The organism is Curtobacterium sp. 1310, from assembly GCF_017834105.1.
GTDB lineage: Bacteria > Actinomycetota > Actinomycetes > Actinomycetales > Microbacteriaceae > Curtobacterium.
In genome coordinates this window covers 338,939-396,609 of sequence record NZ_JAFICY010000004.1, presented here as the reverse complement: position 1 = coordinate 396,609, position 57,671 = coordinate 338,939, and the positions used below count along the sequence as shown (strand labels likewise).

The 57,671-nt window shown below is 73.1% G+C and carries 48 protein-coding genes and 1 tRNA gene (2 of these 49 running past the window's edge); 21 read left to right on the top strand and 28 right to left on the bottom strand.

Annotation, left to right across the window (positions count from 1 at the left end; translation table 11 throughout):
- A protein-coding gene (locus JOD95_RS12590) for a hypothetical protein (RefSeq protein ID WP_066654944.1) crosses the window boundary here: on the top strand, positions 1-263 show its 3' portion. It extends 43 nt beyond the left edge of the window; the window shows 263 of its 306 coding nt (coding positions 44-306); its start codon lies beyond the left edge, outside the window; its stop codon occupies positions 261-263.
- Positions 264-594: 331 nt separating this feature from the next.
- Here the strand turns inward: JOD95_RS12590 and JOD95_RS12585 are convergent, their stop codons facing one another.
- From JOD95_RS12585 to JOD95_RS12570, 4 genes are all read right to left on the bottom strand, one after another.
- Positions 595-807, bottom strand: coding sequence for an SCO4848 family membrane protein (locus JOD95_RS12585; RefSeq protein WP_066654946.1), 213 nt, complete (start codon positions 805-807; stop codon positions 595-597).
- Positions 808-1,019: 212 nt separating this feature from the next.
- Entirely contained in the window at positions 1,020-1,970 is a 951-nt protein-coding gene (locus tag JOD95_RS12580; RefSeq protein WP_066654950.1) for a hypothetical protein, read from the bottom strand.
- The gene (locus JOD95_RS16450; RefSeq protein WP_066654952.1) at positions 1,967-2,428 is read right to left on the bottom strand and encodes an ImmA/IrrE family metallo-endopeptidase; all 462 of its coding nucleotides are present in this window, start codon (positions 2,426-2,428) and stop codon (positions 1,967-1,969) included. The genes JOD95_RS12580 and JOD95_RS16450 overlap by 4 nt, the downstream gene beginning before the upstream one ends.
- Complete coding sequence (locus JOD95_RS12570) at positions 2,425-2,865, bottom strand: hypothetical protein (RefSeq protein WP_066654954.1); 441 nt, start codon at positions 2,863-2,865, stop codon at positions 2,425-2,427. Before JOD95_RS12570 ends, JOD95_RS16450 begins: the two co-directional genes overlap by 4 nt.
- 83 nt (positions 2,866-2,948) lie before the next feature.
- Here JOD95_RS12570 and JOD95_RS12565 point away from each other — a divergent pair, with 83 nt between their 5' ends.
- Complete coding sequence (locus JOD95_RS12565) at positions 2,949-3,599, top strand: YigZ family protein (RefSeq protein WP_209685232.1); 651 nt, start codon at positions 2,949-2,951, stop codon at positions 3,597-3,599.
- 156 nt (positions 3,600-3,755) lie between these two features.
- Here JOD95_RS12565 and JOD95_RS12560 read toward each other — a convergent pair.
- Positions 3,756-3,828, bottom strand: a tRNA-Lys gene (locus JOD95_RS12560).
- Between the two features lie 113 nt (positions 3,829-3,941).
- Between JOD95_RS12560 and bcp the strand changes: the two genes are divergently transcribed.
- The gene (gene bcp / locus JOD95_RS12555) at positions 3,942-4,412 is read left to right on the top strand and encodes a thioredoxin-dependent thiol peroxidase (RefSeq protein ID WP_066654958.1); all 471 of its coding nucleotides are present in this window, start codon (positions 3,942-3,944) and stop codon (positions 4,410-4,412) included.
- Positions 4,413-4,522: 110 nt separating this feature from the next.
- Here bcp and JOD95_RS12550 read toward each other — a convergent pair whose 3' ends face one another.
- Positions 4,523-4,954, bottom strand: a complete 432-nt coding sequence (locus JOD95_RS12550; protein WP_066654959.1) for a hypothetical protein — start codon at positions 4,952-4,954, stop codon at positions 4,523-4,525.
- A gap of 258 nt (positions 4,955-5,212) precedes the next feature.
- Between JOD95_RS12550 and JOD95_RS12545 the strand changes: the two genes are divergently transcribed.
- Positions 5,213-5,461 (top strand): WhiB family transcriptional regulator, encoded by a 249-nt coding sequence (locus JOD95_RS12545; RefSeq protein ID WP_022904217.1) that lies wholly within the window; start codon positions 5,213-5,215, stop codon positions 5,459-5,461.
- A 246-nt stretch (positions 5,462-5,707) separates the two neighbouring features.
- On the opposite strand, the gene JOD95_RS12540 is transcribed toward JOD95_RS12545, so the two are convergent.
- Complete coding sequence (locus tag JOD95_RS12540) at positions 5,708-7,213, bottom strand: sensor histidine kinase (RefSeq protein ID WP_209685230.1); 1,506 nt, start codon at positions 7,211-7,213, stop codon at positions 5,708-5,710.
- Positions 7,214-7,395: 182 nt separating this feature from the next.
- On the opposite strand from JOD95_RS12540, the gene JOD95_RS12535 reads away from it, so the two are divergent.
- Entirely contained in the window at positions 7,396-7,860 is a 465-nt protein-coding gene (locus JOD95_RS12535) for an Rv3235 family protein (RefSeq protein ID WP_209685228.1), read from the top strand.
- Positions 7,861-7,936: 76 nt separating this feature from the next.
- Here JOD95_RS12535 and secA read toward each other — a convergent pair whose 3' ends face one another.
- The 6 genes from secA to mtrA form a co-directional block, all read right to left on the bottom strand.
- Complete coding sequence (gene secA / locus JOD95_RS12530) at positions 7,937-10,720, bottom strand: preprotein translocase subunit SecA (RefSeq protein ID WP_209685226.1); 2,784 nt, start codon at positions 10,718-10,720, stop codon at positions 7,937-7,939.
- A 182-nt stretch (positions 10,721-10,902) separates the two neighbouring features.
- Positions 10,903-11,604: a ribosome hibernation-promoting factor, HPF/YfiA family gene (gene hpf / locus JOD95_RS12525; RefSeq protein ID WP_209685224.1), complete on the bottom strand. Its 702-nt coding sequence runs from the start codon at positions 11,602-11,604 to the stop codon at positions 10,903-10,905.
- A gap of 219 nt (positions 11,605-11,823) precedes the next feature.
- Positions 11,824-12,588: a phosphoribosyltransferase family protein gene (locus JOD95_RS16975; RefSeq protein ID WP_209685222.1), complete on the bottom strand. Its 765-nt coding sequence runs from the start codon at positions 12,586-12,588 to the stop codon at positions 11,824-11,826.
- Between the two features lie 212 nt (positions 12,589-12,800).
- A complete protein-coding gene (locus JOD95_RS12515) occupies positions 12,801-14,480 on the bottom strand; it encodes an LpqB family beta-propeller domain-containing protein (protein ID WP_209685221.1) in 1,680 nt (559 codons plus the stop codon).
- Positions 14,480-16,189 (bottom strand): MtrAB system histidine kinase MtrB, encoded by a 1,710-nt coding sequence (mtrB, locus tag JOD95_RS12510; protein ID WP_307810441.1) that lies wholly within the window; start codon positions 16,187-16,189, stop codon positions 14,480-14,482. The genes JOD95_RS12515 and mtrB overlap by 1 nt, the downstream gene beginning before the upstream one ends.
- A 5-nt stretch (positions 16,190-16,194) precedes the next feature.
- Positions 16,195-16,869 (bottom strand): MtrAB system response regulator MtrA, encoded by a 675-nt coding sequence (gene mtrA / locus JOD95_RS12505; RefSeq protein ID WP_066658387.1) that lies wholly within the window; start codon positions 16,867-16,869, stop codon positions 16,195-16,197.
- A gap of 150 nt (positions 16,870-17,019) precedes the next feature.
- On the opposite strand from mtrA, the gene JOD95_RS12500 reads away from it, so the two are divergent.
- The 5 genes from JOD95_RS12500 to JOD95_RS12480 are packed head-to-tail and all read left to right on the top strand — an operon-like array spanning position 17,020 to position 22,730.
- Positions 17,020-18,423, top strand: coding sequence for a glycerophosphoryl diester phosphodiesterase membrane domain-containing protein (locus tag JOD95_RS12500; RefSeq protein ID WP_209685219.1), 1,404 nt, complete (start codon positions 17,020-17,022; stop codon positions 18,421-18,423).
- Positions 18,420-19,055, top strand: coding sequence for a DUF4129 domain-containing protein (locus JOD95_RS12495; protein ID WP_209685217.1), 636 nt, complete (start codon positions 18,420-18,422; stop codon positions 19,053-19,055). The genes JOD95_RS12500 and JOD95_RS12495 overlap by 4 nt, the downstream gene beginning before the upstream one ends.
- The gene (locus JOD95_RS12490; RefSeq protein ID WP_209685215.1) at positions 19,052-20,308 is read left to right on the top strand and encodes a DUF4350 domain-containing protein; all 1,257 of its coding nucleotides are present in this window, start codon (positions 19,052-19,054) and stop codon (positions 20,306-20,308) included. The genes JOD95_RS12495 and JOD95_RS12490 overlap by 4 nt, the downstream gene beginning before the upstream one ends.
- The gene (locus JOD95_RS12485) at positions 20,305-21,372 is read left to right on the top strand and encodes an AAA family ATPase (RefSeq protein ID WP_374191732.1); all 1,068 of its coding nucleotides are present in this window, start codon (positions 20,305-20,307) and stop codon (positions 21,370-21,372) included. The genes JOD95_RS12490 and JOD95_RS12485 overlap by 4 nt, the downstream gene beginning before the upstream one ends.
- On the top strand, positions 21,372-22,730 hold the full coding sequence (locus tag JOD95_RS12480) for a DUF58 domain-containing protein (RefSeq protein ID WP_209685213.1): 1,359 nt from the start codon (positions 21,372-21,374) through the stop codon (positions 22,728-22,730). Before JOD95_RS12485 ends, JOD95_RS12480 begins: the two co-directional genes overlap by 1 nt.
- Before the next feature lie 42 nt (positions 22,731-22,772).
- Here the strand turns inward: JOD95_RS12480 and JOD95_RS12475 are convergent, their stop codons facing one another.
- Complete coding sequence (locus tag JOD95_RS12475) at positions 22,773-23,768, bottom strand: stage II sporulation protein M (RefSeq protein WP_066654991.1); 996 nt, start codon at positions 23,766-23,768, stop codon at positions 22,773-22,775.
- Positions 23,769-23,830: 62 nt separating this feature from the next.
- On the opposite strand from JOD95_RS12475, the gene JOD95_RS12470 reads away from it, so the two are divergent.
- Positions 23,831-24,700 (top strand): RDD family protein, encoded by an 870-nt coding sequence (locus JOD95_RS12470; protein ID WP_209685211.1) that lies wholly within the window; start codon positions 23,831-23,833, stop codon positions 24,698-24,700.
- Between the two features lie 59 nt (positions 24,701-24,759).
- Here the strand turns inward: JOD95_RS12470 and ahcY are convergent, their stop codons facing one another.
- Together ahcY and JOD95_RS12460 are read right to left on the bottom strand one after the other, a co-directional pair.
- Positions 24,760-26,238: an adenosylhomocysteinase gene (gene ahcY, locus JOD95_RS12465; protein ID WP_209685210.1), complete on the bottom strand. Its 1,479-nt coding sequence runs from the start codon at positions 26,236-26,238 to the stop codon at positions 24,760-24,762.
- Positions 26,239-26,424: 186 nt separating this feature from the next.
- Positions 26,425-26,649, bottom strand: a complete 225-nt coding sequence (locus JOD95_RS12460) for a DUF3499 family protein (protein ID WP_066654995.1) — start codon at positions 26,647-26,649, stop codon at positions 26,425-26,427.
- A 92-nt stretch (positions 26,650-26,741) separates the two neighbouring features.
- Here JOD95_RS12460 and JOD95_RS12455 point away from each other — a divergent pair, with 92 nt between their 5' ends.
- Positions 26,742-27,182, top strand: a complete 441-nt coding sequence (locus JOD95_RS12455) for a metallopeptidase family protein (RefSeq protein ID WP_066654996.1) — start codon at positions 26,742-26,744, stop codon at positions 27,180-27,182.
- 311 nt (positions 27,183-27,493) lie between these two features.
- On the opposite strand, the gene JOD95_RS12450 is transcribed toward JOD95_RS12455, so the two are convergent.
- The 5 genes from JOD95_RS12450 to manA form a co-directional block, all read right to left on the bottom strand.
- Positions 27,494-28,897 carry a DUF5719 family protein gene (locus tag JOD95_RS12450; RefSeq protein ID WP_209685208.1) on the bottom strand — a complete coding sequence of 468 codons (1,404 nt, stop codon included), beginning with the start codon at positions 28,895-28,897 and terminating at the stop codon, positions 27,494-27,496.
- On the bottom strand, positions 28,894-31,773 hold the full coding sequence (locus JOD95_RS12445; protein WP_209685206.1) for a glycosyltransferase family 2 protein: 2,880 nt from the start codon (positions 31,771-31,773) through the stop codon (positions 28,894-28,896). The genes JOD95_RS12450 and JOD95_RS12445 overlap by 4 nt, the downstream gene beginning before the upstream one ends.
- Before the next feature lie 153 nt (positions 31,774-31,926).
- The gene (locus tag JOD95_RS12440; RefSeq protein WP_081985311.1) at positions 31,927-32,265 is read right to left on the bottom strand and encodes a WhiB family transcriptional regulator; all 339 of its coding nucleotides are present in this window, start codon (positions 32,263-32,265) and stop codon (positions 31,927-31,929) included.
- 190 nt (positions 32,266-32,455) lie between these two features.
- Entirely contained in the window at positions 32,456-33,418 is a 963-nt protein-coding gene (gene galE / locus JOD95_RS12435) for a UDP-glucose 4-epimerase GalE (protein ID WP_209685205.1), read from the bottom strand.
- Between the two features lie 54 nt (positions 33,419-33,472).
- Positions 33,473-34,681: a mannose-6-phosphate isomerase, class I gene (manA, locus tag JOD95_RS12430; RefSeq protein ID WP_209685203.1), complete on the bottom strand. Its 1,209-nt coding sequence runs from the start codon at positions 34,679-34,681 to the stop codon at positions 33,473-33,475.
- Positions 34,682-34,783: 102 nt separating this feature from the next.
- On the opposite strand from manA, the gene JOD95_RS12425 reads away from it, so the two are divergent.
- Both JOD95_RS12425 and JOD95_RS16970 read left to right on the top strand, forming a co-directional pair.
- A complete protein-coding gene (locus tag JOD95_RS12425; RefSeq protein WP_209685202.1) occupies positions 34,784-36,868 on the top strand; it encodes an acyltransferase family protein in 2,085 nt (694 codons plus the stop codon).
- Between the two features lie 24 nt (positions 36,869-36,892).
- Positions 36,893-38,269, top strand: coding sequence for an O-antigen ligase (locus JOD95_RS16970; protein ID WP_081984932.1), 1,377 nt, complete (start codon positions 36,893-36,895; stop codon positions 38,267-38,269).
- A gap of 9 nt (positions 38,270-38,278) precedes the next feature.
- Here the strand turns inward: JOD95_RS16970 and JOD95_RS12415 are convergent, their stop codons facing one another.
- Positions 38,279-39,793: a hypothetical protein gene (locus tag JOD95_RS12415; RefSeq protein WP_209685200.1), complete on the bottom strand. Its 1,515-nt coding sequence runs from the start codon at positions 39,791-39,793 to the stop codon at positions 38,279-38,281.
- A 94-nt stretch (positions 39,794-39,887) separates the two neighbouring features.
- Here JOD95_RS12415 and JOD95_RS12410 point away from each other — a divergent pair, with 94 nt between their 5' ends.
- Positions 39,888-41,207 carry a hypothetical protein gene (locus tag JOD95_RS12410; RefSeq protein ID WP_066655006.1) on the top strand — a complete coding sequence of 440 codons (1,320 nt, stop codon included), beginning with the start codon at positions 39,888-39,890 and terminating at the stop codon, positions 41,205-41,207.
- Positions 41,208-41,306: 99 nt separating this feature from the next.
- Here the strand turns inward: JOD95_RS12410 and JOD95_RS12405 are convergent, their stop codons facing one another.
- The 4 genes from JOD95_RS12405 to JOD95_RS12390 form a co-directional block, all read right to left on the bottom strand.
- Entirely contained in the window at positions 41,307-42,065 is a 759-nt protein-coding gene (locus JOD95_RS12405) for a polyprenol monophosphomannose synthase (protein ID WP_209685199.1), read from the bottom strand.
- Between the two features lie 32 nt (positions 42,066-42,097).
- The gene (locus tag JOD95_RS12400; RefSeq protein ID WP_209685197.1) at positions 42,098-43,468 is read right to left on the bottom strand and encodes a hypothetical protein; all 1,371 of its coding nucleotides are present in this window, start codon (positions 43,466-43,468) and stop codon (positions 42,098-42,100) included.
- 182 nt (positions 43,469-43,650) lie between these two features.
- Positions 43,651-45,738: a hypothetical protein gene (locus JOD95_RS12395; RefSeq protein ID WP_209685195.1), complete on the bottom strand. Its 2,088-nt coding sequence runs from the start codon at positions 45,736-45,738 to the stop codon at positions 43,651-43,653.
- Between the two features lie 241 nt (positions 45,739-45,979).
- Complete coding sequence (locus tag JOD95_RS12390; RefSeq protein WP_209685193.1) at positions 45,980-47,011, bottom strand: glycosyltransferase family 2 protein; 1,032 nt, start codon at positions 47,009-47,011, stop codon at positions 45,980-45,982.
- A gap of 118 nt (positions 47,012-47,129) precedes the next feature.
- Here JOD95_RS12390 and JOD95_RS12385 point away from each other — a divergent pair, with 118 nt between their 5' ends.
- The 6 genes from JOD95_RS12385 to JOD95_RS12360 all read left to right on the top strand — a co-directional run bounded on the left by JOD95_RS12385 (position 47,130) and on the right by JOD95_RS12360 (position 55,120).
- Complete coding sequence (locus JOD95_RS12385) at positions 47,130-49,697, top strand: glycosyltransferase (protein WP_209685191.1); 2,568 nt, start codon at positions 47,130-47,132, stop codon at positions 49,695-49,697.
- Positions 49,698-49,788: 91 nt separating this feature from the next.
- On the top strand, positions 49,789-50,685 hold the full coding sequence (locus JOD95_RS12380) for an ABC transporter permease (RefSeq protein ID WP_209685190.1): 897 nt from the start codon (positions 49,789-49,791) through the stop codon (positions 50,683-50,685).
- Positions 50,686-50,688: 3 nt separating this feature from the next.
- Positions 50,689-51,936, top strand: a complete 1,248-nt coding sequence (locus JOD95_RS12375; RefSeq protein WP_209685188.1) for an ABC transporter ATP-binding protein — start codon at positions 50,689-50,691, stop codon at positions 51,934-51,936.
- 1 nt (position 51,937) lies between these two features.
- Positions 51,938-53,065: a glycosyltransferase family 1 protein gene (locus JOD95_RS12370; RefSeq protein ID WP_209685187.1), complete on the top strand. Its 1,128-nt coding sequence runs from the start codon at positions 51,938-51,940 to the stop codon at positions 53,063-53,065.
- Positions 53,062-53,937, top strand: a complete 876-nt coding sequence (locus tag JOD95_RS12365) for a glycosyltransferase family 2 protein (protein ID WP_209685185.1) — start codon at positions 53,062-53,064, stop codon at positions 53,935-53,937. The genes JOD95_RS12370 and JOD95_RS12365 overlap by 4 nt, the downstream gene beginning before the upstream one ends.
- A 61-nt stretch (positions 53,938-53,998) precedes the next feature.
- Positions 53,999-55,120, top strand: a complete 1,122-nt coding sequence (locus JOD95_RS12360; protein ID WP_209685184.1) for a glycosyltransferase family 2 protein — start codon at positions 53,999-54,001, stop codon at positions 55,118-55,120.
- Between the two features lie 183 nt (positions 55,121-55,303).
- Here the strand turns inward: JOD95_RS12360 and JOD95_RS12355 are convergent, their stop codons facing one another.
- Positions 55,304-57,229 (bottom strand): glycosyltransferase, encoded by a 1,926-nt coding sequence (locus JOD95_RS12355; RefSeq protein ID WP_209685182.1) that lies wholly within the window; start codon positions 57,227-57,229, stop codon positions 55,304-55,306.
- On the bottom strand, positions 57,229-57,671 hold the 3' portion of the coding sequence (gene rfbA, locus JOD95_RS12350) for a glucose-1-phosphate thymidylyltransferase RfbA (RefSeq protein WP_066655026.1). The gene runs 421 nt beyond the window's last position; only the last 443 of its 864 coding nucleotides appear in the window; its start codon lies off the right edge, out of view — the gene reads right to left on this strand; it ends in the stop codon at positions 57,229-57,231. The genes JOD95_RS12355 and rfbA overlap by 1 nt, the downstream gene beginning before the upstream one ends.

Here is a 57,671-nt window from a genome sequence, read left to right as displayed (position 1 = left end):
CCTGGCGTGGCACCTTCGGGCGGATCCGGGTCTACGACGACACCGTCCGCGCGGAGACGAGCTTCGAGCGCGACGCACTGACGCAGGTGCCGACTGACCTGATCACCGGGTGGCGCATCGAGCCGTGCGACTTCGACGCGGTGTGCGTGGAGTTCGTCTGCGAGGACGAGACGTTCCGCGTGCTGCTCGACACCGGCGACGAGCGGGTGGCGCGGCTCGGGCTCGAGCGGGCGCTCGGGGCGCCGCTGCCGCCGGCTTCCTGAGCCGTCCGGGTCGCTCGCCGCGCGCGAGACGCCGGCGGCGGCGCGAGACGCCGGCTTCAGCGCGAGACGCTTGCATCAGTTCGAGACGCCTGCGTTCGTGCGAGACACCGCAGGCGCCGCGAGACGCCGCCGGATACAGCGGCGTCTCGCCGGCACGGCGGCGTCTCGCCGGCACGGCGGCGTCTCGCCGGGACGGCGGCGTCTCGCCGGCACAGCGGCGGCTCGGCGGGACGGCGGCGGCTCACGGGCGCGTGGTGACCACGGACGGACGGGAGGCGCGGTACCAGCCGGCACCGCGCCTCCCGTCCGTCAGGTGGCCAGGCGGACGGCGTCAGACCAGCAGCAGGATGCCCGCGACCACGGCGGCGAGGGCGATCGCGAAGGCGATGAGCAGCAGCACCAGGTGCACCGTGTAGAACGTCGTCGGCTTGCCGGCCGCGTCGCGCGCCCGGCTGTCCTTCGCGACCCGCTGGAAGAAGCGCGGCCAGGTCACGAGGTTGAACACGGCGGCGAGGAACAGGACGATGGCGGCGAAGACGGTCACCCGACGAGTCTAGACAGCGACGCGATCCCGGCTCGTGACCGGAGCGTGAGCCCGGGGGTGCTCGGCCGCCCCCAACGCGGCCGAGACCTCCCCGGCGTGCCGACGACGAGGGACCCCGCCGTGTAGCACGTGCTACAGACCCTACACGGAAGCACGCGGCAACGTCGAGCGCCGCTCGGGAACGTGATCCGACCGATGCAGACGAGCAGGACTCAGACGGAGTCGCGAGCAGGCGCGAGCGCTTCGTCGAGCGCGGACTCCGCCTCGGCGAGCACGATGCGCTCGTCGGCGTCCAGCGGTCGGCGCGAGCGGCGGGCACCGTCGTTGATCTCCACGATGGTCCGGCTGAGCCGCGTCGCGGTGTCCTCGGTCGCCGGGTAGGCGTTGTCGGTACCGATGCGGGCGTGCAGCGGCTCGAGGGCGGCCAGGGCGGCGTCCAGGCGGCGCGCACGGCGTCGACGGGAGAGCTGGTGGCCGATGACCAGCAGCAGCATCCCCGAGGCCATGCAGAGCACCGCGCCGGGCGTCGTGACGTCGTACGGCGGGGTGAGCGCGCGGGTGACGTCGAGGCGACCGACCACGTGTGCGACGTCCATCACGGCGACGACGACCATCCGCACGACACCGAGGACCCCGCCGAGCACGATCACCCACAGCCCGACCAGGTCCGCCGCCGTCCGGGCCTCCCGCAGGCGCATGATGCAGATCACACCGGTGGCGCCGACCGCGGTGCCGAGGTAGGTCGTCTGCGCGATCGAGTAGACGGCCGCGGCGGGCTGGTGCCCCGCGACGAGCATGAACGTCGTCGTGGTCGGCGGCTGGTCGAGCGCGAGGAACGCCGCCACGACCACCACCACGACGACCACGAACGCGACGATGATGGCGGTCCGCAGCCACCGCCACGCTGCGCCGACGGCCTTCGCGACGCCCCAGAGGAGCGTGCTCGTCCCGGCGATCATCAGGCAGTCGCTGACGACCGTGACGACGTTGCGGCCACCGACGAGCGGGTCGAGCCAGCGGTACAGCGGATCGACGTTCGTGACGATCGTCGCGGTGAACAGCAGGAACGTCACCGCGAGCGTCCGGTCCTGCCCCCGCTGCAGTCGGAACAGCACCACCGTCCCGACGACGAGGACCACCGCCATCGTGACGGAGACGATCACCCGAAGACCCCGCGGAAGGCGCTCGGACGACCTCGGTTCGACCGGATGAGGGCGGCGAGGCGGTCGGCGAAGAGCTCGGCCTCGTGCTCGTAGGTGTTCGAGAACAGCCCGCGCGCGAGTGCTCGCTCCACCTTGTACTCGGGGACGTCCGGGATCACGTCGCGCACGTAGGCCGACTGTGCCGCGTGCTCCGAGTGCCGGTGCAGCACGTGCCCGAGCTCGTGGCCGATGACGAACGACCGGAACGTCGCCGAGTTCGTCGGGGAGATCATCACGAGGTGCTGGTGCTCGAGCGTCGCCACGAACCCGCAGACCGGCTCGGCGCTGAGGAACGACTCCTCGCGCACGACGACCGGCTTGCCGACGTGGTCGGCGGCAGCGGCGACGGCCTGGTCGATGTCCGACCAGCCCTCGGCTGCCCCGCGGGCCCAGAAGGCCTCGACCGAGGGGTCCGTCACGCCACACCCCCTCGTGCCGACTCCTCCTCGAGCACCTGGGCGATGCGCCGCAGGGCCTCGGGTGAGAGCTCCCCCGGGAACGTCCGCGCGGCGAAGCCGCTCACCCGTGCCGACCGCAGGGCACGGACGAGCGCGATCTGGGCGCCGATCCGTTCGGGCACGGCACTGTCCTCGAGCAGGAAGCGTTCGTCGACCTCGAAGAACCCGGCGAGCAGGCGCAGGAGGTCGGTGTCCCGGTTGCGTCGGCCGTCGCCGGAGAGCATGTACGTCCACTTGGCGCGGGAGAGCGAACCGCCCTGCGCCGCGACGTACTCCTCGATCGCCGCGAAGGGCACGGGAGCGCCGCGCTGCGACTCCTCGAAGTCGAGCAACAGGTTGAGTCGACGAGCGAGCTCGGCAGCGTCGAGCGCGCCGCCCCTGGGATCCACGGTCGTCATGTCGATCGGACTCCTCCCCAGTCGTCGGCTGTGCACGCCATGGTAGCGCGGGCCGCCGACGGCGCGCGGCTACCCTCGAGCACGTGCCCCGCCACTTCCCGTCGACCATCGCCGGCACCGTCGAGCACGAGATCGTCGTCACGAGGTCGCGGTTCGTCACCACGGTCGTCCCCGTCAGCGGGGTCGAGGACGCGGAGCGCGCCGTCGCCGAGGTCCGCCGCCGGTACTGGGACGCCCGGCACAACTGCTCCGCGATGGTCACGGGGGTGCTCGGCGACCAGGCACGGTCCTCCGACGACGGGGAGCCGTCCGGGACCGCCGGGGTCCCCATGCTCGAGGTCCTGCGTCGCCGCGACCTGACCGACGTGGTCGCCGTCGTGACCCGGTACTTCGGTGGGGTGAAGCTCGGTGCGGGCGGACTCGTCCGCGCGTACTCGACCTCGGTGTCCGAGACGCTGGACCGCGCCACGACGCTGCAGCGCGTCGAGCTGACCCGCGTCGACGTCACCGCGCCCCACGCGGACGCCGGCCGCATCGACAACGTGCTGCGGCAGTGGGTGCAGCAGCACGGAGCGACCTTCGACCCACCGACCTACGGCAGCACCGTCGGGTTCACGCTCTGGGTCCCCGAGGACGCGCTCGACGTCCTGCGAGCCGAGCTCGCGGCGGCGACGGGCGGTGCCCTCGCACCCCTCGTCGGCGGGACGCGCGTGGTCGACCTCCCGACCACCTGAGGCCGCCCCGGGGCGGACTCGAGAGCACGTCCGAGATCCTGGTCGCGGATCTGCGCCCCGACTGCAGTCCGCGCGTGTCGCCCTCCGGGGCCACCGACCGGACCGTCCCGGGGAACGAAGAAGGCCCGGTCGGAGTGATCCGACCGGGCCTTGCGGTGCGCCCCCTCGGACTTGAACCGAGAACCCACTGATTAAGAGTCAGTTGCTCTGCCAATTGAGCTAGAGGCGCATGGTGTTCAGTTGTCTGTCGCTCTCGCACTTCCGTGCTGCAACGGGAAACAACATTAGCATGACTTTCGCGTGCCCACGACCACTCGGGCGCCGCGACCGAACAGGAGCACCATGACCGACCGTCTCGCAGCCGGCGACACCGCCCCCGACTTCACCCTCCCGGACCAGGACGGCGCGCAGCACAGCCTCGCGGACCTGCGGGGTCGCAAGGTGATCGTGTACTTCTACCCGGCGGCGTCGACCCCCGGCTGCACGACCGAGGCCTGCGACTTCCGCGACAACATGTCGTCGCTCCAGGCAGCCGGCTACGAGGTCCTGGGCATCTCGAAGGACGAGCCCGCGAAGCTCAAGACCTTCCAGCACGAGCAGGCGCTGACCTTCCCGCTCCTCAGCGACCCGGACCTGGCGGTGCACCGGGCGTACGCCGCGTGGGGCGAGAAGAACAACTACGGGAAGATCGTCACCGGCACGATCCGGTCGACGGTCGTCGTCGACGAGGACGGCGTCGTGCAGCTGCCGCTCTACAACGTGAAGGCGACCGGGCACGTGGCGAGCCTGCGGAAGAAGCTCGGCCTGGTCTGAGACCCGGCCACGTCACGGACGGGAGGCGCGCTGCCAGCTGGCAGCGCGCCTCCCGTGCGTCGGCACGTCCCGTTGAGCGGGGCGCGCTCTCGTCCGTCCCGGGGTCGCGGCTACTCGTCGCGAGCGTCGCGCGGGACGAGCCACCCCGTCACGGCACGCGAGAGCACCAGGGTGAGCCCGAGCAGCGCGGGGATCAGGAGGGCCCAGCCGACCCAGGCGACCCGGAACACGCCCTGGAACGCACCGATGGCCAGGGCGCCCTGCATCACCTGCCACACGAGGATGCCGGCGCGGACCCACGCCCGACGGTTGCGCAGCCCGACGACCAGCGAGACCAGCCACAGCGCGGCGACCGCGCAGAGCAGGGTGAGCGCGACGGCCGAGGCGATGCTCGACGACGGGGCGACGATCGACTCCACGAGCAGCACGACGGTCGTGACGACGAGCGCGAGGGCCTCGAGCCCCACCACGACGAGCAGGGTCGTGACGGCCGGCGGGCGGCCCGGGACGTGGTCCGGAGCGGTCGGGGTGGTGTCGGGCACAGCAAGCCTCCAGCATCGGGACCCTTGATTTGGTCATCCCAGTATGGAACGATATTCGAGGTCGTTTGGACGGCACGATGTGGTGTGCGTCTCCCGCGGTTCGACGCTTCTCCCCCGAGCGTCCAGCGGGCGTCAGACTCGCTCCCAGCGGAAGCCTCCCCCACAGGTTCCCCTCGTGCCCTGTGCATGCCAGCGTTCCGATCCCCGAGCCGCGGCCCCGGCCTGCCGTTCGAGCATCGACATCAAGGAGCACCACACATGGACTGGCGTGACCAGGCAGCCTGCCTCACCGCGGACCCCGAGCTCTTCTTCCCCGTTGGGAACACCGGACCGGCCGTCGACCAGATCGAGAAGGCGAAGTCGGTGTGCGCGCGGTGCACCGTGACCGAGATGTGCCTGCAGTACGCCCTCGAGAACAACCAGGACTCCGGTGTCTGGGGCGGCCTGAGCGAGGACGAGCGTCGTGCGCTGAAGCGCCGCGCTGCCCGCGCCCGCCGCGCCTCCTGACGCAGCACTCCTGACACGACGACGCCCGTCGCTCCCCCGGGAGCGACGGGCGTCGTCGTGCGCGCGAGCGTCGCAGGCGTGCGGTGCCGCCCGGGGTCGCCCGCGGGACCGCCGCCGTCGCCCGCCTCCGCCGTGGGACGGCCGCACAACCGGAAGCACCTCGCACCACGGATACCCGCGGCGCGAGGTGCTTCCGGTTGTGCACGGGCAACGGACGCCACACGAACACGCCCGCGACGCGTCGGCCTAGGCGGCGCCGGCGGCCGTCAGCCAGCGGAACGGGATCGTGATCGTGACCTCGGTCCCGCTGCCGGTGAGCGTGTGCCAGTCGATCGTGCCGCCGAGCTCGCCCTGGATGAGCGTGCGGACGATCTGCGTGCCGAGACCCGAGCCGACCTTGCCCTCGGGCAGGCCCACACCGTTGTCACGGACCTCGATGTCGAGGTGGTCGTCGGCGCGGTTCGCGACGATCTCGACCTCGCCGTCGCGCCCGTCGAGCCCGTGCTCCACGGCGTTCGTGACGAGCTCGGTGAGCCCGAGCGCGAGAGGCGTCGCGGCCTCGGAGGGCAGCACGCCGAACTCGCCGGTCTTCTTCGGGCGGACGGTGGTGTTGTGCGACGCGGCGACCTCGGTCACGAGCTTGAGCACCGAGTCGAACACCTCGTCGAAGTCGACGTTCTGGCTGAGACCGGTCGACAGGGTGTCGTGCACGACGGCGATCGCGGCGACACGGCGCATCGCGTTCTGCAGTGACGTGCGGGCCTCGTCGGAGTGGGTCCGTCGGGCCTGGATCCGCAGCAGCGACGCGACCGTCTGCAGGTTGTTCTTCACCCGGTGGTGGATCTCACGGATCGTCGCGTCCTTGGTGATGAGCTCACGCTCCTGGTGCCGCAGCTCGGTGACGTCGCGGCAGAGCACGATGGCGCCGATGCGCTCCCCGTGGTCACGCAGCGGGATCGACCGGAGCGACACCGTCACGCCCTTCGCCTCGACGTCGGCGCGCCACGGCGCACGACCGGTCACGACGAGCGGGAGGGACTCGTCCACGTCGAGCTTCGAGCCGATGAGCTCGGTGGTCACCTCGGCGAGGGACTTCCGCTCGAGCTCCCCCTCGAAGCCCATGCGGTTGAAGGCACTGAGGCCGTTCGGGCTCGCGAAGGTCACGGTGCCGTTCGTGTCGAGGCGGAGCAGACCGTCGCTCGCGCGGGGCGCGCCGCGGCGCGGACCAGCCGGCGCCCCGAGGTCGGGGAAGTCACCGGTCGCGATCATGCCGAACAGGTCGTTCGCGCTCGCGGTGAAGTTCAGCTCCTGGCGGCTCGGCGTCCGCATCTCGTCCTGGTTCGAGTGCCGGGTGACCACCGCGATCGGACGGTCGGTCGTCTCGGTGCTGTTCGTCGTCAGCCGGCGGAGCACGGGGATCGCACGGACCCGGGTCGGCGTGTCCTCGTACCAGTCCGGCTCGGCCGAGTCGACGACCGTGGCGCTCGCGAAGCACTGGGTGACCTGGTCGCGCCACTCCTCACGCATCTCCTGCCCGACGATGTCGCGGTAGAACAGGGTCGCCGCCGAGCTCGGACGCGCGTGCGCCACGGCCATGAACGAGCCGTCCACGGCCGTCGGCACCCACAGCACCATGTCCGCGAAGGAGAGGTCGGCGAGGAGCTGCCAGTCCCCCACGAGCAGGTGGAGCCACTCCACGTCCGCTTCCGAGGACCGGCCTTGCGCGAGGACGAGATCACTGAGGGTCGACACCCGGCAAGTCTAGGTGCGCCCGTCTGTGGAGAACGACGCCCCTCCACAAGCACGATGACGTCGGTATTTCACATGCGCCATTCGTCCGTACGCTCGGGACCGGAGGGGACATGGCGGCAGGAGAAGCGCGTCCGATCACGGCGGACGACCAGAGCGGACCGGTACCGCGGACGCTCGCGCCGGTGACCGGGACGACACCGAGGAGCGAGTCCGAGCACCGGGAGCTCGTGGCGGCGGGCAGGGGCCACCCCGACGTCGCGGACGGCGCCGAGGCCGGGACGTCGTCCGAGACCACGACCACGACGGCGACACCGGACGTCACCGACACGGCGCGGGCACTCGGGCTGTGCGTCGTCGAGGTCCTGACCGGTGGGCGCGAGGTCGACAGCATCGCGCGCTGGATCACCGAGGACGTGCAGCGGCACCTGCTGCAGCGTGCCGCCCTCGGCGCTCGAGCGCGGTCGATCGGGAGACGGTCCCGCGCCCGCCCGATCCTGCAGGTCGGGAGCGTCCGGGTCTGCGAGCCGGCGCCCGGCGTCGCTGAGGCAGCCGTGGTGGTGCACACGCGCAGCCACGCGCGTGCCGTCGCGCTCCGGCTCGAGCTGCGGCAGGGGCGTTGGCGAGCGACCGCGATCGGGGTGCTCTGATCCCGCACCGGGGACACGACGGACGGGAGGCGCGGTGCCGTCCGGCACCGCGCCTCCCGTCCGTCGTCGTGGGGCGTCAGCCCTTCTTGGCGGCCTGACGACGCTCCGCGCGGTTCCCCGCGGCGGCCTGACCGGAGGCGGTCGCCGCGTTGCCGAACGCCGACCCCTGCTCCGGGCCGGCGGCCTCTGCCTCGGCCTCGGCCTGAGCGCGCTGCGCGCGAGCGGTGGCGGCCTGCTCCAGGCGTCCGCGCTCGTCGCGCACCTCGACCTCGCCGTCGATCGACGGCGCCGAGTACTCGAGCCCGGTGGCCTCGGACTCCCCGAGCCCCTTCGCCTCGATGACCGCGTTGTCGCCGTCCGACTGCACCTGGACCTCGAGGTTGAACAGGTACCCGACCGACTCCTCGCGGATCTGGCCCATCATGCTCTGGAAGAGCGCGTAGCCCTCGCGCTGGTACTCGACCAGCGGGTCGCGCTGTGCCATCGCGCGGAGGCCGATGCCGTCCTTGAGGTAGTCCATCTCGTACAGGTGGTCCCGCCAACGACGGTCGATCACCGAGAGGACGACGCGGCGCTCGAGCTCGCGCATGGCCTCGTCACCGAGGAGCTCCTCACGCTGCTGGTACGCGAGCTTGGCGTCGGACAGGATCTCGCGTGCCAGGAACTCGCGCGTCGCCTTGCCCTTCGAACCGGCCTCGGTGATGACCTCGTCGATGGAGATCGAGATCGGGTACAGCGTGCCGAGCTCGGTCCACATCGCGTCGAGGTCCCAGTCGTCCGGGGAGCCCTCGCCGGTGTGCGTGTCGATGACGTCGTCGATCACGGCCTTGAGGAACGACTGCGCACGGTCGTTGATGTCGTCACCCTCGAGGATGTGACGACGGTCGCTGTAGATCGCCTCGCGCTGGCGGTTCAGGACGTCGTCGTACTTCAGGACGTTCTTGCGGATCTCCGCGTTGCGGCCCTCGACCTGCGCCTGGGCGGACCGGATCGCCCGGCTGACCAGCTTGTTCTCGATCGCCATGTCGTCCGGCACGTTCGAGCGGCCCATCAGGCTCTCGGCCGCACCGGAGTTGAACAGGCGCATCAGGTCGTCGGTCAGCGACAGGTAGAAGCGGCTCTCGCCCGGGTCGCCCTGACGACCGGAACGCCCTCGGAGCTGGTTGTCGATGCGGCGCGACTCGTGGCGCTCCGTACCGAGGACGTACAGACCGCCGGCGTCGCGGACCTTGTCGGCCTCTTCCTTGATCTCCGCCTTGACGCGGGCGAAGACGTCGTCCCAGGCGGCCTCGTACTCCTCCGGCGTCTCCGTCGGGGACAGGCCCTTGGCGTGCATCTCCTGCACGGCCAGGAACTCGGAGTTGCCGCCGAGCATGATGTCGGTACCGCGGCCGGCCATGTTCGTGGCGACCGTGACGGCTCCGAGTCGACCGGCCTGCGCGACGATCGCGGCCTCGCGGGCGTGGTTCTTCGCGTTGAGGACCTCGTGCTTGACGCCCTTCTTCGCGAGGAGCTTCGACAGGTACTCGGACTTCTCGACGCTCGTGGTGCCCACGAGGACCGGCTGGCCCTTCTCGTGGCGCTCGGCGATGTCGACGGCGACCTGCTCGAACTTCGCCTTCTCGTTCTTGTAGACGAGGTCGGTCTGGTCGATGCGCTGCATCGGCTTGTTCGTCGGGATGGGGACCACGCCGAGCTTGTAGGTCGACATGAACTCGGCCGCCTCGGTCTCGGCGGTACCGGTCATGCCGGAGAGCTTCTGGTACAGGCGGAAGTAGTTCTGCAGCGTGACGGTCGCGAGGGTCTGGTTCTCGGCCTTGACCTCGACGCCCTCCTTCGCCTCGATCGCCTGGTGGATGCCCTCGTTGTAGCGCCGGCCCATGAGGATGCGACCGGTGTGCTCGTCGACGATGAGCACCTCGCCGTTCATCACGACGTAGTCCTTGTCCTTCTTGAACAGGGCCACGGCCTTGATCGAGTTGTTCAGGAAGGAGATGAGCGGGGTGTTCGCCGACTCGTACAGGTTGTCGATGCCGAGGTAGTCCTCGACCTTCTCGATGCCGGGCTCGAGCACGCCGACCGTGCGCTTCTTCTCGTCGACCTCGTAGTCCTCGCCCGGGATCAGGCGGGTGGCGATCGACGCGAACTCGGTGAACCAGCGGTTCGCCTCGCCCGAGGACGGCCCCGAGATGATGAGCGGCGTGCGGGCCTCGTCGATGAGGATCGAGTCGACCTCGTCCACGATCGCGAAGTAGTGGCCGCGCTGCACCATGTCGGAGGCCTGCCACGCCATGTTGTCGCGCAGGTAGTCGAAGCCGAACTCGTTGTTCGTGCCGTAGGTGATGTCGGCCGCGTACTGCTCGCGGCGCTCGGCCGGCGACTGGTTCGCGATGATGCAGCCGGTGCTCATGCCGAGCGCACGGAAGACGCGCCCCATGATCTCGGACTGGTACGACGCGAGGAAGTCGTTGACCGTGATGACGTGCACGCCGCGCGACGGGATCGCGTTGAGGTAGGCGGCGGTCGTCGCGACGAGGGTCTTGCCCTCACCGGTCTTCATCTCGGCGATGTTGCCGAGGTGCAGGGCCGCGCCGCCCATGAGCTGCACGTCGAAGTGCCGCATGCCGAGGGTGCGCTTGGCTGCCTCGCGCACGGCGGCGAACGCCTCCGGCAGGAGGTCGTCGAGGGACTCCCCGTTGGCGTACCGCTCGCGGAGCTCCTTCGTCTCGTCCTGGAGCTCCTCGTCGGTGAGGCTCGCGAAGTCGTCCTCGAGGTCGTTGATGGCCGAGGCGTACGCCTTCAGCCGTCGGAGGGTCCGTCCTTCGCCGATGCGGAGGACCTTCTCCAGCACGTTTGCCACGTGAGCTCCTTACGGGGTCGTCGCGCACGACCTGCGCGATCCGAACAGCCAGTCATGCTAGCAACCCGCCGGAGCGCTGCGCTGGGAGACGGGCGGTGCACCGAGCAGGGACGGCCGACGAGGGCAGCGGGTGCGCACGGTCCGACGAGGAACGCACGCACCCGCTGGACGGCGACGGTGCGCTACGCGACGGCCGCTGACCCGACGGCGTCGGCGTCGGCGGTGCTGCCGTCCGCGCTCCCGTCGTCGATGCCGATCACGCCGTAGTCCCAGCCCTTGCGGCGGTAGACGACGCTCGGGCGCCGGGTCTCGGCGTCGACGAAGAGGTAGAAGTCGTGCCCGACCAGCTCCATGCGGTAGAGCGCGTCGTCGAGGGTCATCGGGGCCTCGGTGAAGACCTTCTGCCGGATGACCACGGGCGAGTACGGCTCGACGTCCTCGTCGTGCGACTCCTCGACCACGGGGACGGCACCGGTCGCGACGGTCTCGATGAGCCGTCCGTCGGCCGGCGTCACATCCATGTGCTCGAACCCGGTGCCGGCGGCCTCGGCCACCGAGGTCGGGCGGTGGCGACCGCGGTGCACCTTGCGGCGGTCACGTGCCCGACGCAGGCGCTCGGTGATGCGCGCGAAGGCGAGGTCGAACGCCGCGTACTTGTCCGAGGCGGCGGACTCGGCCCGCACGAGGGGCCCGGGGCCGATCAGGGTGAGTTCGACGCGGTCCTCGCCCTGGGCGCCGCCGGCCTTCTCGTTGTGGCGGCTGAGGCGCACCTCGAAGGCGAGGGCGCGGTCGGCGAGCACGTCGATCTTCTCGGACTTCTGTTCCACGTAGGTGCGGAATCGATCGGTGACCCCGACGTTCCGGCCCGTGATCGTCACGTCCATGTGGCGGCTCCCATCCGTACTTCGGCGCGTCGCCTCCATCCGGCGATCCCGAACGCCTTGCCGCGAGGCTAGACCCCCGGCTCGAGCGGCGTCACCACCCACCGGCGGGTCGCGCCGGACACCCACCGGACGCTCAGGCGTCGTCGGGCGTCCACCCGGCCGACCAGCCGCCGCACCCGCGGGGCCGGCGTACGACCCGTCCTGGTGCGGCCCGAGCGGTCACTCCTCGACCTCGGCGAGCGCGACGCACCGCACCACGCGACCCCCGGCCGCACGGACCGCGCGGACCGCCTCGGCCATGGTGACGCCGGTCGTGACCACGTCGTCGACCACCACGACGTCCCGACCCGCGACGTGCGCCGCACGGAGCGTGCCCACCGTCGCCTCGACCCGTTCGAGTGCCGTCCGCTCCTTCTGGCCGTGCGCGACGCGCGTCGTGGCCCGGGAGCCGGGACGGTCCGCGGGGACCCGCCGCCGGACTCGCCGGAGTGCCCGGCGCGGCGCGCGACGGGCCCGCCCACGCGCAGCACCCGCGCGGCGGAGCAGCAGGACGACCGGGTCGAACCCCCGTCGCCGCGCCCCGGCAGGCGACGGCGGCACGCGGACGAGCAGCGCTCCCGGGACGTCGGCCAGTGCCCGGCCGACGAGCGCACCGAACCGTGGCGCGAGCACCGGCACGAGGTCCGTCCGGCCACGGAGCTTCAGCTCGAGGACGAGGGCCCGCACGGTGTCCCGGTAGGCGAAGGCCGCGTCGAGTCGGACACCCGCGACCAGCCGGCGTCGCTGCGGCTCGGCGTCGAGTGCGTCACGGCAGGGCCGGCAGACCGCCCGGTCCGGCGCACCGCACCCGACGCAGGCCACGGGGAGCACGAGTCCGAGCACCGCGGCGACGGCGTCCGACCAGGCGGACGGGTCGGTGGGAGGTGCGGTGGGAGGGGCGCCGGCAGCGCGGGTGCGCCGGCGGCGCGGTTCGGTCCTGGACACAGGTCGATCGTGGCGCCCGGCACACCGCCGAGGTGGGCCGTCGCGGCGGACGGTGGACGAGCCTCCAGGCCGCGCCGCGTGTGCAGGAACGGCCGCGCCGCGTGTGCAGGGACGGTCGCACCGTCGGTGCAGGGACGGTCGCACCGTCGGTGCAGGGCCGACCCTGCGGCCCGCGCAGGGTCGGCCGCCCCGCAGGGGCGGCGCGTGCCGCGTCAGCGCTGGGTACCGAGCACGTCCGCGGTGACCCCCGTGGTGTCCCAGCGGCCGCCGGTGGACTGCAGGACCGTGCCGTCCGCCATGCGCAGCAGGACCGATCCGCCGCTGCCGCCCGCCACCGAGGACGCCGTCCCGTCCGGCTTCGGCAACGTCGTCGACTGGCCACCGACCGTCGACCGGACGACCTCGGGGCCGGCCTCCGTCTGCCCGACCGACACGACGTCGCTGTCGTTCACCCAGGCCGCACCGACGGCGTCACCCGTGGTCGCCTGCACGCGCACCGGCGAGCCGAGGCCCGTCGGCGTGCGGTCGCTGCCGCGGACGATCGCCATCACGTACAGGGCGGGCCCGTCGCCCGTCTCGATGAGGGCGAGCGCCCGTGTGGAGTCGCGGGAGACCTGGAACGAGACGAGCCGACCGCGTGGCAGCGTCGTGGCGACCTCGTGCGGGTCGCCACCCAGCCCGTACGCCGTCACCCGGCTCGTGTCGTCACCGCTGCCGACCCAGACGAAGCCGAGGTCGTCGAGCGTCGGCGGGACCAGTCCGTCGGTCGCGTCGATGCGGAGCGCGTCCCGACCGCGGACCACGACCACGCCGCTGGCGTTGCCCACCGCGGCGACCGTGCCGGACGTGGAGAGCGAGAACGACTCCGGGTCGAGGGAGGCGATCGTCGTGCTCGCGTCGCCGCCGAGGGCCGCGATCCGACCGTTGGTCGTCGCGTACCCGACCTCGTCGTCGCGGTCGACGAGCGGTCGCGGGTCGACGTCGGGGTTGAGACGCGCCGTCGCGTCCTGCTGCTCCGGCTCGGCGAAGGTCGCCCCCTCGATGGTGATCGAGACGGACGACACCGAGGCGACCGACGCGAGCGAGCGGGTCAGCTGCTCGCGCATGCGCGCCTTGTCCTCGCCGCTCGAACCGAGGGCGTCGCGCGACAGGTCGACGAGCGCGGAGCCGTTCTCGATCGTGACCGCGTTGAGCGAGAGCTGCGTCCCCTCCGGGAAGGCCGACACGACGGCGCCCTTGAGCCAGTCGGACGGCCCGGCCAGCAGCGCACTGGCGATGCGGGTGCTCGTGGACGACCGGGCGAGGAACCACCGTTCGTCGGGCACCAGGTAGCGGTACGTCGGGTCGAAGAAGTAGAGCGCGTGCTGCTGGAACTGCGACTCGAAGCTCACCGGCGTGAGGATGATCCCGTCCGGGGCGTAGGCGATCCGCCACTCCCCGTCCTCGCGGACGAACTGGAACGTCAGGGTCGACGTCGTCGGCCGGACCGCCTGGGTGTACTCGCCGTCGGCGTCGACGGTCGCACTGGCGGTCAGCGTGTAGGTGAGCTCGCGGTCGGCGACCCGCTCGATCGCGCCGCTGCCCTGCAGGACGGTGACGCCGCGGCGCGGGTTCCACTTCTCGGCGAACCCCGTGGCGAGGAACTCGCGGGCGGTGCCGTAGTCGTCCTGCGCGCCGGTGCCGGCGGCGACGAAGCCGCGCAGGATCGCGGTCTGGTCCATGCCCGCGACCGGTCGGTCCGGGCGGAGCTCGAAGCCGGAGATCGCCTCGTCCTTCACCGACTGCCCGGTACGCACGCCGCCACCCGTCGGGATCGCCGCGCACGCCGAGAGGGCGACCACGGAGAGCGCCGCGAGCGTCACCACCACCAGGGTCCGGAGTCGTGCGCGCATCAGTCCTCCCCCCGGACGGCGCGGGGGCCGTCGTAGGTCTCGTCGAGTTCGGGCAGCGGGATGGCGGAGGTCGCGGTGCCGAGCGACTCGCCACGCGGCAGGGTCAGCACGAACGTCGAGCCCTCGCCGGGGCGCGACCACACGTCGATCCGACCGCCGTGCAGGTTCGCGTCCCCGAGGGAGATCGCGAGACCGAGGCCGGTGCCGCCGATGGTGCGCTTGCGGCTCGGGTCGGCGCGCCAGAAGCGGTCGAACACCCGCGCTGCGTCCTCCGGTGGCATCCCGACGCCCTGGTCACGGACCGCGATCGCCACGGACCGGGAGTCGCTGTCGACGACGACCTGGACGGGCTTCGCGTCACCGTGCTCGACCGCGTTGCCGACCAGGTTCCGCAGGATCCGCCGGATGCGCTTCGCGTCGAGCTGCATCGTGGTGTGGCCGCCGGGGGTGACGAGCTGCAGGTCGACGCCGGCGCGGTCGGCGAGCGGGCGGAACTCCTCGACGATGTCGGCGGCGAGCGCGGCGGGCACGACGGGTTCGGTGTCGAGCTGCACCGCCTGGGCGTCGTACCGGGAGATCTCGAGCAGGTCGGCCAGCAGCAGTTCGAAGCGCTCGACCTGTGCGTGCAGGAGCTCGGCGGACCGGCTCACCGACGGCTCGAAGGCGTGCCGCGAGTCGTAGAGCATGTCGCCCGCGAGCCGGATCGTGGTCAACGGCGTGCGGAGCTCGTGGGACACGTCGGACACGAAGCGCTGCTGCACGCGGGAGAGCTCGGCGAGCTGGGTGATCTGCCGGCTGACCGCGTCGGCCATGTCGTTGAAGCTGCGCGCGAGGATCGCGATGTCGTCGTGGCCCCGGACCGGGATGCGCTCGTCGAGCCGGCCGGCGGCGATCTTGCGACTCGTCTCGGCGGCACCGCGGATCGGCACGACGACGAGCCGCACCACGAGCGAGGTGACGAGCGCGATGAGGACGATCAGTGCGACGCCGCCGACCGACAGCGTCTGTGACACGAAGTCGAGGGTCTGCTGCGCGTCGGACAGGTCGTACACGATGTAGAGCTCGTACTGTCCGGCGCTCGGGACCTGCAGGACGGACCCGACGGCCAGGCCCGGCTCGCGCCGCCCGTCGTCGTCGAGCTGCACGGGCTGCAGGCTCAGTCGCCCGGTGTCCTTCCCGACCTCGCGGCGCAGGGCGTCGGTGATCACGGCGTCCGGGAAGCCCTGGCTCGCGAGGTTCTGCAGCGTCTGGGGCGTCGACTGGCCGGGCGTCCGCTCGATGGCGATGCTCGTGCCGCCCGGGCTCGTCGTGTTCGAGAGGATCGCCTGCTGCGCCTCGCTCTGCAGGGTCTCCAGCTCGGTCTGGTTGTTGTCCTCGGCCGCGGTCGCCGCGTCGAAGATGCCCTGCGCGACGATCGTCGCCCGGGCCGACTCGGACTCGATCTGGTCGCGGCGCTGCGCGTAGACGTTGTTCGAGATGCTGATCATGACCGCGGTGCCGATGACGGCGACCGCGAGGCCGGTCGTCGCGACGGTGATCGCGACGCTGCGCACCATGAGCGACCGGCGCCACAGCCAGGCGACCGCGTACCACCCGCGACGGAGCCAGCGGCGGAGCCGACGCCGCAAACGGGCGGCGCGACCGGGGAACCCGCGGCCGGCCCGCGGTGCGCCCCCGCCCGCCGCGGTCCCGGACGACGCCGACGGCACGGTGCTCAGGCTCCTCCGGCCCGGTAGCCGACACCGCGGACGGTGGTGACGATCTTCGGGTTGTCCGGGTCGTGCTCGATCTTCGCGCGGAGCCGCTGCACGTGGACGTTCACGAGCCGGGTGTCCGCCTTGTAGTGGTAGCCCCAGACCTGGTCGAGCAGCATCTCGCGGGTGAAGACCTGGTTCGGCTTCTCGGCGAGCGCGCGGAGCAGGTCGAACTCGAGCGGGGTGAGCGCGATCACCGTGTCGCCGCGACGGACCTCGTGCGCGGCGACGTCGACGGTCAGGTCGCCCGCGTGCAGCACCGACGCGTCCCCCGCCGTCGGCCGCAGCCGCGTCTTGATGCGCGCGACGAGCTCCTTCGGGTTGAACGGCTTGACGACGTAGTCGTCGGCACCGTTCTCGAGGCCGGCGACGACGTCGGCGGTGTCGCCCTTCGCCGTCAGCATGATGATCGGGGTGCCGCTGTCCGCGCGGATCCGCTTGCAGACCTCGATGCCGTCGATCCCCGGCAGCATGACGTCGAGCAGCACGAGGTCGGGCTTCGTGCTGTGGAACGTCTCGACGGCGTCGTTGCCGTCGGCGCTGAACTCCGGGTCGTACCCCTCGGAACGGAGGACGATGCCGATCATCTCGGCGAGGGCCTGGTCGTCGTCGACGACGAGGATGCGCGGTGTCATGTGCATGGACTCCGTGGGACGGGCGGCGGTGCCGAGAGCCGGCACCCACAGTCACGATAGCCGAGCACCCGTCGCACCGGGATCTTGCGACAGTATGGGTGCACGGTCGCGCGTTCCGCTGCGCGACACGAGCACGACGAGGGGGCGGCGATGGCCGACTGGCAGGTTCCGGGATCCGGTGGGGGCGAGGACCGGACGGGAGGCCCGTCCCACCCCGCAGGGCAGCCGTCGTCCGCCGGGTGGTCGGGGCAGCAGCCGTGGCCGGCCCAGCAGGGCTGGCAGCAGCACGCCGGCCCCGGGCGTCCCGGTCCCGGTCCGCAGCGACCGCCGGCGCAGCGCCCGGTCGTCCCGCTCCGTCCGCTCGGCCTGGGCGACGTGCTCGCGGGGGCGTTCACGGTGTTCCGGCGGAACCCGCGCGTCCTGCTCCTCTGGAGCCTGCTGCTCAGCGGTGTGCTCGGGCTCCTCGCGACGCTGGCGAGCACCTTCGGGCAGCAGTCGCTGCAGGCGCGCATGTCGTCGGCGGTCGAGGCCGGCGGGAGCGGCGCGGGGGACGTCGTCGCCGGGTCCGTGACCCTCTTCCTCGTGCTCTCGGTCGGGCTGCCCTTCCTGGCCTACCTGGGCCGGGCCTTCCTCGTCGCGCCGGTCGCGGCGGACACCGGGCAGCGCGTGCTCGGGCGCCGCGCGAGCTTCCGCGGCCTCTGGGCGCTCCTCGCCGGTCGGCGGTGGCCGGTCCTCGCGTGGATCCTGCTGCAGCTCGCCGCGGGCCTGGTCCTCGGCGCGGTGTTCGGCGGACTCGTGGTCGGCATCGCGGCCGGTCTGGTCGCGGGTCGCTCCGGCATCGGCGGCTTCATCGGCGCGTTCTTCCTGCTCGCCCTCGGCGCACTCGTCGTGGTCGCCTGGCTGGCGACGAGGTTCGCGTTCACCGTCCCCACGATCGCCCTCGAGGGCCGGGGCGTCTTCTCGGCAGCGGCGCAGTCGTGGCGACTCACCCGCGGGGCGTTCTGGCGCACCTTCGGCATCGTCCTGCTCGTCCAGGTCGCATTCGGGATCGCGGGGTCGATCGCGTCGATCCCGCTCACGTTCGGCACGGTCCTGGCCATCGGCGCCTTCGACCCGCTCGGGCAGACGGGCGCGGCCGCCGGTGTGGGCGTCGGGGCCGTCGTGGCCATCGTGCTCGGTGCGCTGCTGTCCATCGCCGTGCAGTGCGTCACCGACGTGCTCAGCGCCTCGGTCCTGACCTTCCTCGCCCTCGACCGCCGCATCCGCACCGAGGCGCTCGACCAGCGGATCGCCGCGCACCTGGACACCGGGGAGCCGTCGGACCCGTTCGCACCGGCGCCCGCCGTCGCCCGCCCGCCGTGGCCCGGTCAGCAGGGGCCCGGACAGCAGGGCCCCGGACAGCCCTGGCCCGGACAGCAGGGCCCCGGACAGCCCTGGCCGGGTCAGCCGTCGACGCAGCAGTGGCCCGGCCCGCAGCAGCCCACGCAGCAGTGGCCCGGCCCACAGCAGCCGTCGCAGCAGTGGCCGGGGCAACCGTGGCCGGGCGGCTCGTGACGCTCGGTCCGGACGAGGCACGTCGACTGCTCGAACGCGAGCTCGAGCGAGCCGACTACGACGGTGCGCGCGCGACCTGGTGGGACCGGGCCTCGCGCCACGTGCTCGAGTGGCTCGGGTCCTTCCGCCCGGGCGGCGGGCTGGACTCCCCCGTCCTCGGGCAGTCCGTGCTCTGGATCGCGGTCGTCGTGCTCGTGGCGGTCGTCGTGCTCGTGGTCGTCGCCCGCGGTCTCCCCCGTCGCCGGGCCCGCACCGCGCGGTCCGACGACGGGAGCGTCTTCGACGCCGACGACGTCCGGTCCGCCCGCGAGCTCGGCGACGCCGCCCGCTCCGCCCTGCGCGCGGGCGACTGGTCCGCCGCGGTCCTCGACGGGTACCGCGCCGTCGCGCGCGGACTCGCCGAACGCGACCTCGCGCGCGAGGTCCCCGGCGCCACGGCACGGGCCGTCGCCGGCCGCGCGGCACGGTGGTTCCCCGACCACGCGGACCGGATCGACCGGGCAGCGCGCGCCTTCGACGACGTCCGGTACCTCGGCACCGAGGCCGACGAGGCCACGGCACGCTCGGTCATCGACACCGAGGCGACGGTGCGCGGTGCCCGACCCGCGGTCGCACCGGCGGTGTCGACGTGAGCGCCGCCGCGACCGCGACCCGCGTCGTCCGCGCCCCGGGCAGGCTCGGTCGTGTCGCCTTCTGGGTCGTCATCGTGCTCGTCGGCCTGCTGCTCGCCGGGCTCACCGCGGCGGTGCAGTCCTCCACCGACCCGTCCCGCGAGCCGCTCGACCCGGCCTCGACGACGGCGAGCGGTGCCCGGGCGCTCGTCCGGGTGCTCGAACAGCAGGGCACCCGGGTCGACGTGGTCGACCGCGTGGACGGCCTCGACGGCGACGCACTCCGCGGTGCGACGGTGCTGGTCGACGACTCCGCCGGCGCCCTCGACGCCGGGGTCGCCCGCCGACTCGGTCGCTCGGCCGAGCACGTCGTCCTGGTCACCACGGACCAGGCCGCACTCGACGCCCTGGGCCTCGACGTGGTCGCCGCCGGCCCCGTGCTCGGGGACGACACCGTCGCGACCACCGGGTGCGCCGTCCCGGCCGTCGCCGCCGCCGAGCGCATCACCACGAGCGGCCAGGGCTACCGCCCGCCGTCGGACGGCCCCGTCCCGTCCGGCACCGACCTCTGCGCCACGACCGGCAGCGGGGACGACCGCGTCGCCGGCATCGTCCGGACCGCCACGCCCGGCGGCGACGTCACCCTGGTCGGCACGACGGGGGCGCTGCGGAACGACACGATCACGACCGCGGGCAACGCCGCCTTCGCACTCGACCTGCTCGGTTCCGGTGACCGGCTCGTCTGGTACACGCCGACCCGGACGTCGGCCGACGCCGCGCCGACGATCGGCTCGCTCGCACCGTCGTGGGTGCCCGGCGCCCTGCTGCTGCTCGGCCTCGTCGCGGTCGCGGCCGGTGTCTGGCGCGGTCGCCGGCTCGGGCCGCTCGTCGTGGAACGGATGCCCGTGGTCGTCCGCGCCTCCGAGACCACCGAGGGGCGCGCACGCCTCTACGCCAGGACCCGGGACCGCACGCACGCGCTGGACACCCTGCGGCTCGCAGCGCTCCGACGGGTCGGGCACCGCCTCGGGCTCCCCCGCAGTGCGCACGTCGACGAGGTCGTCCGTGCCGCGGCCCGCGCGACCGGTCGTCCCGACCCCGCCGTCGGCGCCGTCCTGGTGGGCGGCCCGACGACCGACGACCGTGCGCTCCGCGACGGCGCAGCGGCCCTGGGCAAGCTCGAGCGTGCCGTCCGCGCGGCGACCGGCGCCCCCGTCCCGCAGACCTCCACCCCCCGAACGCCCCACCGCAACCGACGAGGAGCACGACCGTGACCGATCCGTCACCCGCCCAGGAACCGAACGGCACGACCCGGACCGACGCTGCGTCCACCACCAGGACGCGGCCCGCCACGGAACCGGACGCCACGGCACGCCCGACCGGCGGCACCGACGCGCTCCGGGACGCCTTCGGCCGGCTCCGCGCCGAGGTGGGCAAGGCCGTCGTCGGCCAGGAGGGCGCCGTGTCCGGGATGATCGTCGGCATCCTCGCGCAGGGCCACGTCCTGCTCGAGGGCGTCCCCGGCGTCGCGAAGACGCTGCTGGTGCGCAGCCTCGCAGCGGCCATGTCGCTCGACACGAAGCGCATCCAGTTCACCCCGGACCTGATGCCCGGGGACGTCACGGGCTCGCTCGTGTTCGACGCGTCGACCGGCACCTTCCCGTTCCGCGAGGGCCCGGTCTTCACGAACGTGCTGCTCGCCGACGAGGTGAACCGCACGCCGCCGAAGACGCAGTCCGCACTGCTCGAGGCGATGGAGGAACGCCAGGTCAGCGTGGACGGCGCCGCGCGGCCGCTGCCCGACCCGTTCTTCGTCGCCGCGACGATGAACCCCATCGAGTTCGAGGGGACCTACACGCTGCCGGAGGCGCAGCTCGACCGCTTCCTGATGAAGCTCACGCTCGACGTGCCGCCCCGGGACGTCGAGTGGCAGGTGCTCCGTCGGCACGCGGACGGCTTCGTCCCGCGGGACGTCAGGTCCGCCGGAGTCCGGCCGGTGCTCGGCGTCGACGAGGTCCTCGCGGCGCAGCGGGCCGTCCGCGCGGTGGGGGCGCGCGACGACGTCCTGGCGTACGTGGTCGACCTCGCCCGCGCCACCCGGCAGGCGCCGTCCGTCCGCATCGGCGTGAGCCCCCGCGGTGCGACGGCGCTCCTCGCCGCCGCGAAGGCGTGGGCGTGGCTCACCGGCTACGACGCGATCACACCGGACCACGTGCAGGCGATGCTCCTGCCGGTCTGGCGGCACCGGCTGCGCGTGGCCGCGGACGCCGAGCTCGAGGGCGTCGGGGTGGACGGGGTGCTGCAGCAGGTCGTCGAGCAGGTCCGGGTGCCCTTCTAGTGGCCGTCTCCGGTCGCTTCGTCGCGCTCCTGGCGGTCGCGATCGTCCCCACGGTGCTGCTCGGCAGTGCCTGGGGCGGCGTGGCGTGGGCGGCCGTCGTGGTGCTCGCCGCCGGGCTCGACGTCCTGCTCGCCGCCGATCCGGGCTCGGTCCGCGTCGAGCGACGGATGCCGCAGCTGGTCCGACGCGGCAGCACCGCCGACGGCACGCTCGTCCTGGCGAACGACGGACGTCGGCCGCTGCGCGCGGTCGTCCGGGACATGTGGGAGCCCTCCGCCGGCCACGGGCCGCACCGGATCCGCTCGACGGTGCCCGCCGGGGAACGCCGGACCGCCCGGGTGCGCTTCACGCCCTTCCGTCGCGGCCGTCGCACCAGCGCCGGGGTCGCCGTCCGGTCCTTCGGCCCGCTCGGCCTCGCCGCCCGGCAGGCCGTCCTGGACGCGCCCGGTGCGCTGGTGGTCACGCCGCCCTTCCGGTCGCGTCGGCACCTGCCCTCCCGGCTCGCCCGGCTCCGCGAACTCGACGGTGAGACCACCCTGCAACTGCGGGGTCACGGGACGGAGTTCGACTCCCTGCGCGACTACGTGCGCGGCGACGACGTGCGGTCGATCGACTGGCGCGCGACCGCCCGGCGGCAGGACCTGGTCGTCCGGACGTGGCGACCGGAGCGTGACCGCCGCGTCGTCATCGTCGTCGATGCCGGTCGTGCCGGCGCCGGACGCGTCGACGACGAGCCGCGGCTCGACACGTTCATCGAGTCCGCGCTGCTGCTCGGCGCGCTCGCGACGGCTGCCGGCGACCGGGTCGAGCTGGTCGTGCTCGACGACACCGTCCGCGACCGGGTCCACGGTGCGACGCGGACCGACGTGGTGCGACGCTTCGGCGAACGGCTCGCACTCGCCGAGCCGGGCCTCGCGGCGACGGCCTGGTCGGCGGTCCCGGCAGCCGTCGACGCCGTGACGACCTCACGTTCGTTCGTCGTGCTCCTGTCGAGCCTGGACTCCGTCGGCGCCTCGGCCGACCTGCTCGCGGTGCTCCCCCGGCTCGCGCGACGGCACGCCGTCGTCGTCACGAGCATCGCGGACCCGGCCGTCGAGCGGATGGCGAGCGGGGTCACCGGAGCCGGTCACGGGACACCGGAGCAGCGGGACGGACGGATGTCGCGCCTCCTGGCCGGGTCCGGTGCCGAGCGCGACGTCTACCGACGAGCGGCCGCGGAACGGACCCTGCTCGACGCGGACGGCGTCGGGGACGTCGCACGCCGGGCCGGCGCCGAGGTCGTGCGCGGTGGGCCCGGGGCCGTGCCACCGGCCGTCGCCGACGCGTACGTCCGCGCGAAGGCGGCCGGCCGGCTCTGAGCCGCGGGCGGCGGGCGCACGACCCACGGCGCAGCCCTCGGCTCAGCCCGCGGTGAGCGCCGTCGCGCCGCGCTCGAACTCCTCGACGTCACCGCGCTCACCCGCGCGGAACGCACGGCCGCCGAGCACCCACTGGTACCAGAGCACCGCGGCCAGTGCGACCGTGCCGATCCCGATCTTCACCGGCCACGGCCAGTCCTGGCGGGTCACCACGCCCTCGACCAGCCCGGAGAGGAGCAGGGTGAGCGCGAGACCGACCGCGACCGTGAGGAGGGCTCGACCGTCCTCCGCCAGGGCCTGCGCCCGCGTGCGCGCACCGGGGGCGATCCACGACCAGCAGATCATCAGGCCGGCGGCACCGGCGAGGAAGACCGAGTACAGCTCGAGCTGACCGTGCGGAGCGATCCAGAGGAAGAAGTCGCCGAGCCGCCCCTGCGAGTGCATGATCGCCGCGGAGACGCCGAGGCTCACCGCGTTCTGCACGATCGACACCGGGACGTAGAGCCCCGTGATGCCGAAGGCCACCATGCGTGCCGCGATGAAGGCGTTGTTCGACCACACCTGCGCGGTGAACGCCCCCAGGCCGTGGTCGGAGTAGTACGCCTGGAAGTCCTCCGTCGCGTACTGCCGCAGGGCCTCCGGCGTGCCGAACGTCGTGACCGCTCCCGGGGTCGACGCGATCCACACGGCCACGATCGCCGTGATCGCGACCGTTGCCGCCGCGACCCAGACCGTGACCCAGCGGATGCGGTACAGCGCCGCCGGGAGGTGCCGCGCGAAGAACGTCGTGACGGCGGTCAGGGGGTCGACCGGCGTGCCCGTGAAGCGCAGTCGTGCGCGGAACACGGTGCGGGACAGGCGGTCCCCGACCGCGGAGCCGGGCGCGACGCCGCGGACCCGCGCGAGGTCGGTCGCGACCTCCTGGTAGCCGCTGACCAGCCGGTCCGCGTCCGCGCCCGACCCGTGTCGGGCGCGGGCGAGCCGGTCGACCTCGTCCCAGCGGTCGCCGTGCACCGCGCTGTAGGCCTCCAGGTCCACGTGCCTCCCCCGATCGCACACACCGGGCCCCCGAGGGGACCCGCTCACGACAGAATGATCCCATGGGGAAGACGCGCGTGCCACGCGACCTGTCCGACGCCCGCTTCGGCGGGACGCTCGACGAGACCGCCGACGAGCTCGTCGTCGGCGAGGCCGTCGCGCTCGACGTGCAGCCGGCCGGCATCGTGCTGCGACTCGCGGCGGCGCTGCTCGACGGGGTCTGCCTCGTGGCGCTGCTCGCCATGCTGCTGTTCGGGCTCGCGAGGGTGTGGCCGCCCGGCGCCGACACCGTGTGGCTGTTCCCCCTCGGCATCGGGGCCGCGGTGACGGTGCTCGTGCTCGTCCCGGCCGGGGTCGAGACCGTCACGCGGGGCAAGAGCGTCGGACGGTACGCCGCCGGGACCCGGGTGGTGCGGGTCGACGGAGGCGCGATCGGGTTCCGGCACGCCTTCACCCGCGCACTGGTCGGGCTGCTCGAGCTCTGGTCCACCCTGGGCTCCGTCGCGTTCGTCGTGGCGCTGTTCGGCTCGCGCCCCAGACGCCTCGGCGACCTGCTCGCCGGCACCTTCGTGCAGCACGAACGCGGCGCACGTCGGCGCGACGTGGAGGTCCTGCTGCCGGTCGAACTCGTGCCGTGGGCAGCGGTGGCGGACGTGTCGGCGCTGCCGCAGCGGCTCGAGGACCGCCTCGGGGCCTTCTTCCGGTCGGCCGGCGACCTACGGCCGGAAGCGCGCGAGACCGCCGCGCGGATGCTCGCGGCGGCGGTCGCGGAGCACGCCTCCCCGGTGCCGGACGTCCACCCCGAGGTGTTCCTCGCGGGCGTCGTCGCCGTGCGGCGGGAGCGCGACGTGCGGGCACTGCGGGCGCGGGCAGCACTGCTCGACGGAGCGGCGGCCGTCGCCGGGGCGCGGCCGCCGGGCTTCCCGCGCTGAGGAGCTGGCGCCGCCCCGCGCGGCGACGGGAGCCGCGCAGCAGCGCGGCGCCGGTGCGGTCAGTACCGGTAGTGGTCCGGCTTGTAGGGGCCCTCGACGGGCACACCGATGTAGGCGGCCTGCTCCGGCCGGAGCTCGGTGAGCCGGACCCCGAGGGCGTCGAGGTGCAGGCGCGCGACCTTCTCGTCCAGGTGCTTCGGCAGCACGGAGACCCCCGTCGGGTACTCCTCGCGCCTCGTGTGCAGTTCGATCTGCGCCAGGACCTGGTTCGTGAACGAGTTGCTCATCACGAACGAGGGGTGCCCCGTCGCGTTGCCGAGGTTCATCAGCCGTCCCTCGCTCAGCACCAGGACCGAGCGGCCGTTCGGCAGCCGCCACTCGTGCACCTGCGGCTTGATCTCGACCTTCTCGACCCCCGGCAGCGCCTCGAGCCCCGCCATGTCGATCTCGTTGTCGAAGTGTCCGACGTTCGCGACGACCGCCAGGTGCTTCAGCGCGAGCACCTCGTCGACCCCGACGACGCCGAGGTTGCCGGTGCAGGTCACCACGATGTCGACCTCGCCGGCGACGTCCGCCAGCCGGGCGACCTGGTAGCCGTCCATCGCCGCCTGCAGTGCGCAGATCGGGTCGACCTCGGACACGACGACCCGGGCGCCCTGGCCGCGGAGCGCCTCGGCGGCGCCCTTGCCGACGTCTCCGTAGCCCACGACGAAGGCGACCTTGCCGCCGATGAGCACGTCGGTTGCCCGGTTGAGCCCGTCGGGCAGCGAGTGCCGGATGCCGTACTTGTTGTCGAACTTGGACTTCGTCACCGAGTCGTTGACGTTGATCGCCGGGAAGCGCAGCTCGCCCTTCCGAGCGAGCTCGTACAACCGGTGCACGCCCGTGGTGGTCTCCTCGGTGACGCCCTGCACCTCGGCCGCGATGCGGGTCCAGCGGTCGGTGGAGCGCTCGAGCGACGCGGCGACGGTCGCGAGCACGATCCGCCACTCGGCGCTCGCGTCGGCCCCCGGCTCCGGAGCACGTCCGGCGGCCTCGGCGTCCGCACCGGTGTGCAGGAGCATCGTCGCGTCCCCGCCGTCGTCGAGGATGAGGTTCGGCCCCGTCCACGACTCCCCCGCGGCAGCGGCCTCGACGCTCCAGTCGAAGATGCGGTCGGTGCACCACCAGTACTCGTCGAGCGTCTCGCCCTTCCACGCGAACACCGGGACGCCCGCGGGTGACGCCGGGGTCCCCGTCGGCCCCACAGCGACCGCCGCGGCGGCCTCGTCCTGCGTGGAGAAGATGTTGCAGCTCGCCCAACGGACCTGCGCGCCGAGGGCCACGAGGGTCTCGATGAGGACCGCGGTCTGCACGGTCATGTGCAGGGACCCGGCGATCCGCGCACCGGCGAGCGGCTGCGACGGCCCGAACTCCTGACGCAGGGCCATCAGGCCCGGCATCTCGTTCTCGGCCAGGCGGATCTGGTGGCGACCCGCCTCGGCGAGGGCGAGGTCGGCGACGCGGAACGGGGCGGCGGTGCGGGTCTCGGTCGACATGGCGTCAGTCTGGCACGCCGGGAGGCGCGGACCGTCAGACGACGTCACGGACGTCGGGCGGGCCTCCAGGCCGCACCGGGAGACGCTGGACGGACCGGCTCACCTCCGGCGGGCGGGCCACCGGAACCGACGCACGCGGCGGCCGTCGGTCGGCGGCGTGGGCCACCGGGACCGCGGTGCGCGGCCTCAGTCGGCGGGCGCTGCGTCCCGCCGGATCGGTTCGCGCCGCACGACGTCCCAGCCGCGGGGCACGCGCAGGCGGGCCGCGTGGCGGGCGCAGAGGTCGTACCCGTGCGGCTCGACACGGGTGGAGAGGGGCCCGACGACGACCATGGAGTCGCCGTAGTCGTACGTCAGGGTCGCCGAGGCGCTCGCGCCACAGGCGACCTTGCTGCAGATCCGTACGTCCATACCGGCACCGACCCTACCGGGCGCACCACCGCGACGGCCTGCCGAGGGCCGTCGCCGGGGTCGGCCACGCCCTCGCCGCGTACGATGGCGGGATGCGTCGGAAGCACCCCACCGTCACCCCCGTCGACCGCGCCCGTGGTCGGTCACGGCACGGACGCGGTGGCCGGTCGAGTGTCACCGGACCGGAGCTCGCGCCCGTCATCACGCGCGCCGAGACGTTCGACCGCATCGTCGGCGACACCGCCCACTACCTGGTGGGGCTCTGGCCGGACGAGCTCGCCGGGGTGGTGTTCCAGGTGGCCGACATGCCGACCGACCAGACGCTGCCGGACCGCCTCCCCCGCTGGCGGGTCGACCGCGGCGACCGGCGCGTGACGCTGTTCCGGATCCCCGTCGAGCGGGTCACCCGGAGTCCGGAGAAGGACGACACGGACCGCCGCGTGATCATCGAGACCGCGGTGTTCCGTGCGGTCGGCGAGCTCATCGACAAGGACCCGTGGGACCTGGCGCCCGACCGGTACCGCCACTGGTGACCGACAGGGACCAGCGCCCACGGCCGGACCCGGCGCCCGACCGGTACCGCCACCGGTGACCGACAGGGAACAGCACCCACGGCCGGACCCGGCACCCGACCGGTACCGCCACCGGTGACCGACACGGACCAGCACCCACGGCCGGACCCGGCACCCGACCGGTACCGCCACCGGTGACCGACACGGACCAGCATCCACGGCCGGACCCGGCACCCGACCGGTACCGCCACCGGTGACCGACACGGACCAGCACCCACGGCCGCACCATGCGTCCGACCGGCACCGCCACCGCTGACCGACGGGCCCCGGCGTCAGGGGTAGACGCGCACCGGGGTCGAGACCTCCGTCGCCGGCCGCACCGGGAAGCCGGCGATGCCGTCGTCCGCGTCGTAGCTGACGCCCGCGACGAGCCCCTCGGCGCCGGTGAGCTCGAGCTGCGTCGACACCGGGACCTGCACGGTGGCCGTGCTGCCCGAGGCGACGTCCACCTCCTGCTCACGGTCCCCCGAGGTGATCGTCACCGTCGCGTCCGACCGCGTCGGGTTGACGAGGTTCATCCGCGACCCGCCGCCGGGCGCGACCGCGGTCACGACACGGTCGCCGAGGGGCTCCGCGGACGCGAACCAGCCGAGGTCGGTCCGACCGTCGTCGGTCGGCTTCGTGGTGCGGGCCCCCGCGACGAGCGGCTCCGTCGACGTCACCGTGAGCGAGTACCGCCCGTCCGGGAAGTCGTCGAGGGCGACGTCGGTGACGACCCCGGGCTCAGCGGTCGCGTTCACCGTCGAACCGCCGCCGTCCGCCGTCGTGATGCCGACGGTCACGCGTGCAGCGCGGTCGCCGGGGACGAACAGGCGGAGCACCGGGGTGGCGTCCTCGGTGTCGTCCCCGCGCTGCGCCTCCTCGGCGCCGCTCAGCACGACCGCGGGGATCACCTGCGTCCGCGCCGGTGCGGCGCCGCCGGAGACGACGTCGTAGCCGCCCGGGGTCAGCGTCCGCACGATGTTCTCCTGCATGTGCGCGACGATCTGCCCGCCGGACGAGGTCACGTGCACGACCGTCGATCCCTGGTCGGCGACGAAACCGGACAGCGGCACGACCTTCTGCGTGTTCGGTGCGACCACGATGCCGGTGGTCCCGGGCGCCTGCACGGTACCGGAGGCGTCGAACACGTCGAGGTCCACGGTGGCGTTGACGTCCGTCGGGTTCGACAGCGTGATGAGGCTGGTCCGGCCGGTCTCGGTGGAGCCGCCGACCAGCCAGGTCGACTGGCCGGGGTCGTCGCAGGACGCCGCGCCGAAGCCGACGAGGTCCCCCGACGACACGCTCTGCGAGGTGCTGCCGGCGACCTGCGGCGTGCTGTCACCGGCGGGCGCGGTGAGGAGCTGGGGGTCGCTGCCGCCGGTGGTCGACGAGCCGAGGGTCGACCGGTCGACGGTGCTGCCGGTGGTGCCGGTCGCGACCTCCGACGACCCGACGGTGCTGGCCGTCGTCGCGTCGTTCCCGGACTCGTCCGAGAGCCGCAGCGCGCTGCCGGCGCACACGCGCTCGGCGTCGGCGGGCACCGGTGTGACGAGTCGACCGGCCGGGCGGAGCGCGGTGCTCTCGGTGCCGATCGCGTGCGCGGCCGTCACGGCGCCGGCGGCGACGACCACGGCGACCGCGGTCGCGGTGCCGCGGACGACCCACCGTCGGACGGACCGGTGCTCGGTGCTCATTCGTCGCGCTCCTCGTCGAAGGTGGTGGCTGGTTCCTCGGCCTCGATGACGTTCGAGGTGGCACGGCGGCGACGTGGTGCGGTCGGGACGGCGAGCAGGGCCGCTGCGCCGAAGACCACGCCGAGCACGATCAGGTAGAGCACGTGCGTCGCCTGGGTCGCGGCCGAACCGGTGGACACCCGGTCGACGTCGCCCTCGTAGTGGAAGAGCCGGCCGGAGGTGGTCTCGCCGATGCTCGTGAACCGGGCGTCCTGGCCGATCGCTCCGGCCGCACGGTCGTGCACCTGCTGCGCCGCGTCGGCGTCCGGTGCGTCGTCGAGCAGCACGAACGAGATGCCGAGCTCGCGGAGCGCGGGTTCGGGGTCGTACCCGCTGCGGCTGGCGAGGTTCCCGGCGAGCGTGGCCAGCTGCGCGCCCGACCTGCTGAGGCGGAGCGCGGTGGAGTCGAGCGTCGTCTGGTCGTCGAGCGTCGAGCCCTGGCCGCGTTCGAGCGACACCGCGAGGGAGCCGTCGGTCTGCGGGTCGACCACGAGCGTGCCGACGTCCGGGTTGGCCTGGGCCTCGGCGTTCACGTAGGCGCTCAGGACCCGTCCGGTGGTCGGCTGCAGGAGCGTGTCACCGAGGGTGGACGCGGCGAAGGCGGGGGTGACCGCGACCCCGGCGAACACCGCCGCGACGAGTGCGGTGACCGGAGCGGTCCGCGGCAGCACGTCGATGCCGATCGACGCCGCGAGCACGATGCCGAGCGCCGTCACGGACAGGGCGCTGCCGGGCCACACGATCGTCGTGGTCGAACCGACCCCGGTGACGGTGAGGTGGGTCGCACCGAAGGCCGTCGCGTAGCCGAGGAGCGCCAGGACGAGCGCTGCGCCGGCGACGGCCCAGCGGTGTCCGAGGAGCGCCCCGACCGCGAGCACGACGACCGGCAGCGCGAGGACGGCCATCGCGACGGGCAGGACCGCCGCCGCGAGCCCGAGGGACGTCGTCGCGGGGAGCCACCCGCTCCAGTCCGGCAGCGGCTGCCCGACCGCGAGCTGGAGCGCCGAGGGGGCGCGCGTGGCGGAGGGGACGCCCGGGTCCGCGAACACCGCGAGCGGGTTGCCGCGGGCGACCTGCGCCAGGACGAGCGGCAGGAAGAGCACGGCGGCGGGGACCGGGATGAAGACCCGACGGTGCGCACGCCGCCAGCCGACGACGAGGGACACGACCCACCCGACCAGCAGGACCGGCAGCAGCGACGGCGCCGAGGCCGCGACGACCGCGAAGAGCAGCGACGCGCCGGACGCCCATGCCCACGAGCGGTGCGCCTCGAGCACCGCCAGCAGCAGCCACGGGAGCAGCACGTGCGCGATGACGGCCCCGAGGTGTCCGGTCGTGACGGCGCCGACGAGCGTCGGGGTGATCGTGTACAGCGCGGCACCGACGACGGGCACCCAGGTGCGGGTGGTGACCTTGCGGACCACGAACCAGGCGCCGAGCGCGGCGAGCGGGAACGAGAGCAGGAGCACGACCACGACCGAGGTCGACGGCGACCAGGCGGTGATCGAGCCGAGCACGGCGAGCACGGCGGCGAACGGGTCGCTCGGGCCGGTGGAGCCGGTCCCGACCGAGTGCCAGCCGTAGCCGACGTTCTGCCACAGCCGCCCGATCGAGGTGCTGAGCGGCAGGAGTCCGCCGCCCGTGACCGCGGGGGTGCCGAGCAGCGGGTACAGCGTCACCACGCTGAGCGCGGCCGCCGCGAGCACGACCCACACGCCGCCGTCGCCGAGGAACGATGCCCGCGCGATCGGGGCGTCCTCGACCCGGGCGAGTTCGACGTCGCGCGAGGTGGTCCGTCGCTCGTGCACCCGGCGCCAGCTGACACGGAGGGGCTCGACGGCAGCCCACCCGACCCGACGGGTCCGCGCGGCGTTCGCCCGCGCCCGTCGGACGCCGCCACCGAAGGCCAAGGCGAGGGCGGCGGCGAGTTCACCGGAGACCGCGGCGGGGTGCTTCGCGACGAGGTGGCCGACGGCCCGGACGAGCGCGGTCGGCACGAGCAGCAGCCAGTGCAACCAGAGCAGCCCGGCGGGGGCGTACGTCAGCCGGCGGTGCAGTTGCGCCTGGCGGTGCAGGCGCACGCGCCGCCCCTCGGAGACGCGCTTGCGGCCGAACTCCTCGATCGGTCCGGCACTCGTCACGCGGGCCTCGGGCACCACGGCGACGCGGTGTCCGGCGAGGCGCGCACGGATGCAGAGGTCGAGCGCGGCGTCGACGTCCGGCAGCGCCGGGTCGAAGCCGCGGAGTTCGCGCCAGACCGAGCGGCGCACGAGCATGCCGGCGGCGGACACGCCCATCACGTCGGTGTGCCGGTCGTGCTGGCCCTGGTCGAGCTCGTCCTGCACGAGGGCCAGCGATCGGCCGGCGCGCGTCGTGCTCTCCCCGAACGCACGGATCCGTGCGGGGTCGTCCGTGTCGACGAGCTTCGGCCCGGCGACCACGACGGACGGCGCGATCTCGACCGCGGAGAGCATCTCGGCGAGTGCGGTCGGTGCCGGAGCGTTGTCGTGTCCGAGCAGCCACAGCCACTCGTCGGGCGCTGCGTCGGTCCCGTCGTCGCCGTCGGCGGTCGGCGCTTCGCGCTCCCCCGCCGCGACGGCCTCGCCGAAGGGGCGCCCGGCCGGCAGGCGCACGAGCCCGGCGGACCCGCCCAGGGCGAGCTCGGCCGTCGACCCGTCGGTGGAACCGACGTCGACGACGACCAGGTTGTCGGGGTGCCGGGTCTGGGCGACGAGGGCGTCCAGGGTCCGGTCGAGGTGCTCGCCGCCGTTCGCGGTCACGAGGACCGCGGTGACGCGGGGCTGGGCGGACCGGGGCTGCGCGGGACTGGGCTGCATGACGCGCGTCACTCTACGGTCTGGAGGCGCGGGACCGGTCTGCGGGAACGGCGCGCCGTCAACCTGTGCGCACCATCAACGGACGGTGGGTGGCGGAGGCGGGAGGCGCCTCCAGGCCGACCGACGCCCGTCGCGCTGCGCGCGGTGGGTGCGTCAGGCGCGGCGGCGGAGCTTCCGGCGCTCGCGTTCGGAGAGGCCGCCCCAGATGCCGAAGCGCTCGTCGTTCTCGAGCGCGTACTCGAGGCACTGCGACCGGACCTCGCACGACCCGCAGATCTTCTTCGCCTCGCGGGTGGAGCCGCCCTTCTCGGGGAAGAACGCCTCGGGGTCGGTCTGGGCGCAGAGCGAGTCGACCTGCCACGACAGCGGGTTCTCCTCGTCGCCCTCGGCACGGCGGACACCGGGGACACCGAGCGACACCGGGTCGACGTGCCAGTCCTCCGGCACGCCGGCGTGGAAGTCGGAACCGTTCACCCTGATCACCCCTGACATGTCGACGACGGCCTGCAACGACCGAAGCCGCTGCCTGTAATTACAGCGGTGTGATTCCGTTCCGTCAAGTCGCGGATCATAGAAGGTGCTGACCGCTGCGGCGTGTCATGTCCCCCGTACGGGCGTGTCGCAGGCCGTCTGTCCGGCGATCGGGGGACACACTGCGCACTCCGACCGCCGTGCCCGGGCCTCAGCCGACGCGGCGACGGGCCTCCCAGGCGCTGGACACCATCTCGTCGAGCGAGTGCCGCATCGCCCAGTCGAGGTCGCGCGCGGCGGCCTCGCCGGTCGCGACGATCCGGGCGGGGTCACCCGGACGCCGGGGCGCGACCTCGGGCTCGAACGCGATCCCGGTGCCCGACGCCATGGCGTCCATGATCTGCCGGACGCTCACGCCGTCCCCGCTGCCGAGGTTGTAGGCGCGCTCGAGCTGCTCGCCCGCCTCGAGCTTCTGCGCCGCGACGGCGTGCGAGTGCGCGAGGTCGGCGACGTGGATGTAGTCGCGGACGCAGGTGCCGTCCGGGGTGTCGTAGTCGTCGCCGTTGATGCGCGGCACCCGGCCGGCGAGCAGCGCCTCGAACACGAGCGGGAACAGGTTGTGGGGGCTGGCGTCGTACAGGTCCGGCTCCCCCGACCCGACGACGTTGAAGTAGCGGAGCGAGGTGGTGGCGAACCCGGCGGCGACCTCCATGTCCCGGAGCAGCCACTCGCCGACGAGCTTGGACTCGCCGTACGGCGACTCCGGTGCCTTCGGGGTGTCCTCGACGACGACGTCGACGTCGGGTGTGCCGTAGACCGCGGCGCTCGACGAGAACACGGCCTTGGTGACGCCGTTCTCCGCCATCGCCCGGAGCAGGGTCGCGGTACCGGTGACGTTCTGCTCGTAGGTGTGCAGCGGCCGCTCGACCGAGACGCCGGCGTACTTGAAGCCGGCGACGTGCACGACGCCGGTCACCGCGTGCGCACGGAGGGTGCTGGCCAGCAGGTCGCCGTCCAGGATCGTCCCCTCGACGAACGGCACGTCCTCCGGCACGAAGGCACGGAACCCGCTCGACAGGTCGTCGAACGCGACGGTGTCGATCCCTGCGGCGCGCAGCGCGCGGACGACGTGGGACCCGATGTACCCGGCACCGCCGGTGACCAGCCAACTCATGCTCGTCACGCTAGCGGACGGCACCGTCCCCCCGGGCCGCAGGCCGCTGCGTGTTCACGCACCGGTCGCGATGAAGACCGTGGACGTCAGACCGGTCGCGGCGTCGGCCTCGACCGTCACGTCGCCCTCGTCCGGCGTGACGTAGCAGGACTCCCCCTGGCGGAGCAGGGTCGCGGACCGCGCGCCGACGAGGGTCACGGCACCCGTGGTGCAGACCGCGATGCTCGGGCCGGAGAGCGGTGCCACACCGCCGGTGCCGAGGCCGACCGGACGACCGTCGCCGGTGACGCGGACCAGCGCGAACCCGACCCCGTCCGGAGCGAACCGGTCGACGCCCTGGTCGAGGCGTTCCGGGGTCAGCACCGGTGCCGGGTACGCGGTGAAGTCGAGCACCCGCAGGAGTTCCGGGACGTCGACGTGCTTCGCCGTCAGGCCACCCCGGAGCACGTTGTCCGAGGGCGCCATGAGCTCGATGCCGAGCCCGTCGAGGTAGGCGTGCACGTTGCCCGCGGGCAGGTACATCGCCTCGCCGGTCCGGAGCGTGACGCGGTGCATGAGCATCGACACGACCACGCCGGGATCGCCCGGGTACGCGGCGGCCAGGTCGACCACCGTCTGCACGTTCGGGGTGCGGTCGTCCTCCGGCAGGCCGGTGGCGAGGTCGGACGCCGCCTGCACCACGGCGAGCGCCGACGCATCGGCGGTCTCGAGCCAGCGCACGGTGTCCTCGAGCCCCTGCGCGAGGTGCGCGAGCAGCGGTCCGAGCCGTCCGCTCCCGCCGTCGAGCGACTCGACCTCGGCCACGGAGTCACCGACCGGGCGGAAGCCGCTGAGCGCCTCGAACCGGTCACTGAGGGCGACGACGAGCTCGGGCTTGGGGAACGGGTCCTTGTAGTTGCGCGCCGGGTCGTCCAGCGGGATCCCCGCCGCCTCCTCGCGCGCGAAGCCCTCGCGGGCCTGCTCGGGCGTGGGGTGCGCCTGGAGCGACAGGGGTGCCGCCGCCGCGAGGAGCTTCAGCAGGAACGGCAGGCCGCTGCGGTCCGGGCCGAGCGCGGCCTCGGGCTCGGCGTCGATCCAGTCGCGCAGGGTGTCGGCACCGCCCACCATCGCCGGGTTCACGACGACGCTGGGGCTCCCCGCGTGCGCGCCGAGCCAGAGCTCCGCCTGCGGTGCACCGGTGACGGTGCGGCCGAGGAGTTCGGGGATCGCGCTGGTGGAACCCCAGGCGTAGTCGCGTGGCGTGTTGGTGATGCCGAGGAACATGCCGCGAGCGTACCGGGCGGGGACCGGCGTCCGCTCGGCGCCGCCCGTGGTGCCGGAGCCGACCGGGGCATCGACGATCCGCTCTCGCATAGACTCCCCGCGATGTCCGAGCCGCGCCGCCCCGAGTCGACCCGATGGGACGTGCAGGCCCTGCGCGCCTTCGCCGTGCTGGCCGTCGTGCTGTACCACCTGTGGCCGAACCGGCTGCCCGGCGGCTTCGTCGGGGTCGACGTCTTCTTCGTCGTCTCCGGCTTCCTCATCACCGGCCACCTCGTGCGCGAACAGGCCGCGACGGGGCGCATCCGCCTCGGCGCCTTCTGGGCGCGACGTGCCGGGCGGTTGCTGCCCGGCGCGTTCCTGACGCTCCTGGCCACGGGCGCCGCGGTGCTGCTGCTCGTCCCGAGCTCGCTGTGGGGGCAGTACGGGCGCGAGCTGATCGCGTCGACGGTGTACCTGCAGAACTGGCAGCTCGCCTCCGACGCGGTCGACTACCTGGCGAGCGACAACCGGCCGTCGCCGTTCCAGCACTTCTGGTCGCTCTCGGTCGAGGAGCAGTTCTACATCGCACTCCCGGTGCTCCTCGTGCTGCTCGGCGCCGTGCTCGCCCGCGCGCGGCGTCGGGACCCCGTCCTCACGGCACGCCTCCTGCTCGGCACGGTCGCGGTCCTCTCCCTCGCGTGGTCGATAGTGCAGACGCAGACCGCGCCCGGCATCGCCTACTTCTCGACCGCCACGCGCGCGTGGGAGTTCGCGCTCGGCGGGTTGGTCGCGACGGTCCCGCTCGCCGTCGCCCGTTCGCGTCGGTCGCGTGCGGTCCGGACGGGAGGCACGTGGCTGGGCGTCGCGGGCCTGGTCGCGTCGGTCCTCGTGATCACGCCGACGACCCCCTACCCCGGCACCGCGGCGCTCCTGCCCGTCGTGTCGGCCGCGCTCGTGGTCGCCCTCGGTGCCCGCAGCGGCCTCGACGTCGTCGGCCGGACCCCGCCGGTCGCGTTCGTCGGCCGGACGTCGTACGCGGTCTACCTGTGGCACTGGCCCGCCGTCGTCCTGCTGCCGATCGTGCTCGGCCACCCGCTCGGCACCACGAGCAAGGTGGCGGTCCTGGTCGGGGCACTGGTCCTCGCCGCGGCGTCCACGCTGCTCGTCGAGGAGCCGCTGCGCGCTCGGGTCCGTTCCGCACGTGTCCGTCCGCGACGCGTCGCCGTGCTCGGCGTGGTCGCGTCGGTGGCGGTCGTCGCGCTCGGCGTCGGCACGCTGGCCGCGGTGCAGGTCCAGCAGGTGCAGGCGGCCGCGTTCGCCGAGCGCCTGACGCGCGGGGACGTCGACTGCTTCGGCGCGGCCGCGCGCATCGGCTCGGACGACCCGTGCGTCAACCCGCGCCTCGCCGACGTCCGGGTGCCCGCCCCGGCCGCCGCCCAGCACGACGACGCGAACTCGGGCGACTGCTGGTCGAACACGACGGCCGACTTCAACGTCTGCGCGCTGGGACCGAGGACCGGGTACCGGAAGCACCTGCTCGCCGTCGGTGACTCGCACAACAACGCCCTGATGACGGCCTACCGCGCGATCGCCGAGCGGGAACACTGGCGCATCGACGTCGCCGGGCACATCGGCTGCTACTTCACGACGGCCGTGCAGCAGGCCCCCACGCAGGGCTACACCGACAGCTGCCAGGGCTGGAAGCAGAACGCCGTGGACTGGGTCCGGCAGCACGACGACGAGCTCGACGCCGTCGTGGTGACGCACGCGGCGACCAAGAGCCCGGTCATCGTCCCCGACGGCAGCAGCAACGACGCGACCGTGGTCGACGGTCTCGTCGGCGCGTGGCGGGCGGCGACGGACGCGGGCGTCCCGGTGATCGCGATCCGCGACAACCCGACCGCGCGCGACGACGTCATCGCGTGCCTCGCGCAGATGCAGGGCCCGACCACCGGGGCCTGCGACCTCCCGCGCGACCAGGCCCTGGCGGCCTTCGACGGCAGCGAGCAGGCCGTTGCGGCGATCGGGGACCGTGCCCGGTACGTCGACATGACGGACTGGTACTGCGACCGGACCACGTGCCCCGCGGTGATCGGCGGGGTCGTGACGCACCGCGACCCGACGCACCTGACGGCGACGTTCGCGACGACGCTCGCCCCGGCACTCGGCGACCGGCTCAGCTCGACGCTCGCGTCGCTCGAGCGCTGAACCGGGGGCGCTAGCCTGTCTCCCGTGACGAACACCTGGCCGATCGCCCGCGGGACCGTGTCCGAGCGTGAGGCGTTCGCCCTCGCCGTGACCGTCCTGTTGACGATGTTCGCCGGTGACGCGGTCCCGAACACGACGACGTGGTACGGCGCCGCGACGATCTGGGCGATCGAGGCCGCCTGGGGCATCAGCGTCGTGGTGCGTGCGCGACCGCCGCTGACCCGGACGCCCCGCGCGCTCTGGTTCTTCCTCGCCTGGTGCCTGGTGTCGGTCGCGTGGTCGCACTGGCGACCGGCGACGCTCGCGAGCATCGTGGCGCAGGTGGTCTGCGCGCTGGTCGCCTTCGCGATCGCGTCGACGCTCTCCTGGCGCCGGATCCTCGACGCCGCGAGCACCGCGTTCCGCTGGGTCGTCGGCCTCTCCCTGGTCTTCGAGGCCGTGGTGGCCGTCGTCGTGCGGCACCCCATCGCGCCGATCTGGACCGACTACGGCGACCGGGACATCCCGGACGCCTTCTACTTCTCGCGCGCCGAGCTGTTCACCGGCGGACGCATCCAGGGTCTGCCGGGCAACGCCAACCTGCTGGCGATGGTCGCCCTGCTCGCGGCGATCGCCGTCGCGGTGCAGCTCGTCGACGGCCGGATGCGCCGGGGCCGGGCGGTCGCGTGGCTGGTCGTGGCGGCCGCCACCCTGCTGCTCACCCGGTCCTCGACGGTGTTCCTGGCCGTGGTCGCGGTGGTCGTTGCCCTCCTGGTCGCCCTGTGGATCCGACGCGTCCCGAGCGGGCGCCGGGGACCGCGTGTGCTCGCGGTGGTCGCCGGCCTGGTCGTCCTGGTCGTCGCCGCCGTCGCCGCGCGCGTTCCGTTGCTGGCGCTGCTCGGCCGTTCGTCCGACCTGACGGGCCGGGGCACGATCTGGACCGCGGTCGTGGGTCTGGCGGAGCAGCACCCGGTGCTCGGCTGGGGGTGGATCGGCTACTGGTGGCCGAACATCCCGATGCTCGCCGAACTCGCGCCGCGGAACGGCGTCCAGTACCTCCAGGCGCACGATGCGGCGCTCGACGTGTGGATGCAGACCGGCCTGGTCGGTCTGGCGCTCTTCCTCGTGTACGTCCTGACCACCTTCGGCAGGTCGTGGTCGGGGGCCGTGCGGGAGTCCTACGGTCCCGGGCTCGTGCAGCGGCCGTTCGATCCGGTCTCGCTCTTCCCGCTGCTCGTCGTGGTCGCACTGCTCGTGCAGGCGCTCGCGGAGTCGCGCCTGCTCTACCAGGGGAACTGGGTGCTGTTCGCCCTCGTCGCGATCAAGACGCGGATCGTGCTCGTGAACGAGGAACCGCCGTCGACCGGGGACGGGCCGCGCACTCCCCTCGCGCAACGCGCCTTCCGCGCCACGTCGGGCTGAGGGGCGGCGTCACCGCCCGGTGGCACCGGTGCCGAGCACCAGCACGCAGGGCACCCGTGCCTCCCACGGCAGCGCCCCGATCATCACCGTCCCGGCAGGGTCCTGTCGGCACCGTGCCTCGGCGGCGACCACCTGCGGGTACCACTCCGGCCCCGTCGCGCGCTGCGCCGTACCGGGGAAGGCGGCGACCCAGGTGGCCACGAGGACCGCGACGACCGTCCACCCGAGGACGCGGCGGACCACCCGGACCGACCGGTGCCCACCGACGACCGTCGCGTCCGTGCCCGTGCTCGCGTCCGTGCCCGCGTCCGTGCCCGTGGTGTGCACGGCGCCCGACCGCAGCACGTGTCCGACGAGCACCGACGCCGACACCACCAGCGCTGCGCTCAGCAGCATGCCGGCCGCGGCCGCGTAGCGCGAGGGAGTCGCGTCGAGCAGCGCGCCGGGGTCGGACCGGGACCAGCGTCCGTTCGCCGAGGCGTTGGCCAGCAGGGCGGCCGACCACACCACGACCGACCCCACGGCGAGGGCAGACGCCAGCAGCGCCGCACGACGGCGTCGCTCCCGCAGCCCGACGACGACCGCCGTGACGACGATCGCGACGAGCACCGCAGCGGGCACACCGACCACCCACCACCCCGAGGCCACGACCGCGCGTCCGACCGCGGCCAGGTCCGCTCGCCACAGGCCGCCGACCGTCTGCAGCAGGTACCCCGAAGCCACGTCACGGACCGAGGGGTCGCCCCGCGGCGAGTCCCGGTCGGTGGTCAGGGCCGTCACGACCTGCGCGGCCCCCGCGCCGAGGGCCGCGACGGTGACGGGCAGCGCGCGGAGGACGCGCGCACGGCGGGAGGGCACCGCGGACGATGCGGGGGGCACCGCAGCGGACGCCGTGTCGGCGCGTCCGGCGGACGCTCCGGTCGCCCGGGCTCGGTCGCGTCCCGGCACCCAGGCGAGCAGGAGCAGCGGCAGGAAGAGCAGCGCCTGGACCTCGGTGGTGAGGACGAGCACGGCGACCAGGGCGAGCGTCACCGCCCCGGTCCGGCTCCGGGCACGGTGCGCGAACACCCACGGCGCGAGCAGGAGGGCGGTGGTGTGCAGGTTCGCAGCGTTGCCCAGCACCTCCCACGGTGCCGTGGGCAGCAGGACCGGCACCGCGGCCAGCACGACGCGGAGCACCGGCGACGGCACGACGTCCGCGGCGAGGACGAAGACGCCGGCGCACGCAGCTCCGGTCAGGACGCAGCAGAGCGTCGTCACCGTGAGGGCGTACCAGGCGATCGGCAGCGCGAACCCGACGTCGACGACGAGTCGCGGGACGACGTGCAGGTACCCCGCGTACGGCTCGACGACGCTCGCGGCTGCTCCGAGGGCGAGGTGCTCGCGGAAGAAGAGCCCGGCGTCCTCGGCCCAGGCGGTCCCCCGCGCGACGGGTCCGAGTCGGACCCACGCCGCGAGCGCCGCCAGCAGCCCCACCCCGACCGCCGCGCCCGAGCGTCGGAGCCGGTCCCTCGTCGATGTCATCGGGGTCCGACGCTAGCGAGCGATCGACGATCCGCGATATCGACGCTCCGGTACGGCGCAGGTCCCGCGCGGCCGAGTACGTCAGACTGGACGGATGACGGACGGCAGGACGACGCGACGCATCCGCGCGCGCCGCTACCTCTCCGCCTGGATCGGATTCTCCGCCGGCGGTCGGTTCAGCCAGGCACTCGCGACGACCATCGTGCTCTTCGCGTTCGGCGAGCCGACCGTCCGCGTCCTGGTGGGTCCTGCCGGCACCTGGTCGGTGCTCGTGACCCTCGCCGTGCTCGCCGGGCTCAGCCTGCTCGGGCAGCGCTACCGGATCGAGTGGCACGGCGTCCTGCCGCTGTCACTGCTCGTCTTCGTCGGGTACTGCGCGCTGAGCGTGCTGTGGAGCGAGTACTCCTGGGTCGCCCTGCGCGGGCTCACCGCCACCGTCGGGTTCGTCGGACTCGGACTGTACCTCGCGCTCGGTCGCGACCTCGTCCAGGTCATCCGGGCGTGCGGCGACGCCTTCCGCATCCTGCTGGTCGTGTCGCTCGGGCTCGAGGTGCTGTCGGGGCTCGTGCTCGACCTGCCGATCCCGGCGTTGGGCATCCGCGGTGACATCGCCTTCGGCGGTCCGATCCAGGGCATCGGCGGGACGCGCAACTTCATGGGCTTCATCGCGGTGACCGCCCTGGTGACGTTCGTCGTGGAGTTCCTCACCCGCTCGGTGGCCCGGTGGCGTGCCGTCGCGTCCATGGGCGGCGCGGTCGTGACGCTCATGCTCGTGCAGTCGCCGATCACCGGGCTCGCGACGATCGCCCTCGCCGGGACCGCGCTCGCCCTCTGGACCCTGCGGCACGCACGGCCCTCGGTCCGGCCGCTGCTCGACGGCGTCCTCGCCACCCTGGTCGTGGCGGCGGGAGTGGTGCTCGTCGTGACCCGCGCACGGGTGCTCCCCCGCATCGGAGCTGCCGGTGGGACGACGACACGGCTCGAGCTCTGGGAGCAGATCCGCACGTTCATCGAGCAGAAGCCGATCCAGGGCTGGGGCTGGGTGGGGACCTGGCCGAGCGAGCCCGTCGTGCCGTTCGTCACGTTCATCGATCCGTCCGGCGCCCGGTTCACGTCCGGGTTGGACGCGGCCGTCGACGCCTGGCTGCAGGTCGGCCTCGCGGGCATGCTGCTGCTCCTCGGAGCGGGACTCCTCGCCTTCGCCCGGTCGTGGGTGACGGCGACGACCTTCCCCGGCGTGGCCTACGTCTGGCCCGCGGCGGTCCTCGTGCTCCTGGGCGTGACGAGCCTGGCCGAGAGCTACCTGCTGCACGGCGCGGGCCTGATGCTCTTCGTCACGGTGCTCGTGGTCGCGGCGCGCCGACGGTCGTGGCGCGTGCGGCTCCCCCGGCTCGAGGAACGCCCGCACCCCTGAGCGTGCGCGGCTGCCGACCGTGCTGCCGTCGCAGGCGACCGCGTTGCCCTCGCAGGCGAGCCCGCGGCCGGTGGCCGGCGCTGCGCGGGGCCGAGGTCCCTAGCGTCGGGAACGCGGTCGGAACCGGCGCTGGAGCCCCCACTGCGTCGTCCGCACCATCGCCTCGACGATGATGTCCTTGCTCATCTTCGAGACACCGTGGATGCGGTCACGGAACCGGATCGGCACCTCGACGATCCGCCCGCCGAGGTCGTGGGTCCGGATGGTCATGTCGATCTGGAAGCAGTAGCCCTTCGAGTCGATCGACCCGAGGTCCATGCGCGCGATCGCGTCCGCCCGGTAGACGCGGAACCCGGCGGTGATGTCGTGCACGTCGATGCCGAGCATGATGCGCGCGTAGGTGTTGGCCCCACGGCTCAGGAACTCGCGACGCTTCGGCCAGTCCACGACCGAACCACCGCGCATCCAGCGCGAACCGATGGCGAGCAGGACGTCGTCCGACGGGTCCGCGTCGGCGACCGCGGCGATGAGCGCCGGCAGGCGGTCGGCCGGGTGCGAGCCGTCGGCGTCCATCTCGACGAGCAGGTCGTAGCCGTGCTCGAGACCCCAGCGGAACCCGGCGACGTAGGCCGTCCCGAGACCGAGCTTGCCGGAGCGACGGAGCAGGTGGACCCGCTCGTCGGTCCGGGCCATCTCCTCGACGAGGTCGCCGGTGCCGTCCGGGCTGCCGTCGTCCACCACGAGGAGCCCTGCCGAGGGCACGGTCTCGAGGATCCGTGCCGCGATGTCCTTGATGTTCTCGGCCTCGTTGTAGGTCGGCACGATCACGAGGGGCTTGGCTTCGGTGTTGCGGGTCATGTCCTGCTCACGGTCGGGGTGGTCCGGCGCGGTCAGCGCTCGGCGTCCTGGTCGATGACGGCGCACGGCACCGTCACGGCCCACTGCGGGCCGGGGGCGATCTGCAGTGCGGCGTCGCGGTCCGGGTCGAGCTCGCACTCGGTCTCCGAGGTCTGGACCTGCTGGTCCCAGAACGGGCCGCCCTGCCGGCTCGACGCGTGCATCTCGAAGTTCGCGACGAAGGAGCTGACGACGGCCAGCACGAGGAGCGCACCGGCGGTCGTCGCGAGCCACGGGAGGGCGCGCCGGGGCGCATCCTGCGGGTGCGGGTGCACGACGCCGGGCACGCGGACGCCACGGCTCAGCGCCACGTCCGCGATGACGGCGAACGCAGCGATGACGTACATGGATCCGGCCGCCGAGTACCGGAAGGTCCAGTTGCCCAGCCACTGCGCCGTGTCGAAGTGCGCGAAGGCGAGCATCGCGTTCGGGTTCAGCGCGACGGCACCGAACCAGACGGCGGCCGAGCCCCAGAGCATCGAACCGAGCACCCAGCGCTGCGCCGATCCCCCGGCCCAGAACGCGAGCGCGGCGAGGAGCGCGGCGAACACGAGCGGGGCGACGACGATCCAGGTGCCGTGGTGCGCGATGACCTCACCGACACGCGACATGCTCCACGTGGCAGAGCCCGCGAAGGGCTGCACCGCGTACCCGAGCAGCATGTCCCCGACGGAGTTGTGCTCGACGTTCGGCGCTGCGCGCGGGTGGGCGAGGGTGGTCGCGACCTGGGCGAGACCGCCGACGAGCGTGCCCGCGATCACCGGCCAGCGACGGCGGTTGCGGATGCCCAGGAAGAAGAGCGGGAAGAAGACGACGACCTGGATCTCGGTGAGCCCGGCGAGCAGCGTCGCCACGCCGAGGACGATGCCCCGCGTCCACGAGCGCACCGGGGCGAGCAGGGCGAAGGGCACGAGGTACATGAGGAACCAGTGCAGGTTCGCGGCGTTCGCCTGGATCTCGACCGGCCCGAGCGGCACGAGCACCGGGACGAGGGCGAGCAGGAGCCGGGCGACGACGGACCGGAGCACGCCCGCGGTCAGGACCCAGACCGCGGCACCGACCGCTGCCGTGACGGCGACGCAGAGCGCGGAGACGGTCACCGCGAACCGGTCGATCGGGGCGATCTCGCTCGCGATCGCGATCACGATCCGCGGGACGACGTGGAGGTAGCCCGCGTAGTCGTGGAAGAGCGCTCCCGCGAAGCCGAGTCGGTACTGCTCCTGGAGGAAGACCTTGCCGTCCTCGGCCCACAGCGTGTTCCGGACCTCGGGTGTCAGGCGCAGCCAGCCGAGGGCTGCGATGACCAGGAAGAGGACGACCGGCACCACCGCGGCGCCCACGGACCGGCGGCGGATGGCCGGCACTGCTGGCGCATCGTTCGAGGTGCGTCCTCCGACTGAGCTGGTTCCGACCACCGGACGATCCTCTCACAGCGGTCGCCCCGCGCGGACACGGCGCGACGACCGATCGTCCGACGGGACGCAGGACGCCGCCGCCCGGGGTCGGGCGGCGGCGTCCTGCGGCCGACGTGCTGCGTCCGGGTGGGTCAGGGCACGGTCACGGTCCGGCAGCCGTACTCGGTGTTGCCCTGGCCCGCCGTGTCGAGGCCGTAGGCGCAGATCGTGTGCCGTCCGGCAGCGGCGGTCAACGTCACCGACCACCCGTGCGCCGCGCCCGCCTCCGGGTAGGCCCTGGCGACGTCCGGCCGGCTGTTCGAGGCCGTCGTGCGGACGCCCTTCGACCCGTCGTAGACGTCGACCGCGATCGTCGCGGTGGCGTCGTCGGGGTCGAACGCCCATCCGCCGACCCGGATGCCGCCCTTCACCGCGGTCACCTCGTCGAGGCTGCCGACGGGGGCCTGGCTGGTGACCGTGACCGTCCTGCACCCGAGGACCGGGTCCTTCTTGCCCGACTTCACGTGCAGCGCACGGACGCACACCTCGTGGGTGCCCTTCGTCGCTGCGACGGTGGCCGAGAACCCGTGGGCGGAACCGTAGGAGGGGTACACCCGCTCCACGTCGGTCCGTGTGCGGTCCGCGACGAACTCCTGACGGTCACCGTCGACGTAGACGCGGACCTTGATCGAGTCCTTCGTGTCGCCGTCGAGCGCCCATCCCCCGACGGAGACCGACGACGCACCGACGGTGACGGAGTCGAGGGAGCCGATCGGGACGGACCCCGGCACGTTCACGGTCGTGCACGACCCCACCGTCGCGTTCGACCCCGCGCCGACGTTGAGTCCCGTCGCGCAGATGCGGTGGTTGCCGGCACCGACGGGCACCGTCGCGGCGAAGCCGTGCGCCGATCCGTACCCCGGGTACGCGCGACCGACGTCGGTCCGCTCCTTCGCGCCGGACAGCTGCTTCACGGTCTTGCCGTCGGCCTGGATCGTGACGCCGATGGACGACTTCGTCTCCGGGTCGATCGCCCACCCCGCCACGGAGACCCCGCCGGGCGCCGCCGACGCCCGGTCGAGCGAGCCGAACGGGGAACCGTCGGCGACGGTCACCGTCTTGCACCCGAGCGAGGCACGGGCCCGGGTGTCGGCGTTGACCGCCCAGACGCAGACCTGCTGTGAGCCCGGGGGCGCCGCGGTCGTGTGCTTGAACCCGTGGTTCGGCCCCTGCTTCGGGTACGCGGCACCGACGTCGTTGCGGACGCGGTTCGCGGTGGTCGACGTCTCGGTGCCGCCCACGGTGACGTCGACCCGGGTGCTCGCGCTGGTGTTCCGGTCGAGCGCCCAGCCCTCGACGGTCACCGCGTTGTAGCCGGCCGTGAGGACGTCGAAGCTGCCGAGCGCGGTGACCGGGGGCGCCGCGTTGCCGGTCGGGCTGCCGAACCAGTCGCTGTACATGCGCCAGAAGTTGCGGTTGCCGTAGGCCGAGCAGCCGTCGCCGGTGCCGTACAGGTTGTTCAGCGCGGCCGTGTTCGGCGTGTACGGCGTGTAGTAGTACAGCGCGGCCGTGGCCTTGTTCTGCACGTTCACGGGCTTGGTGCCGCAGGAGACCGGCACGTTGTACTGGATGTTGCGGGTGGCGCCCGGGTTGAACCACGTGAAGTAGTTGCTCGTCCCCGGCGGGTTGCTGTACCGCTTCCACTGCCAGGCGGACCAGTACATCTGGTTGCCGACACCGGCGTACGCGGGATCGCATCGGCCGCCGACGTTGTCGGGGCAGGCGTAGCCCATGGCCCGCTCGAGGACCGCGGCGGAGGGACCGCGGTTCGTGACCAGGCTCTGCTCCTTCTGCAGCGTGACGAGGAGCACCTTCGGGCTGATCCCGCACGCCGCGCTGACGCGGGTGACGATCTGCGCGGTGGAGAGGGACGAACCGCCGGTGACGGCCGAGCACATGGCGTCCCCACCGCGGCTGTTCATCGAGAACCGGCCGTTGCGCAGGCAGTTGCTGTTCGTGCAGGACGACACCTGGCTGTTCAGGAAGGCCTGCACCTGGTCGGCGGTCATCGCCGTGCCGTCGTAGAAGTTGGCGTCGGAGATGATGTTGCCGGCCTGGAACGACGACCCGCTGAGCGCCGAGGCGGGCTCCTGCGATGCGGTCGGACCGGAGACCTGCAGACCGACGAGCACGCTGGCGACCGCCAGCACGCTCGCAGCCATGGCGAGGAGCTTCTTCACGTCGGGGGCCTTCCTGAGGGGCGGACGACGGGTGCGAGCGAGCACGTGCTCCGGGAGCGGTCCGGAACGACCCTGTCCACGGTCCAGACCACACGTGTCACGAAACTGTACCTCCGTCACAGTGATCACACAGCCCCCGCGTCGGCCCCCGTCCGGGAGGCGCGCCACACCGCCGCCGGTCGCCCGCCGCTCCGGCGGGTGACCGGCTCCACCCCGGCCGGTCCCGTTCCTGGGACGACCCTCAGGTGCCGGTGTCGAGCAGCGACTCGACGGCACGACGTGCCGCAGCGCCCGTGCCGTCCGCGCGGCGGGCGCGACGGGCGTGCGCGACGAGACCCGGTGCCTCCCGGCCGAGTCGCGCCCACTGCGCCGGCGTGAGCTGCCCACCCGCGGGGCGGAGGAGGTCCCGGGCGGCGCGCGCGAGCGTCCGCAGCACGACCCGGCGCACCATCGGCGGCGAGCCGTTCCGCAGGACGACCGCCAGGCGGTTCCGCATGCTCTGGTACCGGACCAGGGGCGAGTCGCTGCCGGAGCTCGCCGCGTGCCGGTGCGTGACGACCGCGTCCGGAGCGTGGCGGACCTCGTACCCGGCGAGCCGGAGCCGCCACGACACGTCGAGGTCCTCGTAGTACATGAAGAGGGACTCGTCGAAGCCCCCGACGTCGGCGAGGGCGTCCCTGCGGAGGAACACCGCCCCGCCGGAGAAGCCGAAGAGCGGTGCGGTCTCCGGTGCGTCCTGCAGCGGCCGCAGCCAGTCACGGTCGCGGCCGTTGCCCGAGCGGTCGAGCACGACCCCCGTCCCGTTGACGAGCGTGCGGCCGTCGGCGTCGCGACGCCACCGTCGGCCGTCCACACCCACCAGGTCGTCCGGCCCCGGGGCGGCGCCGACGGGGACGGGGACGAACCCGCCCTCGAGCACGACCGTCGCGGCGACCGCGGCCACGCGGTCCCCACCGGCGGCCAGGGCCGCGAGACCGCGGGCGAGGAAGCCGTGGTCCGCGACGGCGTCGTTGTTGAGGAGCGCGACGACGGGCGCCGAGGCGGCCGCGATCCCCCGCGCGACCCCGCCGGCGAAGCCCGCGTTCGTCGGCTCGGCGACGAGGACGACCGCGGGCAGGTCGGCGCGGTAGTCGGCGACGGTGCGGTCGTCGGCCTCGTTGACGACGAGCACCACCTCGACCTCGGCGTCGACCCGCTGCGACCGCACGGAGTCGATCGCGCGCCGGGTGAGCTCGGGCTGGTGCCAGTCGACGATGACCACGGAGACGTCCACGTGTCCAGTCTCGCAGCCCGTGCGGCCCCGGTCCGCCGACGGTGCCCGGGTATAGTGGTGCCGCTTTCCGGGCACCGCCCGCGAGCCACCACTGCAAGCCGACGTACGGAGCCCTCCCATGTCCACCTTCGCGCCCCGCGTGTCCGTCGTCGTCATCAACTTCCGCGGGACGGACGACACGCTCGAGTGCATCGCGCGGCTCAGCGAGGTGGACTGGCCGGCCGACCGGCTGGAGATCGTCGTGGTCGAGAACGGCTCCGGCGACGACAGCGAGGCCCGCCTCCGCGCCGAGCTCGGGGACCGGGCGAACGTCCGCATCATCGTCTCCCCCGAGAACCTCGGCTTCACCGGCGGCAGCAACCTCGGCGCGCGCGAGGCGACCGGCGACGTGGTCGCGTTCCTCAACAACGACGCGAAGCCGCACCCGGCCTGGGTGAAGGAGGGCATCGCCGGCTTCGCCCCGAGCCCGCGCGTCGCCGCCGTCGCGAGCAAGGTCCTCGACTGGGAGGGCCGCACCATCGACTTCGTCGAGTCCGGCCTCAGCTGGTTCGGGATGGGCTACAAGGCGCACATCGCCGAGCTCGACGACGGCCGCTTCGACGAGCCGCGTGACCTGCTCTTCGGCACCGGGTCGGCGCTGTTCGTCCGTCGCGACGTCTTCCTCGAGGTCGGCGGCTTCGACGACGGCCTCTTCATGTTCTACGACGACGTGGACCTGGGCTGGCGGCTCAACCTGCTCGGCTACCGCGTCCGGTTCGCGCCGCGGTCGGTCGTCTACCACAAGCACCACGGCTCGATGAAGTCGTTCGGCGACCACCGCGAGATGTACCTGCTCGAGCGGAACGCCCTGCACCTGCTCTACAAGAACCTGTCCGAGGAGAACCTCGGCGTGTTCCTGCCCGCGGCCCTGGCACTGCTGGCGCGCCGCGCCGTCGCCAAGAGCGGTCGCGACTCGCAGGAGTTCGACATCCGCCGGTTCGTGGGTGCCCCGGACGAGTTCGACCCCCTGACGCCGATCTCGAAGGAGACCGTCGCCGGGTTCTTCGCACTCGACCAGTTCGTCGCCGACCTGCCGCGCCTGTCCGAGGAGCGTCGACGCATCCAGTCGCAGCGCGTGCGGAGCGACAAGGACGTGTTCCGGCTGTTCGGCGATGCGTTCAAGCCGCTGTTCGAGGACGGCTACTTCCTCGAGGGCTACCGCGCGATCCTCGAGTCCTTCGACGTCGAGGCACCGATGCACCGCACGAAGGTCCTCGTCATCACGGGTGACGCCCTCGGCGAGAAGATGGCCGGTCCGGGGATGCGCGCGTGGAAGATCGCCGAGGCCCTCGCCCCGGACAACGACGTGCGCCTGGTCACCTGGAACGTCGCGAACCGCAAGTCCGACACCTTCGAGGTCGCCCGCGTCCCGCTCCAGCACGAGCGCTCCATGCGCGAGCACGAGGAGTGGGCGGACGTCATCTTCTTCCAGGGCTACGCCCTGCACCACTTCACGACCCTGCAGCAGTCGAACAAGATCATGGTCGTCGACCTGTACGACCCGATGCACCTCGAGCAGCTCGAGCAGGCCCGCGACAACGGCGACGTCGGCTGGCGCAACCAGGTGACGAGCACGACCGAGGTCATCAACGCGCAGCTCGAGCGCGGGGACTTCTTCCTGTGCGCCTCCGAGCGTCAGCGCCTGTTCTGGCTCGGCCAGCTCGCGGCGGTCGGCCGCGTCAACCCGGACAACTACCTGGCGGACGACAACCTGCAGAAGCTGATCGCCATCGCGCCGTTCGGCATGGACTCGAAGCCCCCGCAGCACGAGCGCAAGGCCATCCGTGGTGTCACCCCCGGCATCGGCGAGGACGACAAGGTCGTCATCTGGGGCGGCGGCATCTACAACTGGTTCGACACCCCGTCGCTCGTCCGCGCGATCGCGCAGGTCGCCGAACGCCACGACGACATCCGCCTGTTCTTCCTCGGTGTCGCGCACCCGAACCCGGACGTGCCCGAGATGGCCATCGTCTCGGAGACCCGCCGCATCAGCGACGAGCTCGGCCTGACGGGCAAGCACGTGTTCTTCAACGAGCAGTGGGTCGCGCTCGACGACCGACAGAACTACCTGCTCGAGGCCGACGCCGGCGTGAGCACGCACTTCGCGCACATCGAGACGACCTTCTCGTTCCGCACCCGCATCCTCGACTACATGTGGGCGAACCTGCCGATCGTCACGACCGACGGCGACAGCTTCGGCGACCTCGTCGCAGCCGAGGGCATGGGCGTCGCGGTCACGGAGCGTGACGTGGACGCACTCGCAGCGGCCCTCGAGTCGATGCTGTACGACCCGGAGGCCGCCCAGGCCGCTCGGGACGCGGTCCGTCGCGTCCGCGACGACTTCACGTGGGAGCGCGCGCTCGCCCCGCTCGTCGAGTTCTGCAAGGACCCGCAGCCGGCGGCGGACCGCGCCCACGACGCCGCGGTGCCGGCCGGCTCCGTCACGGCCGGCAGCCGTCCGCGCGTCGCGCTGAGCCCGGCGCGTCAGCGGGAGATGGAGTTCCACGAGATCGCCAACAGCCGCCACGGCGTCGTCCGCGACGTCCGGCTGGCCACCTGGTACCTGCGGCAGAACGGCGTCTCCGGCCTGCGGGCGAAGGTCCAGGACCGCGTGCGGCTGATGCGCGAGAGCAAGAACGGGCGTTGACGTCCACACCGAGGGCGCGGACGGCTGCGAGGTACAGTTGTCCGTCGCCACAGTGCACGCCCACCCCCAGTGCACGAACACAGAGGAACGCATGAGCAACATCGTCACCGACCGGTTCGAACGCCTCCGGCACGAACGGATGGTCCCCGCGGGCCGCCCGGCGTCCGCCGTCGTGGGTTCGGTGCGCGAGGTCCTCGCGCACCGGCAGCTGCTCGACCTGCTGATCCGCCGTGACCTGAAGTCCCGCTACAAGGACAGCGTCCTCGGGTTCGCCTGGACCCTCATCCGGCCGCTGGTCCAGCTCGCGATCTACTACTTCGTGCTCGGTCAGATCCTCGGTGCGTCCCGGAACATCCCGGAGTTCGCGATCTACGTCTTCTCCGGTCTGACGCTGTACGGCCTGTTCAGCGAGATCGTGGCGTCCGGCACGGCGTCGATCGTCAGCAATGCGGGGCTGATCAAGAAGGTCTACCTGCCCCGCGAGATCTACCCGCTCGCCAGCGTCGGCTCGGCGCTGTTCAACTTCGGCGTGCAGATGATCGTCCTGCTCGTCGCCGCGGTGCTGCAGAGCGGGTTCGCCTGGTGGCGCCCGGACCTGCTGTTCTTCTTCCCCGCGACGCTCGTCATCCTGATCTGGGCCACCGCGCTGGCCCTGCTGCTCGCCGCGCTCAACGTGTACCTGCGCGACATGCAGTACCTGGTCGAGGTGCTCGTGCTCCTGCTCATGTGGGGCTCCCCCATCGTCTACAGCTGGCAGATGGTGGCGACGCGCGCTCCGGAGTGGCTGCTCACGCTGTACACGTCCAACCCGATCACGCTCGCCGTGCTCGGCATCCACCGGGCCTTCTGGTCCGCCGGTGCCGACTCGGAGTACCCGGAGCACCTGCTGCTCCGCCTCGGCATCGCCGCGCTCGTGGGACTCGTCGCACTCTTCGCGTGCCAGCGCGTGTTCGCCAAGCTGCAGGGCAACTTCGCCCAGGAGATCTGATCGATGAGCATCGACAACGACACGACCACCGACGCCGGTTCGCCCGCGTCGCCCTTCGCCGGCGCCCCCGACGTCGTCACGGTCCGGAACGTCTCGAAGAAGTTCACGATCCGCAAGGACAACTCGCTCAAGGAACGTGTCGTCACGCTCGGCCGCGCCGGTCGGCGGCACAGCGAGGACTTCTGGGCGCTCCGCGACGTCAGCCTCGACATCCCCGCGGGCACGACCATCGGGCTGCTCGGACCGAACGGGTCCGGCAAGTCGACCCTGCTCAAGACGATCGGCGGCATCCTCGAGCCGAGCTCCGGCACGGTCGAGCGCCGCGGTCGACTGGCCGCGCTCATCGAGCTCGGCGCCGGCTTCCACCCGGACCTGACCGGTCGCGAGAACGTGTACCTCAACGCCGCGATCCTCGGCCAGACGCAGGAGGAGACCGAGGCCCGCTTCGACGACATCCTGCAGTTCTCCGGCATCGGCGACTTCATCGACACCCAGGTGAAGTTCTACTCGTCGGGCATGTACGTCCGACTCGCCTTCGCCGTCGCGATCAACACCGACCCGGACGTCCTGCTCGTGGACGAGGTGCTGGCCGTCGGCGACGAGCAGTTCCAGAAGAAGTGCCTCGACAAGATCCGCGAGTTCCAGGAGCAGGGCCGCACGATCATCCTCGTGTCGCACTCCCTCGGGCAGGTCCAGGAGCTCTGCGATTCCGCGGTCGTCCTGCACCACGGCGAGGTCAAGTTCCAGGGGTCCGCCCGACTCGCGGTGAAGAACTTCCGCGAGATCCTCGAGGACCGCCGCGTGGCCGAGGTCGAGGCGAACCACCCGGAGGAGGAGGCCAACCCGGGCAAGGTCGAGCACGTCGAGCTCGAGATCCCCGGCCGTGAGCCGGGCGCCGAGCACCGGCACGGCGACGACCTGGTCGTCCGGGCGACCTTCTCGCACGCCACCGTGCTGCCGGAGTGGCGCGCCGGCATCAAGATCGAGACGCACCTCGGTCACCCCGCGTTCGGCGTCGACAGCCGGCAGCTGCAGACGCACCACGCCCCGCTGGACGGCACCGCGACGGTCGAGTGGCGGCTCGAGGACCTCCGGCTCGGCGGTGGGCAGTACTTCGTCCACGTGTTCCTCGCCAAGCCGAACGGTGAGCACATCGTGATCCAGCGCGAGGCGGCCCGCTTCGTCGTCACCGACGAGGACACGCAGTCCGGCATCGCCTGGACGAAGACCACCGAGCGCCAGGTCCGCTGACGTGCGGGCACTCCCCGTGCTCGTCGACGCGACCTCGGTCCCCCCGAACCGCGGCGGCGTCGCTCGCTACATCGCCGGTCTGCTGCAGGGCCTCGGCGACCTGGACGTCCGCGTCGACGTCGTCGCGAAGCCCACTGACCTCGCGTGGCTGCGCGGACTCGCACCGGCGCACCGGTACCACGCCGCCCCCGGCTGGACCGCGTCGCGGCCCCTCCGGCTGCTGTGGGAGCAGGTCGGCCTGCCGGGGCTGCTCCGACGGAGCGGGGCGACCGTCCTGCACAGTCCGCACTACACGTTCCCGGTGACCCGCGCCTCCCGGACGGTCGTCACCCTGCACGACGCGACGTTCTTCTCGGACCCGGCCGCGCACTCACGCCTGAAGGTGGCGTTCTTCCGCGGGTGGACCCGGGTGGCGCGCCGGTGGGCCCGCGCGACGGTGGCGCCGAGCGCCGCGACGGTCGCGGAGCTCGACCGTCTGGCGGGCCGGGCCCGCCGAGCCACGGTCGTCGCACACCTCGGCGTCGACGCGACCGTCTTCCGCGTGCCGTCGGCGACCGAGACCGCCGCCTTCCGCGACGCCCACGACCTCGACCCGGACACCGACTGGATCGCGTTCCTCGGGACCGTCGAACCCCGCAAGCAGGTGCCGGCGCTCCTCGCCGCGCACCGAGCCCTGCGCACCCGCGGCACCACCGTCCCACCGCTGCTCGTCGCGGGCGGACTCGGCTGGGACGAGCCTGCCCGTGCCGAGCTCACCACCGCCGGCGACGTGCCCGGCGCGCCCGTCCGGTACCTCGGGTACCTGCCGGTGGAGGAGCTCCACGTCCTGCTCGGAGCCGCGCGCGTCACGGCCTACCCGAGCACCGGCGAGGGCTTCGGGCTGCCGGTGCTCGAGGCGATGGCGTCCGGCGGCGACGTCCTGACGACCCGCCGGCTCGCGATCCCCGAGGTCGGTGGTGACGCGGTCACCTACACCGAACCGGACACCGACGCCATCCGCGACGCGCTCGCGGCGATGCTCGACGAGCCCGCCGACGCCCGCGCCGACCGCGTGCGTCGGGCCCGCGCGCGAGCTGCCGGGTTCACCTGGGCCGCCTGCGCCGAGCGCCACGTGGAGGTCTACGCGTGAGCGACCGGACGCCGCACGGTGGTGCGCCCGCCGGCAGGGCGGCGATCGTCACGGTGTCGTACGAGTCCGGCGACGTGCTGCCCGCGTTCCTGGCGTCCACCGCCGCAGCGAGCACCCGGGACGTCGAGGTCGTGGTCGCCGACAACGACTCGTCGACCGCCGACGCGCTCCGCCGCGTGACCGAGTCGGCCGGGGCGCGCTTCGTCGCGGTCGGCGCGAACCTCGGGTACGGGGCGGCCGTCAACCGTGCCGTGGCCTCGCTCGACCCCGACGTGCGGTGGGTCCTCGTGTCCAACCCCGACGTCGTGCTGGCCCCCGGAGCGCTCGACCGCCTGGTCGCCACCGCCGAGACGGACCGGACGATCGGGGCCGTCGGTCCGCGCCTGCTCGAGCCCGACGGCGTGGTCTACCCGTCGGCGCGGCTCGTCCCCTCGCTCCGCACCGGGCTCGGTCACGCGGTCTTCGCGAACGTCTGGCAGGGCAACCCGTGGACGAAGCGCTACCGGCAGGACGGTGACCACACGGTGCGTCGCGACGCCGGCTGGCTGTCCGGCGCGTGCGTGCTGGTGCGCCGCGACGTGTTCGACCGCCTGGGCGGCTTCGACGAGGCCTACTTCATGTACTTCGAGGACGTCGACCTCGGCTGGCGCATCGGCCGCCTCGGACTGCGGAACGTGTACGAGCCGGAGGCGATCGCCACCCACGTCGGCGGCACCGCGACGCGCGGGTCCTCGGACCGGATGCGCCGTGCCCACCACGAGAGCGCCTACCGCTTCCTGGCCGGCAAGTACGCCGCGTGGTGGCTCTGGCCGTTGCGAGCGGTGCTCCGCCTGGCGCTGGCCGTGCGTGCGCGAGCCACGCGGACCCGCTGAACCCCGGTAACCTCTCAGGGAAGCACGCCCACCCGCCCTCCCCCGACCCGGATTGCAGCACATGATCCTCGCCGTCACCCTGATGGTCCGCGACGAAGCGGACGTCATCCCCGCCTGGCTCGACCACCACGTCGCCCAGGGCTTCGACGTCTTCGTCATCACCGACAACGGTTCGACGGACGGGACGACCGCCCTGCTCGAAGCGTTCGCCGAACGTGACGACGTCACCGTCGACCTGCGCCACGACCCCGTCCACCGCAAGCAGCAGGGCACCGTCGTGACCGGCATGGCCCGCGACGCCGCGGCGGTGCACGGGGCCGACTGGGTGGTGAACGCGGACGCCGACGAGTTCGTCCTGCCCGTCGACCGGTCGCTCACCGTCCGCCGGGTCCTCGAACGCCTCGACCCGGTCGTCGGCGCCTTCACCGTCCCCGTCGTGAACCTCGTCGGCGCACTCGCCGAGTCGGGTGCCGGAGTCGAACGCCTGCACTGGCGCGACGAGCGCTCCGTCGACGAGCTCACCGCCATCGGCCTGCTCGCCCCGCCCACCGCGAACGCCGTCCACGTCGGTGACCCGGACGTCACGGTCGTGCAGGGCAACCACCAGGTCAGCGTGGCGAACGGCGCCCCGGTGCCCGAGGAGCTCGCACTCGAGGTCCTGCACCTGCCGTGGCGGTCCTGGGCGCAGTACGCCCACCGGGTCGAGGTCACCGGCCGCGCCTACGACGCCAACCCCGACCTGACGCCGAGCCCGCGCCACCACGGGATGCGCGACTGGCGCCGCCTGCAGGAGGGGGTCCTCCAGCCCGTCTTCGCCCTGCGCTTCGTCACCGAGGACGAGGCCGAGGCGGGTCCGTTCACGCGCGACGACGGCGTCGCCGACGTCCTGCGACGCGCGGGATCGGCCGCCCTCGGCGACGCCGAGCCGGTCGTCCCGACCGACCGCCTCGAGGAGCTCCGCGCACTCGGCCGCGCGGTCGTCGACCGTGACCACCGGATCGCCGACCTCGAGGACGAGGCCCGCCAGGCGACGGAGCTCGCGGACTCGCTGCGCCGGACGGTGCAGTTCGAACGCGATGCCCATCGTGCGACGGAGGCCGAGCTCGCCGCGGTGCGCGCACGACGGGTGGTCCGGCTCGCCGACCGCGCCGGCGCCGTCGCACGGCGGATCCGCGCGCGCTGACGAGCACCCGGCCGGTGCGCCGCCGCGCGCCGGCCGGGTGGGACGCGCTGACGAGCACCGGCCGGTGCGCCACCATGCGCCGGCCGGGTGGGCCGCGCTGACCGTCGCGTCCGCGCCGATCCCGTCGACCGCGTCAGCCGCATCGGCCCTGCGGGCCGGGGCACCGCGCGGGCGCGCTGCCCGTCAGCCCTGCGCGCGGACGCGACGCACGGCGTCGAGCAGCGTCTCGGCCCGGTTCCGGAACGAGTGCTCGGCGCCGATCCGCTCCCCCCGCGCCACACGGTCCTCGAGCGTCGCCGACTCCCCCGCGCGGACGGTCTCGCGGAGCTGCTCGACCGAGGTGTACGTCCGCACCGCGCCGTGGAAGAGGTCGTCGACCCCCGGCACCGGATCGGTCACGACCAGCGCCCCCGAGGCAGCGGCGTCGAACAGCCGGTTCGACAGGAAGCCGTCCCGCGCCATGTCGTCCCAGTGGTCGTTGAGCACCACCCGGGCGGTCCGGTAGAGCGCCGGCAGGTCGTCGTTCGCCACGAAGACACCACGGTGCACGCCCTCGGGCAGGAGCCCCTCCCAGCCCTCGCCCCACACCGCGAGGTCCACCCCGGCCTCGACGGCGTCGCGGACCACGGGCCGGAACACCCGTCGGGTCTTCCCGACGAACGCGGTGTCGAGCGCGCCGAACGCGGCGTCCGGAGCACCCGGGTGGAAGCGGGCAGGGTCGGTCGCCTGCAGCAGCGGCGCGACCGGCAGCCCCGTCTCCCCGGCGACCCGGGTGGCCCACACCGGCCCGGCGGCGAACCGCAGGTCGTAGCGTGCCAGCTCCGCCGGCGTCACGAGGTCCGGGTGCGAGATCACCCAGAGCACGTTCGTCGCCGAGGGGTGCACCGGGGTGTCGTCGAGTCCCCGCAGGGTCAGCGCGACGTCGTCGAGGTGCTCGGAGAAGGGCCGGACGTGCGACTCGCGGTGGTCGACGACGACCTCCTGCCCGAGACCCCGCAGCGCCCGCGCGAGGTCGCGCGCGAAGAACGTGTCCCCCCAGTCGTCCCCCCGTGCCCCCGGGTGCGCCGCGATCCGCAGCGACCAGCGCAGCCGTTCCCCGCGGTCGCGCAGGGACAGCCGCTCGGTGCCCCGCTCGGCCCGGACGACGGGTTCGCGGAGCGCCACGGGCGCACCGACCGGGTCCGCGGTGCCCCGCATCGGGAGGAATCCCAGGCGCTCCAGTGCCGGCGCGGTGTACTCGTCGCGACGTCCTCGCCAGACCGCGAGCGCATCCGCCGCGTCCGCGTCGTAGCGCCGTTCGCGGACGGCCGGGTCGCCGTAGGCCCGCCCGAGCGGCACGAGGACGCAGTCGCCGTGCAGGTCGTCGGCGGTGTCGCGGGTCAGCCGGGCGACCGCGGTGCGGGTGTCGACGGTGCGGACGGGGTCCGCGAGCGCGGCGACGGGCGCGGCGAAGCAGGGCAGGTCCGCCGCGAAGACGGCCGTGCCGTCGAGTCCGTCGGCGTCCTCGGCGGGGTGGCCGCGCAGCAGCGACGCGACCGGGGCGGTCGGCTGGGGCAGGGCCGCGCCGGCGCTCAGCACCACGTCGTCGGCCGACCGGACGACGGCCACGGCGACCCGCGCCTCCCGGCCGACCGTCGCGACGAGCCGGGCGTGGGCGCCCTCGGGGAGGGTGATCGCGGCGTCCTGGACCACGACCGTGGCGGACCGGAGCTGCGCGCGTGCCGCGGCGACCGCGCCGCCCCAGGTCGCGGCGACCGTGCGCCGCGCGACCACGTGGTCGGCCGCTGGCTCGACCGGCGCGTAGGTGCTCGTCGGGGCGGCGTGCACGTCGTACGCACTGACGACGACCGTACGTGCACCGGCGGCGACCGCGGCGGCGACCGCCGGTCGGTGCGCTCCGTCCCGGAACGACCGCTCCTGCACGGTCACGACGACGTCGAACCCGTCCGGTGCGGCCGTCGGCCGGTCCGTCACGAGGGACGTGTCGACCGGGAGGCGCGGCTCGGCCGCTCCGTCGACCGCACCACCGCGGGTGGTGGCGTCGGGACCCGTCCGCTCGGCTCCCGCAGCAGCGGGCCGCCCGAACAGCCGGCCGAGCCGGGACGCCATCAGCCCTGCAGCAGGGCGTTCAGGTAGACGCCGTAGCCGCCCTTGACGAGGGGTGCCGCGAGGTCGGCGAGCTGTGCGTCGTCGATCCACCCGTTGCGCCAGGCGATCTCCTCGATGCAGCCGATCTTGAAGCCCTGGCGGTCCTCGATGACCTTGACGTACTCGGACGCCTGCATCATCGACTCGAACGTGCCGGTGTCGAGCCAGGCGGTCCCGCGGTCGAGGACCTGCACACCGAGCTTGCCCGCCTCGAGGTACCGCTCGTTGACGGTGGAGATCTCGAGCTCACCGCGTGCGCTGGGCTCGATGGTCTTCGCGATCTCGATGACCGAGTTGTCGTAGAAGTACAGCCCCGGGACGGCGTAGTTCGACTTCGGCTGCGCGGGCTTCTCCTCGATGGAGACCGCGGTGAACGCATCGTCGAACTCGACGACGCCGTACG

Coding starts and splice junctions, on each gene's coding strand:
- hpf (WP_209685224.1), bottom strand. CDS start 11,604: ATGGACGTGACGATCACGGGCCGGAACGTCGGGGTCACCGATCGATTC.
- JOD95_RS12445 (WP_209685206.1), bottom strand. CDS start 31,773: ATGCAGCCCAGTCCCGCGCAGCCCCGGTCCGCCCAGCCCCGCGTCACC.
- JOD95_RS12375 (WP_209685188.1), top strand. CDS start 50,689: ATGAGCATCGACAACGACACGACCACCGACGCCGGTTCGCCCGCGTCG.
- JOD95_RS12570 (WP_066654954.1), bottom strand. CDS start 2,865: ATGACGACCGTGGATCCCAGGGGCGGCGCGCTCGACGCTGCCGAGCTC.
- JOD95_RS12450 (WP_209685208.1), bottom strand. CDS start 28,897: ATGAGCACCGAGCACCGGTCCGTCCGACGGTGGGTCGTCCGCGGCACC.
- mtrA (WP_066658387.1), bottom strand. CDS start 16,869: ATGACACCGCGCATCCTCGTCGTCGACGACGACCAGGCCCTCGCCGAG.
- JOD95_RS12515 (WP_209685221.1), bottom strand. CDS start 14,480: ATGCGCGCACGACTCCGGACCCTGGTGGTGGTGACGCTCGCGGCGCTC.
- JOD95_RS12415 (WP_209685200.1), bottom strand. CDS start 39,793: ATGACATCGACGAGGGACCGGCTCCGACGCTCGGGCGCGGCGGTCGGG.
- JOD95_RS12460 (WP_066654995.1), bottom strand. CDS start 26,649: ATGGACGTACGGATCTGCAGCAAGGTCGCCTGTGGCGCGAGCGCCTCG.
- JOD95_RS12455 (WP_066654996.1), top strand. CDS start 26,742: ATGCGTCGGAAGCACCCCACCGTCACCCCCGTCGACCGCGCCCGTGGT.
- galE (WP_209685205.1), bottom strand. CDS start 33,418: ATGAGTTGGCTGGTCACCGGCGGTGCCGGGTACATCGGGTCCCACGTC.
- JOD95_RS12360 (WP_209685184.1), top strand. CDS start 53,999: ATGATCCTCGCCGTCACCCTGATGGTCCGCGACGAAGCGGACGTCATC.
- JOD95_RS12385 (WP_209685191.1), top strand. CDS start 47,130: ATGTCCACCTTCGCGCCCCGCGTGTCCGTCGTCGTCATCAACTTCCGC.
- JOD95_RS12380 (WP_209685190.1), top strand. CDS start 49,789: ATGAGCAACATCGTCACCGACCGGTTCGAACGCCTCCGGCACGAACGG.
- JOD95_RS12545 (WP_022904217.1), top strand. CDS start 5,213: ATGGACTGGCGTGACCAGGCAGCCTGCCTCACCGCGGACCCCGAGCTC.
- bcp (WP_066654958.1), top strand. CDS start 3,942: ATGACCGACCGTCTCGCAGCCGGCGACACCGCCCCCGACTTCACCCTC.
- JOD95_RS12470 (WP_209685211.1), top strand. CDS start 23,831: ATGGGGAAGACGCGCGTGCCACGCGACCTGTCCGACGCCCGCTTCGGC.
- JOD95_RS12440 (WP_081985311.1), bottom strand. CDS start 32,265: ATGTCAGGGGTGATCAGGGTGAACGGTTCCGACTTCCACGCCGGCGTG.
- JOD95_RS12405 (WP_209685199.1), bottom strand. CDS start 42,065: ATGACCCGCAACACCGAAGCCAAGCCCCTCGTGATCGTGCCGACCTAC.
- manA (WP_209685203.1), bottom strand. CDS start 34,681: ATGTTCCTCGGCATCACCAACACGCCACGCGACTACGCCTGGGGTTCC.
- JOD95_RS12355 (WP_209685182.1), bottom strand. CDS start 57,229: ATGGCGTCCCGGCTCGGCCGGCTGTTCGGGCGGCCCGCTGCTGCGGGA.
- ahcY (WP_209685210.1), bottom strand. CDS start 26,238: ATGTCGACCGAGACCCGCACCGCCGCCCCGTTCCGCGTCGCCGACCTC.
- JOD95_RS12410 (WP_066655006.1), top strand. CDS start 39,888: ATGACGGACGGCAGGACGACGCGACGCATCCGCGCGCGCCGCTACCTC.
- JOD95_RS12500 (WP_209685219.1), top strand. CDS start 17,020: ATGGCCGACTGGCAGGTTCCGGGATCCGGTGGGGGCGAGGACCGGACG.
- JOD95_RS12425 (WP_209685202.1), top strand. CDS start 34,784: ATGTCCGAGCCGCGCCGCCCCGAGTCGACCCGATGGGACGTGCAGGCC.